This window comes from Chitinivorax sp. PXF-14, from assembly GCF_040812015.1.
Lineage (GTDB): Bacteria > Pseudomonadota > Gammaproteobacteria > Burkholderiales > SCOH01 > JBFNXJ01.
On record NZ_JBFNXJ010000004.1, the window covers coordinates 224,478 to 282,148 of the forward strand.

General features: G+C 63.2%; 50 protein-coding genes (2 of these 50 cut by a window edge). 40 read left to right on the top strand and 10 right to left on the bottom strand.

The features are described from left to right. The 5 genes from ABWL39_RS07440 to epsL all read left to right on the top strand — a co-directional run. Window positions 1–854, top strand: the 3' portion of a protein-coding gene (locus ABWL39_RS07440) for a UDP-glucose/GDP-mannose dehydrogenase family protein (protein ID WP_367788609.1). Its footprint begins 487 nt before the window's first position; 854 of the gene's 1,341 nt are visible here — the last part of the coding sequence; its start codon lies beyond the left edge, outside the window; its stop codon occupies window positions 852–854. Between the two features lie 187 nt (window positions 855–1,041). Then, complete coding sequence (gene galE / locus ABWL39_RS07445; RefSeq protein WP_367788611.1) at window positions 1,042–2,028, top strand: UDP-glucose 4-epimerase GalE; 987 nt, start codon at window positions 1,042–1,044, stop codon at window positions 2,026–2,028. A gap of 84 nt (window positions 2,029–2,112) precedes the next feature. After that, entirely contained in the window at window positions 2,113–3,417 is a 1,305-nt protein-coding gene (locus tag ABWL39_RS07450) for an undecaprenyl-phosphate glucose phosphotransferase (RefSeq protein ID WP_367788613.1), read from the top strand. 12 nt (window positions 3,418–3,429) lie between these two features. Continuing rightward, complete coding sequence (locus tag ABWL39_RS07455) at window positions 3,430–4,128, top strand: CAAX prenyl protease-related protein (RefSeq protein WP_367788615.1); 699 nt, start codon at window positions 3,430–3,432, stop codon at window positions 4,126–4,128. Window positions 4,129–4,236: 108 nt separating this feature from the next. Continuing rightward, window positions 4,237–5,451, top strand: coding sequence for an XrtB/PEP-CTERM-associated polysaccharide biosynthesis outer membrane protein EpsL (gene epsL, locus ABWL39_RS07460; protein WP_367788617.1), 1,215 nt, complete (start codon window positions 4,237–4,239; stop codon window positions 5,449–5,451). Window positions 5,452–5,522: 71 nt separating this feature from the next. Here the strand turns inward: epsL and ABWL39_RS07465 are convergent, their stop codons facing one another. Then, a complete protein-coding gene (locus tag ABWL39_RS07465) occupies window positions 5,523–8,099 on the bottom strand; it encodes a [protein-PII] uridylyltransferase (protein WP_367788619.1) in 2,577 nt (858 codons plus the stop codon). Window positions 8,100–8,105: 6 nt separating this feature from the next. Further along, on the bottom strand, window positions 8,106–8,909 hold the full coding sequence (gene map, locus ABWL39_RS07470) for a type I methionyl aminopeptidase (RefSeq protein WP_367788730.1): 804 nt from the start codon (window positions 8,907–8,909) through the stop codon (window positions 8,106–8,108). Window positions 8,910–9,214: 305 nt separating this feature from the next. Here map and rpsB point away from each other — a divergent pair, with 305 nt between their 5' ends. The 26 genes from rpsB (at window position 9,215) to ABWL39_RS07600 (ending at window position 37,478) form a co-directional block, all read left to right on the top strand. Further along, window positions 9,215–9,964: a 30S ribosomal protein S2 gene (rpsB, locus tag ABWL39_RS07475; protein WP_367788621.1), complete on the top strand. Its 750-nt coding sequence runs from the start codon at window positions 9,215–9,217 to the stop codon at window positions 9,962–9,964. 136 nt (window positions 9,965–10,100) lie between these two features. After that, entirely contained in the window at window positions 10,101–10,973 is an 873-nt protein-coding gene (gene tsf / locus ABWL39_RS07480; protein WP_367788623.1) for a translation elongation factor Ts, read from the top strand. A 3-nt stretch (window positions 10,974–10,976) separates the two neighbouring features. Then, on the top strand, window positions 10,977–11,696 hold the full coding sequence (pyrH, locus tag ABWL39_RS07485; protein WP_367788625.1) for a UMP kinase: 720 nt from the start codon (window positions 10,977–10,979) through the stop codon (window positions 11,694–11,696). Between the two features lie 34 nt (window positions 11,697–11,730). Continuing rightward, window positions 11,731–12,288, top strand: a complete 558-nt coding sequence (frr, locus tag ABWL39_RS07490; protein ID WP_367788628.1) for a ribosome recycling factor — start codon at window positions 11,731–11,733, stop codon at window positions 12,286–12,288. Window positions 12,289–12,291: 3 nt separating this feature from the next. Beyond that, a complete protein-coding gene (locus ABWL39_RS07495; RefSeq protein WP_367788630.1) occupies window positions 12,292–13,044 on the top strand; it encodes an isoprenyl transferase in 753 nt (250 codons plus the stop codon). After that, complete coding sequence (locus ABWL39_RS07500) at window positions 13,037–13,846, top strand: phosphatidate cytidylyltransferase (RefSeq protein ID WP_367788632.1); 810 nt, start codon at window positions 13,037–13,039, stop codon at window positions 13,844–13,846. The genes ABWL39_RS07495 and ABWL39_RS07500 overlap by 8 nt, the downstream gene beginning before the upstream one ends. 18 nt (window positions 13,847–13,864) lie before the next feature. Next, on the top strand, window positions 13,865–15,052 hold the full coding sequence (ispC, locus tag ABWL39_RS07505) for a 1-deoxy-D-xylulose-5-phosphate reductoisomerase (RefSeq protein WP_367788634.1): 1,188 nt from the start codon (window positions 13,865–13,867) through the stop codon (window positions 15,050–15,052). Window positions 15,053–15,113: 61 nt separating this feature from the next. Continuing rightward, window positions 15,114–16,472: an RIP metalloprotease RseP gene (gene rseP, locus ABWL39_RS07510; protein WP_367788636.1), complete on the top strand. Its 1,359-nt coding sequence runs from the start codon at window positions 15,114–15,116 to the stop codon at window positions 16,470–16,472. A 7-nt stretch (window positions 16,473–16,479) separates the two neighbouring features. Further along, window positions 16,480–18,756, top strand: a complete 2,277-nt coding sequence (gene bamA, locus ABWL39_RS07515) for an outer membrane protein assembly factor BamA (protein ID WP_367788638.1) — start codon at window positions 16,480–16,482, stop codon at window positions 18,754–18,756. 62 nt (window positions 18,757–18,818) lie between these two features. Beyond that, window positions 18,819–19,274 (top strand): OmpH family outer membrane protein, encoded by a 456-nt coding sequence (locus tag ABWL39_RS07520; protein WP_367788732.1) that lies wholly within the window; start codon window positions 18,819–18,821, stop codon window positions 19,272–19,274. An 89-nt stretch (window positions 19,275–19,363) separates the two neighbouring features. Continuing rightward, on the top strand, window positions 19,364–20,395 hold the full coding sequence (lpxD, locus tag ABWL39_RS07525; RefSeq protein ID WP_367788640.1) for a UDP-3-O-(3-hydroxymyristoyl)glucosamine N-acyltransferase: 1,032 nt from the start codon (window positions 19,364–19,366) through the stop codon (window positions 20,393–20,395). An 11-nt stretch (window positions 20,396–20,406) separates the two neighbouring features. Beyond that, window positions 20,407–20,844 carry a 3-hydroxyacyl-ACP dehydratase FabZ gene (gene fabZ / locus ABWL39_RS07530; RefSeq protein WP_367788734.1) on the top strand — a complete coding sequence of 146 codons (438 nt, stop codon included), beginning with the start codon at window positions 20,407–20,409 and terminating at the stop codon, window positions 20,842–20,844. Next, window positions 20,844–21,623, top strand: coding sequence for an acyl-ACP--UDP-N-acetylglucosamine O-acyltransferase (lpxA, locus tag ABWL39_RS07535; protein ID WP_367788641.1), 780 nt, complete (start codon window positions 20,844–20,846; stop codon window positions 21,621–21,623). Before fabZ ends, lpxA begins: the two co-directional genes overlap by 1 nt. Then, window positions 21,624–22,802 (top strand): lipid-A-disaccharide synthase, encoded by a 1,179-nt coding sequence (gene lpxB / locus ABWL39_RS07540; RefSeq protein ID WP_367788643.1) that lies wholly within the window; start codon window positions 21,624–21,626, stop codon window positions 22,800–22,802. A gap of 2 nt (window positions 22,803–22,804) precedes the next feature. Then, window positions 22,805–23,389 (top strand): ribonuclease HII, encoded by a 585-nt coding sequence (gene rnhB / locus ABWL39_RS07545; protein ID WP_367788645.1) that lies wholly within the window; start codon window positions 22,805–22,807, stop codon window positions 23,387–23,389. Window positions 23,390–23,518: 129 nt separating this feature from the next. Then, window positions 23,519–24,379, top strand: a complete 861-nt coding sequence (gene motA / locus ABWL39_RS07550; RefSeq protein ID WP_367788647.1) for a flagellar motor stator protein MotA — start codon at window positions 23,519–23,521, stop codon at window positions 24,377–24,379. 42 nt (window positions 24,380–24,421) lie between these two features. After that, window positions 24,422–25,381, top strand: coding sequence for a flagellar motor protein MotB (gene motB, locus ABWL39_RS07555; protein ID WP_367788649.1), 960 nt, complete (start codon window positions 24,422–24,424; stop codon window positions 25,379–25,381). After that, window positions 25,365–26,150, top strand: a complete 786-nt coding sequence (locus tag ABWL39_RS07560) for a class I SAM-dependent methyltransferase (RefSeq protein WP_367788651.1) — start codon at window positions 25,365–25,367, stop codon at window positions 26,148–26,150. Before motB ends, ABWL39_RS07560 begins: the two co-directional genes overlap by 17 nt. A gap of 2 nt (window positions 26,151–26,152) precedes the next feature. Next, entirely contained in the window at window positions 26,153–27,613 is a 1,461-nt protein-coding gene (locus ABWL39_RS07565) for an HDOD domain-containing protein (RefSeq protein ID WP_367788653.1), read from the top strand. 252 nt (window positions 27,614–27,865) lie between these two features. Further along, on the top strand, window positions 27,866–29,575 hold the full coding sequence (locus ABWL39_RS07570) for a CocE/NonD family hydrolase (protein WP_367788655.1): 1,710 nt from the start codon (window positions 27,866–27,868) through the stop codon (window positions 29,573–29,575). A gap of 107 nt (window positions 29,576–29,682) precedes the next feature. Further along, window positions 29,683–30,453: a TrmH family RNA methyltransferase gene (locus ABWL39_RS07575; protein ID WP_367788657.1), complete on the top strand. Its 771-nt coding sequence runs from the start codon at window positions 29,683–29,685 to the stop codon at window positions 30,451–30,453. A 223-nt stretch (window positions 30,454–30,676) separates the two neighbouring features. Then, a complete protein-coding gene (locus ABWL39_RS07580; protein ID WP_367788660.1) occupies window positions 30,677–32,197 on the top strand; it encodes a fumarate hydratase in 1,521 nt (506 codons plus the stop codon). Between the two features lie 468 nt (window positions 32,198–32,665). Further along, complete coding sequence (locus ABWL39_RS07585; protein ID WP_367788662.1) at window positions 32,666–33,370, top strand: DUF6160 family protein; 705 nt, start codon at window positions 32,666–32,668, stop codon at window positions 33,368–33,370. Between the two features lie 327 nt (window positions 33,371–33,697). After that, complete coding sequence (locus ABWL39_RS07590; RefSeq protein ID WP_367788736.1) at window positions 33,698–34,420, top strand: C39 family peptidase; 723 nt, start codon at window positions 33,698–33,700, stop codon at window positions 34,418–34,420. 23 nt (window positions 34,421–34,443) lie between these two features. Next, window positions 34,444–35,844 carry a transporter gene (locus tag ABWL39_RS07595; protein WP_367788664.1) on the top strand — a complete coding sequence of 467 codons (1,401 nt, stop codon included), beginning with the start codon at window positions 34,444–34,446 and terminating at the stop codon, window positions 35,842–35,844. A 17-nt stretch (window positions 35,845–35,861) separates the two neighbouring features. Then, window positions 35,862–37,478, top strand: coding sequence for an OmpP1/FadL family transporter (locus ABWL39_RS07600; protein ID WP_367788666.1), 1,617 nt, complete (start codon window positions 35,862–35,864; stop codon window positions 37,476–37,478). Between the two features lie 71 nt (window positions 37,479–37,549). On the opposite strand, the gene ABWL39_RS07605 is transcribed toward ABWL39_RS07600, so the two are convergent. The 4 genes from ABWL39_RS07605 to ABWL39_RS07620 all read right to left on the bottom strand — a co-directional run bounded on the left by ABWL39_RS07605 (window position 37,550) and on the right by ABWL39_RS07620 (window position 41,938). Beyond that, a complete protein-coding gene (locus ABWL39_RS07605) occupies window positions 37,550–39,133 on the bottom strand; it encodes a DHA2 family efflux MFS transporter permease subunit (RefSeq protein ID WP_367788668.1) in 1,584 nt (527 codons plus the stop codon). Window positions 39,134–39,142: 9 nt separating this feature from the next. After that, window positions 39,143–40,222 carry an HlyD family secretion protein gene (locus ABWL39_RS07610; protein WP_367788670.1) on the bottom strand — a complete coding sequence of 360 codons (1,080 nt, stop codon included), beginning with the start codon at window positions 40,220–40,222 and terminating at the stop codon, window positions 39,143–39,145. Continuing rightward, window positions 40,219–40,875 carry a TetR/AcrR family transcriptional regulator gene (locus ABWL39_RS07615; protein ID WP_367788671.1) on the bottom strand — a complete coding sequence of 219 codons (657 nt, stop codon included), beginning with the start codon at window positions 40,873–40,875 and terminating at the stop codon, window positions 40,219–40,221. The genes ABWL39_RS07610 and ABWL39_RS07615 overlap by 4 nt, the downstream gene beginning before the upstream one ends. 331 nt (window positions 40,876–41,206) lie before the next feature. Further along, complete coding sequence (locus tag ABWL39_RS07620) at window positions 41,207–41,938, bottom strand: RNA methyltransferase (protein WP_367788673.1); 732 nt, start codon at window positions 41,936–41,938, stop codon at window positions 41,207–41,209. Window positions 41,939–42,177: 239 nt separating this feature from the next. On the opposite strand from ABWL39_RS07620, the gene ABWL39_RS07625 reads away from it, so the two are divergent. The 3 genes from ABWL39_RS07625 (at window position 42,178) to ABWL39_RS07635 (ending at window position 45,677) form a co-directional block, all read left to right on the top strand. Next, window positions 42,178–42,975 (top strand): inositol monophosphatase family protein, encoded by a 798-nt coding sequence (locus ABWL39_RS07625; RefSeq protein WP_367788675.1) that lies wholly within the window; start codon window positions 42,178–42,180, stop codon window positions 42,973–42,975. Window positions 42,976–43,330: 355 nt separating this feature from the next. Then, the gene (locus ABWL39_RS07630) at window positions 43,331–43,846 is read left to right on the top strand and encodes a hypothetical protein (protein WP_367788677.1); all 516 of its coding nucleotides are present in this window, start codon (window positions 43,331–43,333) and stop codon (window positions 43,844–43,846) included. A gap of 106 nt (window positions 43,847–43,952) precedes the next feature. Then, window positions 43,953–45,677, top strand: a complete 1,725-nt coding sequence (locus ABWL39_RS07635; protein ID WP_367788679.1) for a PHA/PHB synthase family protein — start codon at window positions 43,953–43,955, stop codon at window positions 45,675–45,677. 24 nt (window positions 45,678–45,701) lie between these two features. Here ABWL39_RS07635 and ABWL39_RS07640 read toward each other — a convergent pair whose 3' ends face one another. Beyond that, window positions 45,702–47,354, bottom strand: coding sequence for an adenosylcobalamin-dependent ribonucleoside-diphosphate reductase (locus ABWL39_RS07640; protein ID WP_367788681.1), 1,653 nt, complete (start codon window positions 47,352–47,354; stop codon window positions 45,702–45,704). 119 nt (window positions 47,355–47,473) lie between these two features. Here ABWL39_RS07640 and ABWL39_RS07645 point away from each other — a divergent pair, with 119 nt between their 5' ends. Continuing rightward, window positions 47,474–48,541, top strand: coding sequence for an ABC transporter ATP-binding protein (locus ABWL39_RS07645; RefSeq protein WP_367788683.1), 1,068 nt, complete (start codon window positions 47,474–47,476; stop codon window positions 48,539–48,541). Window positions 48,542–48,700: 159 nt separating this feature from the next. After that, window positions 48,701–50,194 carry an AMP nucleosidase gene (locus tag ABWL39_RS07650; protein WP_367788685.1) on the top strand — a complete coding sequence of 498 codons (1,494 nt, stop codon included), beginning with the start codon at window positions 48,701–48,703 and terminating at the stop codon, window positions 50,192–50,194. Between the two features lie 444 nt (window positions 50,195–50,638). Here the strand turns inward: ABWL39_RS07650 and ABWL39_RS07655 are convergent, their stop codons facing one another. The 3 genes from ABWL39_RS07655 to ABWL39_RS07665 are packed head-to-tail and all read right to left on the bottom strand — an operon-like array spanning window position 50,639 to window position 52,610. Then, a complete protein-coding gene (locus ABWL39_RS07655; protein ID WP_367788687.1) occupies window positions 50,639–51,136 on the bottom strand; it encodes a TPM domain-containing protein in 498 nt (165 codons plus the stop codon). A gap of 2 nt (window positions 51,137–51,138) precedes the next feature. Next, window positions 51,139–51,930 (bottom strand): YgcG family protein, encoded by a 792-nt coding sequence (locus tag ABWL39_RS07660; protein ID WP_367788738.1) that lies wholly within the window; start codon window positions 51,928–51,930, stop codon window positions 51,139–51,141. Window positions 51,931–51,986: 56 nt separating this feature from the next. Further along, complete coding sequence (locus tag ABWL39_RS07665) at window positions 51,987–52,610, bottom strand: LemA family protein (RefSeq protein ID WP_367788689.1); 624 nt, start codon at window positions 52,608–52,610, stop codon at window positions 51,987–51,989. Between the two features lie 269 nt (window positions 52,611–52,879). Between ABWL39_RS07665 and lexA the strand changes: the two genes are divergently transcribed. The 4 genes from lexA to ABWL39_RS07685 all read left to right on the top strand — a co-directional run. Continuing rightward, entirely contained in the window at window positions 52,880–53,494 is a 615-nt protein-coding gene (gene lexA, locus ABWL39_RS07670; RefSeq protein ID WP_367788691.1) for a transcriptional repressor LexA, read from the top strand. Between the two features lie 115 nt (window positions 53,495–53,609). Then, window positions 53,610–54,293, top strand: coding sequence for a translesion DNA synthesis-associated protein ImuA (imuA, locus tag ABWL39_RS07675; RefSeq protein WP_367788693.1), 684 nt, complete (start codon window positions 53,610–53,612; stop codon window positions 54,291–54,293). Then, entirely contained in the window at window positions 54,223–55,665 is a 1,443-nt protein-coding gene (locus tag ABWL39_RS07680; RefSeq protein ID WP_367788695.1) for a DNA polymerase Y family protein, read from the top strand. The genes imuA and ABWL39_RS07680 overlap by 71 nt, the downstream gene beginning before the upstream one ends. 8 nt (window positions 55,666–55,673) lie before the next feature. After that, window positions 55,674–57,671, top strand: partial view of an error-prone DNA polymerase gene (locus ABWL39_RS07685; RefSeq protein WP_367788697.1) — the 5' portion only. Its footprint extends 1,125 nt past the window's final position; only the first 1,998 of its 3,123 coding nucleotides appear in the window; its start codon is at window positions 55,674–55,676; the stop codon falls past the right edge of the window.

Here is a 57,671-nt window from a genome sequence, read left to right on the forward strand (position 1 = left end):
AGGATTTCATGCGTCCCGATCGCATCGTGGTCGGCGCCGAGGACAATACCGCACGCGACCTGATGCGCTCGATCTATGCGCCTTTCCAGCGCAATCACGAACGCCTGATCTTCATGGACGTGCGTTCCGCCGAGCTGACCAAGTACGCGGCCAACGCGATGCTGGCGACGCGCATTTCGTTCATGAACGAGCTGGCGAACCTGTCCGAAAAGCTGGGTGCCGACATCGAGCTGGTGCGCCAGGGGATTGGTTCCGATCCGCGTATCGGCTTCCACTTCCTGTATCCGGGCGCCGGTTACGGCGGCTCGTGCTTCCCCAAGGATGTGCAGGCGCTGCAGCGCACCGCGACCGATTACGGCATGAATCTGGAAGTGCTGGAGGCGGTGGAGCGCGCCAACGAGCGCCAGAAGAGCGTGCTGATCGACAAGGTGGTCAAGCGCTTCGGCGAAGACCTGGCGGGGCGCCGTTTCGGCCTGTGGGGCCTGGCGTTCAAGCCCAATACCGACGATATGCGCGAGGCGCCGAGCCGCGTCATCATCGATGAGCTGGTCAAGCGTGGCGCAACCGTGGTGGCCTACGACCCGGTGGCGATCCACGAGGCCCGCCGCGCCATCGGTGAGCTGGCTGGCCTGCACTATGCCGATAGCCCGGCCAAGGCGATCGAGGGGGCCGATGCGCTGGTGATCGTGACCGAGTGGAAGGAATTCCGCAGCCCGGATTTCGACCGCATCCGCGGCACGCTCAAGCAGCCCGTGATCATCGACGGCCGCAATCTGTACGCACCGGATGTGATGGCCAAGGCGGGCTTTGAGTATTACCCGATTGGGCGGCAGCAGGTGTCGGCTCTCCAGTAAGTCGTAAACGGAAGTGATGGGATTCGGCGCCAGGCGCCAGAGTCCAGGCAGGAGTACGGTGCGGCAGCGGTAAATTCACGCCAGTTGATCGCTGTACACGCACGATTGCTTCGAGAGTATGCTAAAAGCATTGGTGACGTCTTGGTGGTATGGTGACGTCATGCCAAATTAATAATGAGAGTTAACAGTGAACGTATTGATTATTGGGGGCGCGGGCTATATCGGTTCGCACATGGTGGCGCTACTTGCTGAGCATGGCGCTGATGTCACAACTTTCGACAATCTTTCCAGCGGCTATCGCGATTCGGTTATTGCCGGTGAATTCGTTCACGGTGACCTGGCTGACCCCTATGCGATCGATGCGGTCCTGGCCAGGAAGCGTTTTGATGCGGTAATGCATTTTGCTTCGTACATCCAGGTGGGCGAGTCGGTGCGCAATCCCGCCATCTATTACCGCAACAATGTGGCCAATACGCTCAACCTGTTGCAGTCGATGGTGGCCCATGACGTTAAGCGCTTCATTTTCTCGTCGACTGCTGCCGTATTCGGCGTTCCGCAGACTGACCTGATTGACGAGGAGCACGTCAAGGCGCCGATCAATCCCTATGGCGCTTCCAAACTCATGGTGGAGCGCATGCTGGCGGATTTCGACGTGGCTTACGGCCTGAAATCCGTCGCCTTGCGTTATTTCAATGCTGCTGGTGCCGACCCTCAGGCTCGCATTGGCGAGCGCCACGAGCCGGAGACCCACCTGATTCCGCTGGTATTGCAGGCGGCATCCGGTTATCGCCCGAACATTTCGGTGTTTGGCCGCGATTACCAGACGGCAGACGGCACCTGCATTCGCGACTACATCCATGTGCGCGATCTGGCTGATGCACATCGCCTGGCGATTGAGCATCTGCTGCACACTGGCAGCAGCGAGCAGTTCAATTTGGGCAATGGCAACGGCTATTCGGTCGCCGAGGTGATCGAGGTTGCCAGACGAGTAACTGGCCGGACGATCGAGGTTGTGGATGGTCCCCGCCGCGAGGGTGACCCAGCAAAGCTGGTTGCAAATTCCACCAAGGCGAAGGCGGTGTTGGGATGGAATCCGCAGTTTGCCGACCTGGAAACCATCGTGAAGCATGCCTGGGCCTGGGAACAACGCCAGCTTGAGGCGCGGAAGGGGTAAGCCATGACAGATAAGTCCTCACAAATTCTGTTCCGCTCAGACCCGAACGCTAAGGAACTGGTCAAATGGCTGGTGGAGCCGGCCGTGGCCGTGGTCTGCTGGGTGGGTGCGGCGAAAATCTTTGGCCAGCCGCTGGGGTCGGATGATTTCGTGGCCTGCCTGCTGATGTTCCTGCTGACATTCCCGGGGCGCTGGACCAACAAGGTCGACGTGGGGGCGATAATCGATCTGTATGCGAACTGGTTGTTCGTGGCCGGCCTCTTGGTGTTGCTTGGTGTTGCTACCGACTACATACACAACTTCGAGCCCAGGGCCATCATGTTATGGGGCGGGGCAACTCCGCTGATCATGGCCATGGCCTATCAAATCGTCGGCCAGGTTTTTGATTGGGTCTATCAGGATGAGTCGTCAGTTGCGCGTGCCGTTGTGGTTGGCTACAACGAAACCGGCCGTCGCCTGGCGGGTAATTTCGAAGGGGATAGCAGTCTCGGCATGCGTTTGCTGGGGGTGTTTGACGACCGTTCCGTCGAACGCCTCGGTGAGACGCCGCCGGTCCCGATGCTTGGTGGGCTTGGCAACGTTGCCAGCTATGTCAAGGAGCACCAGGTTTCCCGCATCTACATCGCGCTGCCGATGGCTTCCCAGCCTCGCATCTTGAAGTTGCTCGATGATTTGCGCGACACCACCGCGTCGATCTATTTCGTGCCTGATTATTTTGTGTTCGACCTGATCCAGGCTCGACTCGACCGGGTCAAGGATATTCCGGTGGTCGCCGTGTGTGAGACCCCGTTCTACGGGATGAATCAGTTCCTCAAGCGCTGCTCGGATATTCTCCTGTCGTCGCTGATCTTGCTGGGTATCTCCCCGATCATGCTGTTGACGGCGCTCGCCATCAAGCTGGAATCGAAGGGACCGGTGTTCTTCAATCAGCGCCGTTATGGTCTCGATGGGCGCGACATCATGGTCTACAAGTTCCGCTCGATGTCCGTCATGGAAGATGGAGATCAGGTGTACAAACAGGTCACTCGCAACGATAGCCGCGTAACACGAGTCGGTGCATTCATTCGCAAGACCTCGATCGACGAACTGCCGCAATTCCTCAATGTGCTGCAGGGCCGGATGAGCATTGTCGGCCCAAGGCCGCACGCCGTCGCGGTCAACGAGCAGTATCGCAAGCTGATCCCCGGCTATATGGTTCGCCACAAGGTCAAGCCCGGCATTACTGGTTGGGCACAGGTCAACGGCTATCGTGGCGGGGACGATCTTGAGCACATGACGAAGCGTGTCGAGTTCGACCTGGAATATCTGCGCAACTGGAGCCTGCGTCTGGATATCGCCATCATCATGCGTACCGTGCTGCTGGTGTTCAAGGATGCCCGTGCATATTGAGTCGATGCGACGATGAACAAATCGCAAGGCGCATTAATTTTCGGCTACCCGCGCACCACCGTCGCACGCATCTTGCCGATGGCCCTGTATTTCGTGTTCCTGGCCGCCTCGCCGTGGTTGAGCAAGGCCTTGGCGCTCGACGCGTGGGCATCGAACTGGCTCTATGGCGCGAAGGTGGCGACTGTCGTGGCCGCGCTGCTGTACTTCGTGCGTGACTACGGCGAATTGCGCGCCTGGCGCTTGCCGGCCGCTACCTGGCTGCTGTCGCTCGCTACCGGCCTGGTCGTGTTCGGTCTGTGGATCGTGCTGGTGGACGGCTGGATGGTCATGGGGGAGATGCCCGGTTATCGCCCACTTGCCGCCGATGGCTCGCTTGACTGGGCGCAGGTCGCGGTGCGATGGTTCGGCGCCGCGCTGGTGGTGCCGGTCATGGAGGAGCTGTTCTGGCGCTCCTTCCTGCTGCGCTGGCTGTCGAGCCCGGCTTTCCTGCAGGTCGACCCACGCCGGGGCGACGCACGCGCGTTCTGGATCACCGCCGTACTGTTCGGTGTGGAACACCAGCAATGGCTGGCCGGTATCGTCGCCGGTGTCGCCTACAACTGGCTGTATCGCCGCACCGGCTCGTTGTGGGCGCCGATCGTGGCGCATGCCGTGACCAACGGTGTGCTCGGCTGGTGGGTGGTCAGCCAGGGGGCCTGGCAGTTCTGGTAATGCCTGCCGCCGCGCCTGATACGGCTATCCTCACGCCCCGTGCCGAGGCGCATGGGGCGCCGCGCGAGTGTGATCCCACTTCGCCCAATATTGATGTTTGAGATTGATATGACTCCAAGACTCCTTCCGTGGCTCGTCCTCTCTGCCTTGTCTGCCCTCAGCGGCTCGGCGTGGGCGTTTGCCGACGACAACAATACCGTGACGACCTATGTGCAGGCCGGCTACCAGCGTGACAGCAACCTGCTGCGCCGTGACTCGGCGTCCGGCGAAGAGGCGGACAAGATTCGCATCCTGGCGGCCGGCGTGCAGCTCAAGCTGCCGGTCAGCCTGCAGACGTTTACCGCCGGCCTCGATGTGCAGGACGTGCGTTTCGACCGCTTCACCGACCTCAATTACCGCAGTCACCGAGCATCTGCCGGCTGGGACTGGCGCCTGACGCCCGACATCGGCGGCAAGCTCGGGTGGGCCGACGAACGCCAGCCGGTGCAGCTCAAGTATCTGGATCAGAAGCTGCTCGACGAGACCAAGGACAGGCGGCTCAATGCCAGCGTGTTCTACCGCTTCCAGCCCGAATGGCAGGTCGAGGCCGGGGCCGACGATGGCCGGACGACCCACACGCTGCAAGCCCGCCAATACCTCGATAACGATAGCCGTGGCTATTCGGCCGGCCTGCGCTACCTGCCGACGACGGGCAGCTCGGTCGCGCTGGTGGCCAAGCGCAGCACGGCGGACTACCCCAATCGCGAAGTACCGGTGGTGCCGCCCACCATCACCCTGCCGTTCTTCCTGGTCGACAACGGCTACACGCAGCGCGACCTGCGCCTGACCGCCGACTGGCGCGCGAGCGAGACGGCCACCGTGTCGGCCTATGCTGGCCAGACCAAGCGCGAACACCACCAGTTGAACGGTCGCGACTTCAGTGGCGCAACCGGCCGCCTGGCGCTGGATTGGCTGCTTAGCGGCAAGCTGCGCTTCGTTACCGGCACCTGGCGCGAGATCGGCGGCGACGAGCAGTCGGCCTTTTCAAGCTACGCGATCCGCCGTGGCTGGAATGTCGAGCCGACCTGGTATGTGACGCCCAAGGTTCAGGCCAAGCTCAGTTGGCGCCAGGAGCGGCTGCAGTACGCGGGCGCGCCGGCGACGGCTGTCGGCGTGGAGCAGCGTAGCGATAAGGAAAAAATGCTGAGCGTGTCGGCCGATTATGAGGTGCTGACCAATGTCGTGCTGTCCCTGTCCCACTCGCGCGAGAAGCGCGAATCCAACCAGGCGGTGGAAAACTACCGGGACCGGATGACGTCGCTGTTCGTCAAGGCCTCCTTCTGACCCTGACTGTCTGCGCAAAAACAAAAGGGGCACCATGCCCCTTTTGTTTTTCTGGTGTGCAGGCGGGCCGCTCAGGTTCTCAGCACGTCGAGCAGCTCCTTCTCGACCTGCACCAGGCGTTTGCTGTCGCTCAACGCCGGACCGGTGACGAGGAAGGTGTCTTCCGCGCGCTCGCCAAGCGTGCTGATCTTCGCCGAATGGATGCTGATCTGCCAGGCGCTGAGTATGCTGGTGATGCGCGACAGCAGCCCCGGACGGTCGCCGGCGATGATCGACATGACGTAGTAGTTCTGCTTGTCGTCGGTGCGGATGTTGACCTGTGGCGCCAGCGGGAAGTACTTGAGCTGTCGGCTCAGCCGTCCCGTCATCGGCGGCTCGACCGGTGTCTGCTGCTTGAGGCGGTGTGTAAGCTCGAACTCGAGCAGGGCGATCAGGTCGCGGTAATGCTCTTCGCTGTTCTCGGGGATGAAGACGTAGAAGCTGTCGAGCGCATAGCCGTGGCGCGTGGTGTAGATCTTGGCCTCGCCGATGCTGTAACGCGAGCGCTCGAAGAACGAACACAGGCGCGCGAACAGCTGTGCCTGATCCTTGACGTAGACCAGCACCTGCAGGCCCGCGCCGTCGTCCGACAGCTTGGCCTTGACTACCGGCTCGTCGGTCTCCGGTCGCCAGTACAGCGCCCGGGTGTGCCAGGCGATCTCGCGCGCGTCGTGGCGCATGAAGTAGACCGTGTCGAGCTGCTTCCACAGCGTCTTGTGTGCGTCGTCGCCGAGCCCGTAGTAGCGCAGCAGCGCCTGGGCCTCGGCCTGGCGTTCCTCCAGGTAGGTGACGAGGCTGTATTGCCCGGCGGACAGTCGGCGGCTCGTGGCGTGGAACAGGTCCTCCAGCAGCTTGGCTTTCCAGTTGTTCCACACCTTGGGGCTGGTGCCGCGGATGTCGCCGACGGTCACCAGGTAGAGCGCGGTCAGGTGGCGCTGGTCGACGACCAGCTTGGCGAAGTTCTCGATCACTTCGGGGTCATATACGTCCTGCTTCTGTGCGACCGAGGACATCGTCAGGTGGTGCTCCACCAGCCATGATACGAGCGCGCAGTCTTCTTCCGGCAGCTGGTGCTGCTGACAGAACTCATAAGCATCGACCTTGCCGAGCGCCGAGTGGTCGCCGCCCCGACCCTTGCCGATGTCGTGGAACAGCCCGGCCAGATAGAGCAGCTCTGGCTTCTTGAAGTCCTCGATCAGCTTGGAGCAGAGCGGGTATTCGTGGGTGAATTCGGGCACGGCGAAGCGGCGCAGATTGCGCACCACCATCAGGATATGCTCGTCCACCGTGTAGACGTGAAACAGGTCGTGCTGCATCAGGCCGACGATCTTGCCGAATGCGGGGATGTAGCGGCCGAGAATGCCGTAGAGGTTCATGCGGCGCAGCACGCGCGTCTGCCCGCGCGGCGCGGCCATGATCTCCATGAACAGCCGCTGGTTGGCCGGGTTGGCGCGGAACTCCGCATTGATCTTGCCGCGTGCATTCCACAGCGAGCGCAGGGTCTTGGCGCCGAGGCCGGTCAGGCTGGAATGGCGCTGCAGCAGCAGGAAGGCCTCGAGAATCGCCGACGGGTCTTTCTGGAACAGATCGAGATCGCGTGCGAGCAGCAGATTGTTGCGGCTGAAGAAGCGCTCGTTGAGCACCTCGACCGGCGCCAGCACCGAGATCAGGCGCCCGCGCAGATTCTGCAGCAGGATGTCGTTGAGCTGCAGCACCGTGCGTGCGGCACGGTAGTAGTTCTGCATCAGCCGCTCGCTGGCGCGTTGCAGCTTGCTATCCTCGAAGCCGGCTTCTCTGGCGAGCTGGTTTTGCAGGTCGAACAGCAGGCGATCCTCGCGCCGCCCGGCCAGATAGTGCAGGCCAGAGCGCAACGCCTGCAGCACACGCTCGGCGCGGTGGATCTGGCGCGCCTCGGCAGCGGAGAGAATGCCGTGCTGCGCCAGCTCGCGCCAGGTGGTGCCGGCGCCGCTCGCATTGGCGATCCAGATCACCGTCTGCAGGTCGCGCAGGCCGCCCGGGCTTTCCTTGACGTTGGGTTCGAGGTTGTAGGCCACGCCATGGAAGCGCGAGTGGCGTTGTTCCTGCTCCAGCAGCTTGCCTTCGACGAAACGTAGCGGGTCCATCTGCACATGCAATTGTGAACGCAGCGCCTCGAAACGCGCCGGCTCGCAAGACAGGGGGCGCGCTTCGAGCAGCGTCGTCTGCACCGTGAGGTCGCGCTCAGCCTCTTCCAGGCATTCGGCCAGCGTGCGTGTGCTGTGGCCGACGTCGAGGCCGATATCCCAGAACAGGCCGATCAGGCGCTCGACCTTGGCCAGCACCTCGGCGTCGGCGGCGTCCGGCAGCAGGATCAGGATGTCGATGTCGGAATAGGGGTAGACCTCGCCGCGGCCGTAGCCGCCCACGGCGACCAGGCTGACGTCGCCGGCGAATCCGCAGCTGGCCCAGAGGTCACGCAATACTCTGTCAACGAGATCGCTGTGGTCGGCCAAGAGCCGCTCCACATCGCGGCTCCTGCCGTGGATGTCGCGCAGATGCTGGCGCCCATCCGCCAGGCGCTTGCGCCACGGCGCGGGGTCGAAGCGGGCGGTGGCGTCCGGATGCGTCATGCTAGCCTAGAACGGTTTGGCCGGTGTGCCAGCCGATTGGGTGAGGATCTCGTAGCCAGTTTCGGTGACCAGCACCGTGTGCTCCCACTGCGCGGACAGGCTATGGTCCTTGGTGACCACGGTCCAGCCGTCGCCCAGCATGCGGATACCGGCCTTGCCGGCGTTGATCATTGGCTCGATGGTGAAGATCATGCCGGGCTGCAGCTTGGCGCCGGTGCCGGGGCGGCCGTAGTGGACCACCTGCGGGTCTTCGTGAAATTGCTTGCCGATGCCGTGGCCGCAGAACTCGCGTACCACGCTGTAGCCGTTGCCCTCGGCATATTTCTGGATGGCGTGGCCGATGTCGCCGAGCGACTTGCCGGGCGCGACCTGCTCGATGCCGAGCCACATGCATTCATAGGTGATCTGGCTCAGGCGCTTGGCCTGGATCGATGCTTCACCGATCAGGAACATGCGGCTGGTGTCGCCGTGGTAGCCATCCTTGATCACGGTGATGTCGAGGTTGACGATGTCACCGCTTTTCAGCACGCGGTCGCCGGGAATGCCGTGGCAGACCTGATGGTTGATCGAGGTGCAGATCGCCTTGGGGTAGGGCGCATGCCCCGGTGGCGCATAGTTGAGCGGCGCCGGGATGGTGCCTTGCTCCTTGACCATGTACTCGTGGCACAGCCGGTCGAGCTCGCCGGTCGTGACGCCAGGTACGACGAAGGGGGTGATGTAGTCGAGGACTTCGCTCGCGAGCCGGCCGGCAACGCGCATCTTGGCGATATCTTCTGCGTTCTTGATGATAATGGACATGGCTGTGTGTATCTCTTGAAATTCTAGCCGCGGCCGGGGAGGGGTCGGTGTGGCCGGGGCAATGTAACCGTCAAGGATAAGAGATCACGCCAGGGGTGGCAATGTTCCCGGCCCCTTTTGCATGTCGCCGGGCCGCCGGCGTACTTGAGCGAGTCGGGCCGGTAATGCTAAAATCGCAAATTAGCTTTTTCGTGTAGAGAGCTAATCAACTCACACATCCGCCAACATTAAGGGTGTGCGCAATGCCCAAACGACAGTTTGACGGGCGCGCAGCTTGAAGGCGGATGGAGGTCTAACCCTTAATATTGGAGTCATCCATGTCTGTCAGCATGCGTCAAATGCTCGAGGCCGGCGTTCATTTCGGCCACCAAACCCGTTACTGGAACCCGAAAATGGCCCCGTTCATTTTCGGTCACCGCAACAAGATTCACATCATCAACCTGGAAAAGACCCTGCCGATGTACGAGCAGGCCATTTCCTTTGTGAAGAAGCTGTCCGCCAATAAGGGCTCTGTCCTGTTCGTCGGCACCAAGCGTCAGGCTCGCGACATCGTCAAGGAAGAGGCTAGCCGCGCTGGCGCACCTTTCGTCGATCAGCGTTGGCTCGGCGGCATGCTGACCAACTTCAAGACGGTCAAGCAATCGGTCAAGCGTCTGCAAGACATGCAGGCCACGCTGGCTGATCCGGCTGCTGGCGAGAAGTTCACCAAGAAGGAACTGCTCGACCTGCAACGCGACGCAGAAAAGCTCGAGAAGAGCCTGGGCGGTATCAAGAACATGGGCGGCCTGCCTGATGCGCTGTTCATCATCGACGTCGGCTACCAGAAGGGTGCCGTTACCGAAGCGCAAAAGCTGGGCATTCCGGTCATCGCTGTGGTCGATACCAACAACAGCCCGGAAGGCGTGGATTACGTGATCCCGGGTAACGACGACTCCAGTCGCGCGATTCGTCTTTATGCTCGTGGCGTCGCCGATGCGATCCTCGAAGGCAAGAGCAACGTAGCGAAGGAAGTCGGGGGCGGAGACGAATTTGTCGAAGTCCAGGCTGCGGAGCAAGCCGCCGAGTAAAGAAAAAGGGGCGGCAGCCCCTTTTTTGTGAATGTGCCGTCCGGCGGAATATCGCCGGTGCGCACAACGAATTCCCATCTGATTTGGCCCGGGCTGATCGCCGAGGCTGAATTGTCGAAATCCCAGGAGTAAGCAAATGGCTGAAATTAGCGCAAAAATGGTTGCGGAACTGCGCGAGGCGACTGGCCTCGGCATGATGGAGTGCAAGAAGGCTCTGGTCGAAGCTGAAGGCGATATCAAGAAGGCAGAAGAGCTGCTGCGCATCAAGAGTGGTGCCAAGGCAGGCAAGGTTGCCGGCCGTACCGCTGCGGAAGGTGCAATCGCCCAGTTTATCGCTGGCAAGGTTGGCGCGCTGGTCGAAATCAACTGCGAAACCGACTTCGTTGGCAAGGATGACGGTTTCGTCGCCTTCACCAAGGCCGTCGCTCAAGCCGTTGCCGAAAGCAACGCCGCTGACGTCGAAGCCCTGTCGGCTGTCAAGCTGGCTTCCGGTCAAACCGTCGAAGAAGCGCGCAAGGCGCTGATCTCCAAGGTCGGCGAAAACATCTCCGTGCGTCGTTTCGTGCGCTACGAAACGCCTGACGCCCTGTCGGTCTACCTGCACGGTTCGAAGATCGGCGTGCTGGTCGAACTCGCCGGTGGCGACGATGCACTGGGCAAGGACATCGCGATGCACATCGCTGCATCCAAACCGGTTTGCGTGTCGAAGGACGAAGTGCCTGCCGAGTTGCTGGAAAAAGAGCGCGTCATCTACGCCGCTCAAGCCGCTGAATCGGGCAAGCCGGCCAACATCGTCGAGAAGATGGTCGAAGGCCGTATCGTCAAGTATCTGGCGGAAGTGACCCTGCTCGGCCAGCCGTTCGTAAAGAACCCCGACGTGACCGTCGAAAAGCTGCTCGCCGACAAGAAGGCCAGCATCAAGCGCTTCCAGATGTTCGTCGTGGGCGAAGGCATCGAGAAGAAAGTTGTCGATTTCGCTGCAGAAGTTGCAGCTGCTGCTAAGGTGTAAAACATGGAAAAATCCCCCGTCTTCAAGCGAATCCTGGTGAAACTGTCTGGCGAAGCCCTGATGGGCGACGACAGCTATGGCATCAATCGCGCGACGATCGAGCGCATCGTCTCCGAGGTCAAGGAAGTGGTCGATCTCGGGGTACAGGTGGCCGTCGTCATCGGCGGGGGAAATATTTTCCGTGGCGTCGCGCCTGGCGCGGCCGGTATGGACCGCGCCACGGCCGACTACATGGGTATGCTGGCTACCGTGATGAACGCGTTGGCGCTGCAGGATGCCTTCCGCCACATCGACGTCGTCAGCCGCGTGCAGTCGGCATTGACGATCGAGCAGGTGGCCGAGCCCTATATCCGTGGCAAGGCGATGCGTTACCTGGAAGAGAACAAGGTGGTGATCTTCGCCGCCGGTACCGGTAACCCGTTCTTTACCACCGACACCGCGGCCGCGCTGCGTGGCATGGAAATGAACGTTGATATCGTGCTCAAGGCCACCAAGGTCGATGGCGTGTATACCGACGATCCGAAGAAGAACCCCGAAGCGGTTCGCTACCAGAAGATCACCTTCGACGAAGCGATCCACAAGAATTTGAAGGTCATGGACGCCACTGCGCTGACGCTGTGCCGTGACCAGAAACTGCCGATCAACGTCTTCAGCATCTTCAAGGCAGGCGGGCTCAAGCGCGTCGTGCTGGGCGAGGACGAAGGCACGCTGGTGCACTGCTGATCGGTTGTTGTAAAAAGACTCAAAGGAGCTGGGCATGATTGCCGACGTCAAGAAAACTACCGAACAGAAAATGCAACGTTCGCTCGAAGCGCTCAAGACCGACCTCACCAAGGTGCGGACTGGCCGCGCCCATACCGGTATCCTTGACCACGTGACGGTCGACTATTATGGCAACCCGACGCCGATCAATCAGGTTGCTGGCCTGTCCTTGCTGGATGCCCGGACCATTGGCGTCATGCCGTTCGAGAAGAAGATGGCGGCCGCCATCGAAAAGGCGATTCGTGATTCGGATCTGGGCCTGAACCCCGCTTCGATGGGGGACGTGGTGCGTGTGCCGATGCCCGCGCTGACGGAAGAGCGCCGCAAGGACCTGATCAAGGTCGTGCGTGGCGAAGCCGAAAATGCTCGCGTGGCAGTACGCAATGTGCGTCGTGACGCCAACGATCAGCTGAAGAAGGCGGTCAAGGACAAGGCCATCTCCGAGGACGACGAACGTCGCGCCCAGGACGATGTGCAGAAGCTGACCGACAAGTACATTGCCGAAATCGACAAGGCATTGCAGGCCAAAGAAGCAGACCTGATGGCTGTCTGAGCCGTGTCGCTCTTTTCCAGTTCTACCGTTGCCATTCCCGACGCTGTCCAGGTGCCGCGCCATGTGGCGATCATCATGGACGGGAATGGCCGCTGGGCCAAGAAACGGTTCATGCCCCGCGTCGCCGGCCACAAGCGTGGCCTGGAAACCGTGCGCGAGATCGTTCAGGCCTGCGTCGACCTGAGGGTCGACTACCTCACTCTGTTTGCCTTCTCGAGCGAGAACTGGCGTCGTCCGCAGGATGAAGTCTCGTTCCTGATGCAGCTTTTCCTGCGTGCGATGGAGCGTGAGGTCAACAAACTGGCGGACAACAACATCCGCCTCAAGATCGTCGGGCGTCTCGATCGTTTCGAACCGCAGATCGCCGAGATGATCGAAAAGTCGCAGGCTCGGACTGCCGCCAATAACGGGCTGACGCTGACTATCGCGGCGGACTACGGTGGCCGCTGGGATATCCTGCAGGCCACGCAGCACATGCTGAAGGCGCGCCCCGAGCTGGTCCAAGGGTTTGAAGAAGGCGATCTGGCCCCTTACCTGGCCATGTCATACGCACCCGAGCCCGACCTGTTCATCCGCACCGGCGGTGAGCAGCGCATCAGCAATTTCCTGCTGTGGCAATTGGCCTACAGTGAACTGTATTTCACCGATACGCTGTGGCCTGATTTCGACGCCAAGGCGCTCAAGCAGGCGATTGCCTCCTACCAGACGCGCGAACGCCGTTTCGGCCGTACCAGCGAACAACTCCTCGATGCTTAAAACCCGGATCATTACGGCACTGGTGCTGTTGCCCATCGTGCTGGCCGCCTTGTTCTTCCTGTCAGGAAGCGGTTGGGCGATCTTCGCACTTGCCGTCTGCGTGATCGGCAGCTGGGAATGGACACGGCTCAGCGGTTGGCAGGGCGGCAAGCAATGGGCTTATGTCGGCCTCACCGCGCTGTTCGGCCTGGCGCTGATCGCGACTGATGTTCCGCACCCGGTACGTGTGACGCTTTCGCTGCTGTCATTGGGCTTCTGGCCCGTGGTCGCCCCGCTCTGGCTGCATCGTAAGTGGCGCCTGTCGGGTCATGCCTTTGCCCCACTGATCGGCTGGCTGCTGCTGCTGGGCAGCTGGCAGGCGATGGTGCTGTGGCATGAACGTGAAAACGGTCCGTGGATCCTGCTTGCCATTCTTGCTGTGGCCTGGGTGGCCGATACGGCGGCCTATTTTGCCGGACGTGCGTTCGGCAAGCACAAGCTGGCGCCCTCCATCAGTCCCGGCAAGAGCTGGGAAGGCGTGGTCGGGGCCTATATCGGCATCACGGCCTACGGTTTTCTGCTGCTGCGTTCCCCCTTGGGGCCGCAATTCGGCGGAATGTGGATTTTCCCCGCGCTGTGGGTGCTGACTGGCTTGTCGGTCGTGGGTGATCTGCTCGAATCGCTGTTCAAGCGCCAGATCGGCATCAAGGACAGCAGCAATCTGCTGCCTGGGCACGGCGGTATCCTCGATCGCATCGACAGCCAGCTGGCCGTATTGCCGGTCAGCGCCGCACTGCTCACGCTGGCGCAGCTGGCTCAGTAAACCGGATATCCTCAAGCCATGTCTCGTCCGCAACGTCTGACCATTCTTGGTTCCACCGGCACCATCGGCGTCAACACGCTGGATGTGGTGGCGCGGCATCCCGAGCGTTATCAGGTACTGGCATTGACTGCCAATGCCTATGTCGAACGGATGGCCGAGCAGTGCCGGGCGTTTCGGCCGCGCTATGCCGTCATGCTCGACGCGGATGCGGCAGAGAGGTTGCGTCTTGCCCTGCGCGAAGACGACTTGCCGACCGAGGTGTTGGCGGGCGTCGAGGCACTCGAACGAGTGGCGTCGCTGCCCGAGGTCGATGCCGTCATGGCGGCCATTGTCGGCAGTGCGGGCATGCGGCCGACGCTCGCGGCGGCCCGTGCGGGCAAGCGGGTGCTGTTGGCCAACAAGGAAACCCTGGTCATGGCCGGGCGTCTGTTCATGGACGCCGTGCACGAGCACAAGGCCCTGCTGTTGCCGATCGACAGCGAGCACAACGCAATCTTTCAGGCTATGCCGTCCGGCTATGCCGGCGACCTCGATCGTGGCGGTGTGTCGCGTATCCTGCTGACGGCCTCGGGCGGGCCGTTTCGTACCACGCCGCTGGCGCAGTTGGCGGCCGTCACGCCTGAACAGGCCTGCGCTCACCCAAACTGGGTGATGGGGCGCAAGATATCGGTCGACTCGGCTTCCATGATGAACAAGGGGCTCGAGGTCATCGAGGCACACTGGCTGTTCAACGCACCGGCTGAGCGCATTGAGGTGGTGATCCACCCGCAGAGCGTGATCCACTCACTGGTGTCGTATATCGATGGCTCGGTGATTGCCCAGCTGGGCAACCCCGACATGCGCACGCCGATTGCCTATGCTTTAGCCTATCCCGAGCGCATCACGGCTGGGGTGGAGCCGCTGGACCTGGCGAAGATCGCCATCCTGCAGTTCGAACGGCCCGACCTGCAACGTTTCCCCTGTCTGCGGCTTGCCTTCGACGCACTCAAGCAGGGCGGCAGTGCATCGGCCATTCTCAATGCGGCCAATGAAATTGCTGTGGCGGCCTTTCTCGAACAGCGGCTGCGCTTCGATCAGATTCCTGTTCTGGTCGAATCGGTTCTCGCTGCATCCGACTGCCGCGAGGCGGCCGGCATCGACGAATTGCTGCAGATCGACGCCGCCGCGCGCGCCGCTGCAGAGTTGCATATCGCTCGGCTTGCTTGAGCAGTGAACTATTCTGCCGTAATCTGACCCAACACGCGTTCGCGCTAATTCGGGCTACTTCATGCAACTGTTGCAAACCCTGCTCGCCTTCGGGGTGGTGCTGGGGATTCTGATTACCTTCCACGAGTTCGGCCACTATTGGGTTGCCCGACGCTGCGGCATCAAGGTGCTGCGTTTCTCGATCGGCTTCGGCAAGCCGCTCTGGTCGACCCGCCGTGGCGCCGACCAGACGGAGTGGGTGATTGCCGCGCTGCCGCTGGGTGGCTACGTCAAGATGCTGGACGAACGCGAGGCGCCGGTCGAGGCGCACGAATTGCACCGTGCCTTCAATCGCCAGTCGGTGCTGAAGCGTATGCTGGTGGTGGTGGCCGGCCCGGTCGCCAATCTGTTGCTGGCCGTGGTGCTGTTCTGGGCCCTGTTCATGGTCGGCGTGCCCGAAGTCAAGCCGGTGCTGGGTGATGTGCCGTTCAACAGCCCCGCCGCCAGCGCCGGGTTTCACGCCGGCGATACCATTCGGGCGGTAAACGGCGAGCCGACCTCGACCTGGCAGGAGGTGCGCCTGGCTGTCATGGAGCAGGCGGTGGAAGGCCGCCAGGTGGTGTTCGAGGTGCGCAATGCCGCGCACGAGCGGGTGCGGCGTACCCTGGACTTTGCCGGGCTTGGCAAGGCGGATCTCGATAGCGATGTTCTGCAAGGGATCGGCCTGTCGGTGTTGCGCCACCAGCCGGTGCTGGCGTTGATCGATGCGAAGGGTGAGGCGGCCAGGGCTGGGCTGCGCAAGGGCGACAGGCTGATCAGCATCGGCAGCCAACCCATCCATCAGTGGGAAGACGCCGTGAAGGTGATCCGGCAGAGCCCGGCTACACCACTGGCGGTCACGGTGCAACGTGGTCAGCAGCAGCTGACGCTGTCCTTGATTCCCGAGGCGGTGAGCGAAAAAGGTGTCGTCATCGGCAAGATCGGTGTCGCACCCGAGATTGATCGCGCTGCCTACCAGGCTCTGTTCGAAGATGTCCGCTACGGGCCTGTCGATGCCTTTATCCAGGCCATGCGCAAGACTGGCAACAATGTCGCGATGAGCCTGAGAATGTTCTGGAAAATGCTGACCGGGGATGTGTCGGTCAAGAATCTGAGCGGCCCTGTCACCATCGCCGACTATGCAGGGCAGGCCGCCCGCATGGGGCTGAATACCTTCGTTGAATTTCTTGCCTGGGTCAGTATCAGCCTGGGTGTGCTGAATTTGCTGCCCGTTCCCTTATTGGACGGCGGGCATTTGATGTATTATACCGCCGAACTCGTGAGGGGACGGCCCATGCCGGACCGCGTCGTTGAAGCGGGCCAACACATCGGCATGGCGCTGTTGCTCTGTCTCATGCTTCTAGCTTTTTACAACGATATCAACCGCTTGTTGGCGGGCTAGCCGTTTTATGAAAATCAAAAACCTCGCGCTGGCTGTCGCCGCGCTGTATGCGGGCAGCGCGTACGCACTCGAACCATTCGTCATCAAGGAAATCCGGGTAGAAGGCGTGCAACGCACCGAGCCCGGCACGGTCTTCAATTACCTCCCCGTGAAAGTCGGCGATCGTCTCGACGACGACAAGGCTGCCGCATCCGTCAAGGCGCTCTACGCTACCGGCTTCTTCAAGGATGTCCGGCTCGAAGCCGAGGATGGCGTGCTGATCGTCGCCGTCGACGAACGCCCGACGATCTTCCAGATCAATATCAATGGCTCCAAGGATTTCGACAAGGATCAGCTGAAAAAGGCGTTGAAGGACAATGGCCTTGCCGAGTCGCTGATCTTCGACCGCGCGCTGCTCGATCAGGCCACGCAGGAGCTGAAGCGTCAGTACTACGCCAAGGGCAAGTACTCTGTCGATATCAAGGCGACGGTCACGCCGCTCGAGCGCAATCGCGTTGCGATCAACTTCGATATTTCCGAAGGTGCGGTCGCGACCATCAGCCAGATCAACATCGTCGGCAATCAGGCGTTCAAGGAAGGCGAGCTGCTCGATCTGTTCTCGCAGACCACGGGCGGCTGGTTCTCGTGGATCACCAAGGACGATCAGTATTCCAAGCAGAAGCTGTCGGCCGACCTCGAAGCCCTGCGCTCCTTCTACCTGAACCGCGGTTATCTCGAGTTCAATGTCGATTCGACCGTGGTGTCGATCAGCCCCGACAAGAAGAAGATCTACATCACCGTCAACCTGAGCGAGGGCAAGCGCTACACCGTCACCGACATCAAGGTCGGCGGCGAGCTGCTGGTGCCCGAAGACGAAGTCCGCAAGCTGATTCGCATCAAGGAAGGCGATGTCTTCTCGCGTGAGCTCGTCAACGAGAGCACGCAGAGCATCAGCGACCGGCTCGGCAACGACGGCTACGCCTTTGCCAACGTCAATGCGGTGCCGGAGCTCGATCGCGACAAGCAGACGGTGGCGTTCACCTTCTTCATCGATCCGGGCCGCCGCGTCTACGTGCGCAATATCAACATCACCGGCAATACCAAGACTCGCGACGAGGTGGTACGCCGCGAGATGCGCCAGATCGAGGGCGGCTGGTACAACGCCTCGAAGATCCGCCGCTCGAAGGAGCGTGTTGACCTGCTCGGCTATTTCGAGGATGTCAACGTCGAGACGCCGCAAGTGCCGGATAGCCCCGACCAGGTCGACGTCAACGTGTCCGTGAAGGAGAAGCCGACCGGCAACGTCATGGCCGGTATCGGTTATGCGCGCGGCACCGGCATCAGCTTCCAGGCGTCGATTTCGCAGTCGAATATCTTCGGCAGCGGTAAGTATCTGGCGCTGGGCCTCAATACCAGCAAGTCGAGCAAGCTGTACTCGATTTCCTATAGCGATCCGTACTACACCCCGGATGGTGTCAGCCGTGGTTTCGACCTTTACTATCGCAAGGTCGACCCGACCCAGCTGTCGCTCGGTCAGTACAACACGGCAGGCGTCGGCAGCTCGATGCGGGTGGGCTTGCCGATCAGCGAGTTCGATACCGTCAACTTCAGCCTCGGTATCGACCGCAGCGAGATCACGCTGCTGACCGGCGCGCCGCAGAATTACATCGATTTCGTCTCCGCGTTCGGCAGCCGCTATACCACGCTGCCCGCCACGGCAAGCTGGGTGCGCGACGGCCGCGATAGTGCCCTGTATCCGACGCGTGGCGCCTTGCGCCGCGTGGAATCGCTGGTGGCGCTGCCCGGCGGTGACCTGCGCTATTACACCTTGTCGGCGCAAAACCAGTGGTTCTACCCGCTGAGCAAGACGTTTACCTTCATGCTCAATGCCGAGGCAGGTTATGCCAACGGCTACGGTGGCCGTCCGCTGCCGTTCTTCAAGAACCTGTACGCCGGCGGTATCGGCTCGGTGCGTGGCTACGGCACCGGCACGCTGGGCCTGAAGGACAGCAATGGTGACGCGCTCGGCGGTAACCGCAAGGTCGTTGCCAACGCTGAGCTGCTGTTCCCGATTCCTGGCCTCAAGGGCGACAAATCCGCGCGCCTGAGCGTGTTTGGCGATGCCGGCTCGGTATGGGGTTCGGGCGACAAGATGTCGTTTGGCGACCTGCGTTATTCGGCTGGCTTCGGCCTGACCTGGGTATCGCCGGTTGGCCCGTTGAAGTTCAGTGTGGCGAAGCCGTTCAATCCCAAGGATAATGATAAGGTTGAGCGCTTCCAGTTCCAGCTTGGAACCCTATTCTGATGACTCGTTTTGGGAGAATAAAATTGAAGAAAAGCGCCTTGCTCGTGGGCCTCTTTGCCAGCATGGCCATTGGTCACGCAGTTGCCGATACCAAGATCGGTTTCGTCAACACGGAGCGCGTCTTCCGCGAAGCTGCGCCGGCGCAGCGTGCACAGAAGCAACTGGAAAAGGAGTTTGCTCCGCGCGTGCAGGATTTGCAGAATATGGCCAAACAGGTCCGTGATCTGCAGGCCTCGCTCGATAAGGACGGCCTGACCATGAAGGAATCGGATCGCCGCAACAAGGAGCGCGATCTGGAAAACCTCAATCGCGATTTTCAGCGCAAGCAGCGCGAGTTCCGCGAAGACCAGAACATGCGCACCAGCCAGGAAATGGCCGCGATCCAGGAGCGCGCCAATCGCGTGATCCAGCAGATCGCGGAAACCGACAAGTTTGACCTGATCCTGCAAGAGGCGGTCTACGTCAGCCCACGCATCGACATCACCGACAAAGTGTTGAAATCGTTGACCGACAAGTAAGAGATGACCCGCGGTTGTGTAGAGGCCGCGTGACATAATCCATCCCGACGCCGGCATTTGCCGGCGTGGCTTTCTGTGGAAGTAGCCAGATGCAGCCAACAACCGTTCGCCTGAGTGAGCTGGTCGCCCAATTCGGTGGAGAACTGCTGGGCAGCGATGTCGCCGTGTCGCGCGTCGCCCCGCTTGATCATGCCCATGCCGATGCGATTGCCTTCCTGGCCAATCCCAAGTATCGCGCCCAGCTCCAGGCGACCGCTGCCGGTGCCGTCATCGTGCCCGAATCCGCTCGGGACGACACGGCCTTGCCGCGTATCGTGGCCAAGGATCCCTACCTTTATTTCGCCCGTGTCTCGACCCTGCTGAATCCGGCCAGGACCCAGCCACCCGGCGTGCATCCGTCGGCCACTGTTGCGGCCTCGGCCCGGCTCGGTGCCGACGTGTCGATCGGGCCGAATGCAGTGGTGGGCGAGAGGGCGGAGATCGGTGACTGGGTGCAGGTCTATCCGGGCGCCGTGATCGGTGACGGCGTCAGGCTGGGTGCCGGGACACGCATCTATCCCAATGCCACGATCTACCATGGCTGCGAGATCGGCGAACGCTGCACGATCCACAGTGGCGCGGTGATCGGCGCAGATGGGTTCGGCCTGGCCTGGGCCGGCCAGGACTGGTTCAAGATCCCGCAGATCGGCCGTGTCGTGATCGGCAACGATGTCGAGGTTGGGGCAAACACCACTATCGATCGTGGCGCCATGGCCGATACCATCATCGAGGACGGTGCCAAGCTCGACAACCAGATCCAGATCGCGCACAACTGCGTGATCGGCAAGCACACGGCGATCGCCGGTTGTGTCGGCATTGCCGGCTCGACCAAGATCGGTGCCTACTGCACGGTGGGGGGCGCGGCGATGTTCGTCGGCCACATCGAGGTGTGCGACAAGGTGCACATCGCCGGCGGCGCGCTGGTCAGCAAGTCCATCACCAAGCCCGGTGCCTATGCCGGCAACTATCCTCTGGCGGAACGTGACGACTGGCTCAAGAACGCCGCCCATATCCGCCATCTGGATGCGCTGGCGAAGCGTGTCAAACAGCTTGAGCGCCTGCTGAACGACAAAAAGGAATAGCAATGAGCAGCATGGACATCAATGAAATCATGAAGGCCCTGCCTCACCGTTACCCGTTCCTGTTGGTGGATCGGGTACTCGAGTGCGAGGCGGGCAAGCGCGTGGTGGCGATCAAGAATGTCACCATCAACGAGCCGTTCTTCACCGGCCACTTTCCCGAATTGCCCGTCATGCCCGGCGTGCTGATCATCGAGGCGCTCGCCCAGGCTGCCGGCCTCCTGGCCTACCAGACGGTCGGGCAGGAGCGCCAACGCAATACGATCTACTACTTTGCCGGCATCGATGCGGCGCGCTTCAAGCGGCCGGTATCGGCAGGTGACCAGCTGACGCTGGAGGTCGAGTTGCTGCGCCAGGCGCGCGGTATCTGGAAATTCGCGGCCAAGGCCAAGGTCGGCGAGGAGCTGGCCGCCGAGGCCGAGATCATGGTGGCCGGACGGGAAACCTGCTGATGACGACGCTGATCCACCCCACCGCCCTCGTGGCACCTGGTGCGAAGCTCGCCGACGATGTGAAGGTCGGTGCCTATAGCGTCATCGGCGAACACGTCGAGATCGGCGCGGGCACCGAGATCGGCCCCCATGTCGTGATCGAGGGGCATACCCGCATCGGTCGCGACAACCGCATCTTCCAGTTCGCCTCGCTCGGCGCGGCGCCGCAGGACAAGAAATATGCAGGCGAGCCGACCCGGCTCGAGATCGGCGATCGCAACACCATTCGCGAGTTCTGCACCTTCAACCTCGGCACGATCCAGGATGCCGGCGTGACCCGCGTGGGCTCCGACAACTGGATCATGGCCTATGTGCACGTCGCGCATGACTGCCAGCTCGGCGACCAGATCATCCTCGCCAACAACACGACCCTGGCCGGCCATGTGCATCTTGGTGACTGGGTGTTTCTTGGTGGCTTCACTTCCGTACACCAGTTCTGCAAGATCGGCGCGCATGCGATGACGGCCTTCACGGCGGCTGTCACGCAAGACATCCCGCCTTATGTGACGGCGGCGGGCAACCGTGCCGCGCCCAACGGCATCAACTCCGAAGGGCTGAAGCGACGCGGGTTCTCGTCCGACACCATCATGGCGATCAAGCGTGCCTACAAGGCGCTGTATCGCCAGGGCCTGTCGCTCGACGAGGCCAAGGCTCAGCTTGCGCAAATGGCGCAGACCGAGCCTGCAGTCCAGTTGCTGGTTGATTTTATCGCCCAGTCCGAGCGGGGCATCATTCGCTAGATGACGCGCGATACCCTGTTTTCACCCCATGCCGCCATCAAGATTGCGCTGGTTGCCGGCGAGGCGTCCGGCGATCTGCTTGGTTCGCATCTGATCCGTGCGCTCAAGGCGCGCTTTCCGAATGCCGAGTTTGCCGGCATCGGTGGCCCCAAGATGCAGTCGGAAGGCATGAACAGCATCTATCCAATGGAGACGCTGGCGGTCAACGGGTATGTCGAGGTGTTGCGTAACCTGCGGCCCATCCTGCGCATGCGTCGGGAACTGAAGGCTAGGCTGCTGGCGGAGCGGCCCCATGTGTTCATCGGTGTCGACGCGCCCGATTTCAACCTGGGGCTGGAGCGCGACCTCAAGTCGGCCGGCATCACCACCATCCACTACGTCAGCCCGTCGATCTGGGCCTGGCGTGGCGAGCGCATCAAGAAGATCAAGCACTGCGTATCGCACATGCTGGCGCTGTTCCCGATGGAACCCGCTCTGTACGAAGCAGAAGGCATCCCGGTGACCTATGTCGGCCATCCGCTGGCCGACAGCTTTCCGCTGGTGCCCGATCGTGAAGCCATGCGCGAGCAGCTCGAGATCGCGCAGGACGCTACCGTTTTTGCCTTGCTGCCGGGCAGCCGGCAGAGCGAGGTGGCGGCGCTCGCGGAGACCTATATCGAAACAGCCAAGCTGCTTGCCGAACAGATGCCGCAGGCGCAGTTCCTGGTCCCGCTGGTGAGCCGGCAGACGCGGGATATGTTCGAAACGATGCTGTACAAGCGCAATGCGCAGGAGCTGCCATTACGCATCATGTTTGGCCATGCGCGCGACGCCATGGTGGCCGCCGATGCCGTGCTGGTCGCGTCGGGGACGGCGACGTTGGAAACCGCGTTGATGAAGCGGCCCATGGTGATCGCCTACAAGGTGTCGCCGTTGACCTACAAGTTGATGTGGAACCGCAAATACCTTCCGTACATCGGCCTGCCCAATGTGCTGGCGGGTGAATTTGTCGTGCCCGAAATCCTGCAGGGTGATGCCACGCCGGAAAATCTGGCGCGTACGCTGATCAATATCGTCGACAACCGGCGCCTATCGGATCGCCTGGTCTCGCGCTTTACCGATATTCATCTGCAGCTCAGGCAGAATTCCGCGCAGCGCGCGGCCGATGCCATTTCCCGCTATCTGGGCGGCGGGCGGTAAGCATGTTGATCTGCGGTGTCGACGAGGCCGGGCGAGGGCCGCTGGCTGGCGCGGTGTATGCCGCAGCGGTGATTCTTGGCCCTGATCATGGCATCGTCGGCCTGGCTGATTCCAAGAAGTTATCCGAGGCGCAACGCGAGCGCCTGTGTGTCGAGATCAAGGCTCGGGCCCAGGCCTGGGCGATTGCGCTGGCCGAGCCGCATGAGATCGACCGGCTCAATATCCTGCAAGCCACCTTCCTCGCCATGAGCCGTGCCGTGGCCAAGCTCGGTGTGGCGCCTGGCGAGGTGCTGGTGGATGGCAACCGGCTGCCGAAATGGCACTATCCCTCGCGTGCCATCGTCAAGGGCGATGCCTTGGTGGCGGAAATCTCCGCCGCATCGATTCTTGCCAAGACCGCGCGTGACGCCGAGATGATCGAGATGCACGGCCGTTATCCGCAATATGGTTTCGACCGGCACAAGGGTTACCCCACGGCCGATCATCTGGCTGCCTTGCAGGCCCACGGGGTTAGCCCCATCCATCGCCGTAGCTTTGGTCCTGTCAAGGCGCTGCTGGCCCAGGCGCAAGCTAGCCTGTTTGGCTGAATCAGGATAATCTAATCCGCAAGTGGCGCCAGTGCTGGACTTGGCAGGGTGCATGGTTTAATTATAAAAGCTGAAGCGGAGCCGCCGACCGGGCAACGGTAAGGCAATGGCCCTAGGGAGCGATTCAGCATGTTCGTGATTATTGGTTATGTCATCGCCTGCGCGATGATCTTCGGTGGCTATGCCATGGCTGGCGGCCACCTGGCCGGATTGTGGCAGCCGCTCGAAGTCGTGATGATCTTCGGTGGCGCGCTCGGCGCGTTTGTCGTCGCCTATGGCGGCAAGCCGCTGAAGCTGACGTTGAAGGCCCTGCCCAAGATATTCAAGGGCTCTCCGTATAACAAGGCGTTCTATATGGACCTGTTCGCCTTGCATTTCGAGATTCTCTCCAAGGTCCGCAAGGAAGGGTTGATGTCGGTCGAGGCCGACGTCGAGAACCCGGAAGCCAGCCCCTTGTTTTCCAAGTATCCGAGCGTGCTGCACGACCACCACGTGGTCGAGTTCGTCGCCGATTACCTGCGCCTGATGGTCGGCGGCAACCTCAACGCCTTCGAGATCGAGAACCTGATGGATATCGAAATCGAAGGGCATCACCACGAAGAACTCGAACCCTCGCATGCCGTCACCACCCTGGCGGATGGCTTGCCGGCTTTCGGTATCGTCGCGGCGGTGATGGGGGTGGTGCACACGATGGAAAACGTGGGCCTGCCGCCTGCCGAGCTCGGTATCCTGATTGCGCACGCGCTGGTGGGAACCTTCCTCGGTATTTTGCTCGCCTATGGTTTCGTCGGCCCCCTGGCCAAGGTGCTCGAAATCAAGGCGAATGAGTCCACCCGTGTCTATCAAACCATCAAGACCATCCTGCTCGCCAGCCTCAATGGCTATGCGCCGCAGGTGGCCGTCGAATTCGGCCGCAAGGCGATGGATGCGATGGACCGCCCGGGCTTCAAGGAGCTCGAAGACCACGTCAAGAGCACCAAAGGCAAGTGATGCATCTCATCCCCACCTTGCCCACCTGGCGGGAGCTGAGCCATGAGTGACGATTCGCAACGGCCGATCATCGTCAAGAAGATCAAGAAGGGCGGTGGCGGCCACCATGGCGGCGCCTGGAAGATCGCCTACGCCGACTTCGTGACGGCGATGATGGCGTTCTTCCTGCTGATGTGGCTGCTGGGCTCCACCTCCAAGGGCGATCTCAAGGGCATTGCCGACTACTTCAAGAGCCCGCTCAAGGTCGCGATGCTGGGCGGCTCGGGCTCTGGCGATGCCACCAGCCTGGTGCCTGGCGGTGGGCAGGATCTGAGCCGCACCTCGGGCCAGGTGAAGCGCGGCGACACGCTGACGCACAAGGCGCTGAACCAGAACGTCGACCGCGCGCAGCGCGAGATGCAGATGCTGCAGGATCTCAAGCAGCGTGTCGAAAAGCTGGTCGACAAATCCGAGACGCTCAAGCAGTTCAAGAAACAATTGCTGATCGACATGACGGCCGAGGGGCTGCGCATTCAGATTGTCGATGAACAGAACCGGCCGATGTTCGACTCGGGCTCGGCCGAGCTCAAGCCCTATACGCGGGTGATCCTGCGCGAGATCGGCAGCCTGCTGAACGAGGTGCCCAACCGCATCAGCATTGCCGGCCATACCGACTCCACGCCGTTCTCGGGGGGCGAGCGCGGCTACAGCAACTGGGAGTTGTCGGCAGACCGCGGCAATGCCTCGCGGCGCGAGCTGATCGCCGGGGGGATCGCCGAGAACAAGATGATTCGCGTCGTCGGCCTGGCCTCTGCCACACCGTTTGACTCGGCCAACCCGCAAAACCCGATCAACCGGCGCATCAGCATTACCGTGCTGAACCAGGAAACCGAGCAGAACATCATGCGCGAGGGGGGGCAGGCTGTGGTCGATGCCAAGGATCTCGTCGAAAGCGCCAAGGCGGACGGCAAGACTGCCGCATCTGCCTCCAAGGAAAAGCCGGCCAGTGAGGGCAAGCATTAAGCCCTTGCCCGGCTGGGCTTCCTGGCCGGTGTCCGTACAGGCGCTGGCCATCCAGCTCCTGTCGGCGCCGCTGAGCATCGCGCTGTGCCTGGTACTGGCTGCCGAGGGCAATGCGCCTGGTATCTGGGTGCTGGCCTGGGGGCAGGGCGCCGTGGCCGGCGGGCTGAGCCTGTCGCTTGGCCTGCCCTGGTGGTGGTGGCTCATCCAACTTGGTTTCTGGCCGCTGCTGCTCGCCGGCCTACTTGGCGGATTCTCGCCCATGCTGGCGGCTGGTGTTTTTTTGCTGCTGCTGCTGGTCTACGGCGGGGGCGTGGCGAGCCGCGTGCCGCTGTTCCTGTCGAGCCGCAAGGATTGCACTGCCCTGTTGACGCTGCTGCCCCAACGCCCCGGCTTGCGCGTGCTTGATGCCGGAGCCGGCGTGGGGAGCGTGCTGGCGGCGCTGAGCCATGCCCGGCCGGATCTGGATTGCCACGGGGTCGAACGCGCCTGGCTTCCATGGCTGTGTGCCAGGCTGCGCCTGACGCTGGCCCGCTCCGGCGCGCGCGTGGCGCGGCAGAACCTGTATACGCTGAACTGGGGAGATTTCGACGTGGTTTACGCCTACTTGTCGCCGGCCCCGATGGCCGATGTCTGGCGCAAGGTCTGCGCGGAAATGCGTCCGGGCTCGATTTTCATCAGCAACAGCTTTGCCGTGCCTGGCGTGGAGCCGGATCAGGTCATCGACACCCATGACTGGCACGGCTCGCGGCTCCTGATCTGGTATCGCTGAACATGTCCATCGACGTATCCGTCCGTACCCCTGACGCCTGGCTTGCCCGCTGGCACACGCGGCCGATGCCCGTGCTGGCCGGCTCGGTCGCGCGTATCGCCGCGCTGGCCGAGGATCTCGACCGGATCTCGCCGTCCCAGCTGGCCAAGGTGGCCGCGACGGATCCTTTCCTCTGTGCCCACCTGCTGCGCTTTGTGAACAATCGCAGCCGGAGTTCGACCGCTTCCGATGTGCTTAGCCTTGAGGCAGCCGTCGCGCTGATGGGGACACGGCGCTTTATCGAGCAGTTTGGTCATTTGCCGACCGTCGAAGCCCGCTACGCGCCGGGTAGCCCCGGCCTGGCCGTGGTCACCCAGCTGGTCGCGCGGGCCAGACTGGCGGCTGAGCTGGCCTTCGACTGCTCTGCCGCACGGCTCGACGTCAAGCCGGAAGAGGTCGAGGTCAGCGCGCTGTTGCATAACCTGGCTGCGTGCCTGCTGGCCCTGCATGAACCCGCCTCGCATGCGGAATGGCTGCCGTGGTTCTTGCCACGCCTGGACGATGGCGAGCATCAGCACAAACGGCTCGGTTGCACGCTCGCGGAGTTGCAGTCGGCACTATTGCAACGCTGGCACATGCCGGGCCTGATCGGCGAACTGCTCGACCCGGGGCAGGTCGGCAACCCGCGTGCCAGCACCCTGCAGGCCGTGTGCAGGCTGACATCCATGCTGGAAACCGGCTGGCATCACGCAGAGCTGCCCGATGCCTTGCAGCAGCTGGCCGGTTTTTTGCGCATTGAGCCCGAGGCCGTGCTGGCCAGGGCCGAGCGTGTGGCATTGGCGCTGGCTCGTGTCTGGCCTTACCCGACCACGCCGACCGCGGCGAGCTGGTTGCCGATGCTGCCGGGCGCATGGGCGCGCCCCGCAGCGCCCGTTGCCGAGCCACCCGCGCCGCGCCAGCCCTCGCAGCAGATCTATACCGAAGTGGTGGCGCGCATCCGTGCCCACCTCGATGGCACACTGACCTTCAACGAGATGATGGGGCTGGTGATTCGCGGCATGCATGAAGGCATTGGCCTCGACCGCATCGTTTTCGCCCTGATGGCCGACGGCCAGCGCCGGCTCAAGGCGCGCTACCTGATCGGCGCGGCGGCAACCGAGCCGTTGGCCCATTTCGGTTTTGCGCTCGATACGCCGCACCTGTTGACGCGCCTGATGCAGAAGACGGCCGGTGTCTGGCTGACCGAGCACAATCGCGCCCAGATCGAGCCCATGCTGCCGCCGGGGATGCGCGCCTGCATCGGCGACGGCGATTTCTTCTCCATGTCGCTCTTCGTCAACGACAAGCCCGTCGGCCTGCTCTATGCCGACCGCCGCCCGGGCAGCAATCGCCTCGACGAGGTGAGCTACCAGGCGTTCAAGCAGCTTGCCCTGCTCGCCGCACAAGGCCTTGCACACCTGGCCGGCAAGACGCCGCTTCCCTGAGCATCCCGCAGCCGCGAGGCGGACTACCGCCTCTGGTTCATCGCCATTCTCCCCGCCTATTTCGCCGGCATCATCATCCGCCACCACGGCAAAGCGGGTGACATTGCCTGTTTTAAGAAAATATATTGTCAGTCAGTCAAACCGAATTTGACAAAATGGAGCTATAACTCTAATGTGTGGCCGCTAGCAGGACTGCAGCACATGACCCGGCATAGAACGGGCTATCGACCTACATATTTGGAGAATGGAGAAATGAAACCTAAGCACTATGTACTCGCGGCGGCGGGGTTGTTTGCATGCGCCAGCCTTGCCCATGCGGGCGTCAACTGCCAGCCCACTGCAGCGGGCGAGCCCTACCTCAGTTACCTGACCTCGCCCGGCAAGGTTTCGCCATACGACGGTACCTGCTGGATCAACAACCTGACGCTGACCAGCTGGGATGGCACCAAGCTGACGGCCAACCTGTTTCTGCCCAAGCGCACCAGCGCGACACAGAAATTCCCGACCGTCGTGATGGTGAGCAGCTGGGCCGCAGCCGACTTCTTCGAGTACATCGGCCAATCCTACCGCCTGGCCAAGGATGGCTATGTCGTGCTGAGTTACACCGCACGCGGCTTCTATCTGTCCGGTGGACAGGTCGAAGTGGCCGGGCCGCAGGATATCCGTGATGTGTCGTCGTCGCTCGACTGGCTGGCGGCCAACACGCCGGCCGACATGAACAACCTCGCCGTCAGCGGTATCTCTTATGGTTCCGGCATTGCGCTGATGGCCTTGGCTCAGGAGCCGCGCGTCAAGACCGCCGTGGCGCTGTCCACCTGGGGCAATCTGGAAGACCAGCTGTATACCGCCGATACGCCGAACAAGACCTGGAGCGACGTGCTGTTCTATTCCGGCAAGTTCACCGGGCGCCTCAATCCCATCGTCCAGGAATATATCAAGGCGCTGCAGGACCCGAACACATCGCAAGCCAAGATCGACGAGATCAAGGCTTGGGCCAAGATCCGCTCGCCACTGCAATATGTGCCGATGATCAACGCGCGCAATGCACCGGCATTCATCAGCAAGAACTTCCAGGACGACATGTTCATCCCGAACTCGTCGATGGAGATGTTCCGCCAGCTGACCGGGCCCAAGAAGCTGCTGGTCAACCAGGGCATCCACGCCAGCGCCGAGCTGCCCGGCGCCTTGCTCGGTGCCGACAACTATATCTACGACCAGGCCCATCGCTGGCTCGATTACTGGCTCAAGGGCCAGCAGAACGGCATCGTCTCTGAGCCCAAGGTCAGCATGGAAGTGAAATTCAGCGGCGTGCGCGATCAGTTCGACACGCTGCCGGCGAGCAATATCGACAATCGCCAGTACTATGTCGGCCCGCGTGGCGACATCCGCTGGGATTGGGGCTGCGTATGCTGGAAGGGCGGTGCCGGCGATCTGCTCACGGCCCCCAATTCGGCCACGTATCAGGATTGGATCGACAACAGCCTAGACACGACAGCAACGAGCGGGCTGATCCCGATTCTGTCAACCACCTTCGAGAGCCTCGGCGTGCCAGTGCTGAACTGGCTGCCGTCGGTGCTGCGCGGGCAGGGCGTGCGTTACGAGGGGCCTGCCCTGGGCTCGACGCTCAAACTGCGCGGCATCCCCAAGCTCAATCTGCGCGTCAAGCCGTCACAGCCGCAAGCTCAGGTCGTGGCTTATCTATATGATCTGGACGCGCAGGGCTGGGGAACGCTGATCACCCATGGCGTCCGCACGCTGCATGCGGCGACGCCGGGGCAGGTTGTCGACTTCCCGCTGGAGTTCTCTGCCACCGCGTATGACGTACCGGCCGGCCACCGCGTCGCGGTGGTGCTTGATACCCGCGACAGCCTGTATAGCGCCCCGAGCAACGGTTATCTCGATACACGCTTCGTGTTTGGCTCGGACAAGCAATCCACGCTGGTTCTGCCCGCCATGCGCTGATCACGCTGGCAGCAACCTCCAGAAAGGCTGGCCACAAGCCGGCCTTTCTGTTGCCCGAGGCTAGGGCTGCGGGCGACAATGCCGGCTTGTCCGCTTTGTTGCCCGCCATGGAAATCATCTCGTCGCGCCAGAATACGCAAATCAAACAGCTCGCCAGGCTGATGGAGTCCGCGCGCGAGCGTCGCAAGGCAGGGCAGGCTGTGCTCGAAGGCATTCACCTGGTCACGGCGTGGCATGAGGCGGCGCGCGGCTTCGAGCTGCTGCTGGTTGCCGAGTCCGCGCTGGCCCACGGCGAGATTGCGCCGCTCTGGCGCGATGCCGAGGCCCAGCGCAGGCTGGTCGTCGGCGACAGCCTGTTTGCCCAGCTCGCCGAAATCAGCGCCCCGGTCGGCATACTCGCTATCGTTGGTATTCCCAAGCCTGCTTCGCACCGCCACGACTGCATCGTGCTGCTAGACGACGTGCAGGACCCGCTCAATGTCGGCGGCATCCTGCGCACCGCGGCGGCTGCCGGGGTGGGGGCCGTCCACCTGTCTGCCGGATGCGCCGACGCTTGGTCGCCCAAGGTGCTCCGAGGGGGCATGGGCGGACACCTGGCGCTCGACATCCACGAACACGCCGACTTGGCCCAGGTCGCGCGCGATTTCCACGGGCAGGTCGCGGTGACTACCCTGCAGCACAGCCAATCGCTGTACGACACCGATCTGCGCGGCGCGACGGCATTCGTGCTCGGCAACGAGGGCGCCGGCGTCTCCGATGGCCTGCTTGTGCTGGCGACGCTGCGATTGCGTATTCCCATGCCGGGTAAGGTCGAGTCGCTCAATGTTGCGGCGGCGGCGGCGGTGTGCCTGTTCGAGCGCGTGCGCCAGCAGCTGTAGCGCCTGTTTACGGCCTGCCGCAAGCAGGGCAGGGCGATCAGCCGCGCATGAATCTTCCTTAAATGGGGCGTGCCGGCATGGCGGCTCGCCGATCTCACGGCAATCCGATATCCAGCCCGATGGGTCGCCGTGGGCACGGCGCTTCAATGCATCGGCCCGGATCAAGCCCGTCGATTCTGATAAAATTCCACCTCTTCCCTCCATCAACACCGTCGGGGCCGCAATGACCGTGATTCGCCAGCAAGACTTCATCGATAGCATCTACGACAGCCTGCAGTTCATTTCCTACTACCATCCGATCGACTATATCCAGGCGCTCGGCGCGGCGTATGAACGCGAAGAATCCCCTGCCGCCAAGGATGCCATCGCTCAGATCCTGACCAATTCGCGTATGTGTGCCGAGGGGCATCGCCCGATCTGCCAGGACACCGGCATCGTCTGCGCCTTCGTCAAGGTCGGCATGGATGTGCGTTGGGAAGGCTGTACCATGTCCATTCAGGACATGGTCAATGAAGGCGTGCGCCGTGCCTACAACGATGCCGACAACAAGCTGCGTGCCTCGGTCCTCGCCGACCCGGCCGGCCTGCGCAAGAACACGCGCGACAACACGCCCGCCGTCGTACATTTCGACCTGGTGCCGGGTAACACCATCGAGGTGAAGATCGCGGCGAAGGGCGGCGGCTCGGAAAACAAGTCCAAGTTCGCGATGCTCAACCCGTCCGACAGCATCGTCGACTGGGTGCTCAAGACCGTACCGTTGATGGGCGCTGGCTGGTGCCCGCCGGGGATGCTTGGCATCGGCATCGGCGGCACCGCGGAAAAGGCGATGATGCTGGCCAAGGAATCGTTGATGGAGCACATCGACATCCAGGAGCTGATCGCGCGCGGCCCGCAAAACCGTGTCGAGGAACTGCGCATCGAGCTGTTCGAGAAGGTCAACGCACTTGGCATCGGTGCGCAGGGCCTGGGCGGCCTGACGACGGTGCTCGACGTGAAGATTCTCGATTACCCGACGCACGCTGCCAGCTTGCCGATCGCCATGATCCCGAACTGCGCCGCAACACGCCACGTTGAATTCTCGCTGGACGGCAGCGGCCCCGCCAAGCTCGATGCACCCAAGCTGGAAGACTGGCCGGCCGTGACCTGGTCGGCCTCGGCCTCGGCGCGCCGTGTCGATCTGAACCAGGTGACGGCAGAAGACGTCGCCAGCTGGAAGCCGGGCGAAACCCTGCTGCTGAACGGCAAGCTGCTGACGGGGCGCGACGCGGCCCACAAGCGCATGGTGGACATGCTCAACAAGGGCGAGAAGTTGCCGGTCGATTTCACCAACCGCTTTATCTATTATGTCGGCCCCGTCGATCCGGTACGCGACGAAGTGGTTGGCCCTGCTGGCCCGACGACGGCCACGCGCATGGACAAGTTCACACGCCAGATGCTGGAGCAGACCGGCCTGCTGGGCATGGTGGGCAAGGCTGAGCGCGGCCCCGTTGCGATCGATGCGATCAAGGACAGCAAGGCGGTATACCTGATGGCCGTTGGTGGCGCGGCCTACCTGGTGTCGAAGGCGATCAAGGCGGCCAAGGTCGTCGCCTTTGAAGACCTGGGCATGGAGGCCATTTACGAGTTCGACATCGTCGACATGCCGGTGACGGTTGCCGTCGATAGCCAGGGTACGTCGGTCCACAAGACCGGCCCAGCTGAGTGGCAGGCCCGGATCGGCAAGATTCCCGTCGCCACAAACTGATTTTCTTCCTTGTACCAGCAAAGGGGCCCATATGGGCCCCTTTGTTTTTGGGCGGATACACGCGAATCATCGAAGTGCGGCTGTTCCAGCTGTATGCAAATGACAGGAAAACGTCACAGGGCGAGGGATGGGCGAAGTAAAACTTAGTAGGCCTCGGAACGTGACGAGGGCTGGGTAGGCGAAAAATTGGGCCGGGATTTTGATCTTGTGTTTGGTGATTTCTATTTTTATTACAAAGACTTATCGTGTTTCGAATACGCTGTCGTCATTCCTCGATATGAAAAGTTCATTTTTTTTATGCATTCTTGTTGACACCTGAGAGTTAAAGCTCTAATCTAGAGTCCATGCACTAAACGTAACGGCGCGAAACAAATCAAAAGCACTGCGCATGTGTCTGGTGCATGGTTTAGAGGGGTATCAGTTTTTCCAACTGTCATTAACTAAGTCTGATAAACGAGGAGTAAAACTATGAAGAAGTCTCTGATTGCTGCTGCACTGGCCCTGGCATCCGTTCCTGCTTTCGCTCAAATGACCAACGTCGACGACGAAGTTCTGGGCACCCAAACCGGTCAAGAAGGTATCAGCATCGCACTGACCATCAAGGCTCACATCGATGACGTGATCTGGACTGACGATGGCAACTCCCTGCACTTCCAAGACATCGCGATCGGTAGCGGCAGCACCATCGCTCGTCAAGTTGGCTTCGCAGTTGGTGGCAACACTCAGTACCTGAGCACTGGCACTGACTACTCCAACCCGGTTATCTTCCTGTCGCCGATCCGTATCGACGTTAAGAAGCTGGACCAAATCAACTTCACTATCGTTGATCAAGGCATGGGCACTGCACCTGCTGGCCTCGTAAACGTTAACGGCACTGCTACCAACGTTCCGAACGGCAACACCCTGGCTCCGGGCTACGTTGTTAACTACGCTGACTACCTGAAGGCTTACGGCGCTAACGACGTTCTCGAAGGTGGTGCTGGCTCCAACGGCGCTCCTGGCTCGATCACTGGCACCAACTACGCTTCCGCAATCGTAATCGAAATGCCGCGTACTGTTGCTAGCTTCCGCGTCGGCGCGATCAAGGTAGGTAACGGTGCTTCGATGGGCTCCTTGGAAATGAAGGGTATGGACTTCTACGGTACCAAGGTTGCAATCTGGGGTCACCAGTAATCAGTCTGCTGACAACGTCAGCCTGATTGAAAATCCACCACGGTTTTCCGTGGTGGATTTTTTATTTTTTGCAGCTTGGCTAATTTATTTATTGATTTACCGAAGATGACCACATCTTTTTGACTGAAAATCTCGCCGATTTGTCTGGTGTGAACGTGGTTTTGTTGTTTGTTTTTCTAGTATGCGATTGATATTGCTGGATATTTTGTCTGACAATAGTTTAAATGCATAAAAATTATTGAAAAAAAACCAAAACCCAGTAATATCCGATATGCGCGATGCATTGATTTGGAGTGGGGGATGTTTCTTTCTATCGTAATGGCCTTGATGGCGATGACCAATGTCGGCCTGACTGACATCAAGGACAGCCCCGACGGCGTTTACCCTGTACAAACCATTCCGGAATTCAGGGGGGGCGAACAGATCGCCATCCGTCCCTTGTCCGACCTCAAATACAGCGGCCTGGTGCATCAGGCATTCGACTACAGCTGTGGCTCGGCTGCGCTGACAACCGTTCTTAATTATTTCCTCAGCGAAAGCCTGCAAGAGTCGGAAGTCATGGAAGGCATGCTCAAGTTCGGCGAGAAGGACAAGATCGTGCAGCGTCGTGGTTTCTCGCTGCTCGACATGAAACGCTATGTCGCATCGCTAGGCTACAAGAGCGCGGGCTTCAAGGCTGAATTGAGCGATCTGATCGACCTGCGTCAACCGGGCATCGTTGGTATTCAGCATGCAGGTTTCAAGCATTTCGTGGTGTTCCGCGAGATCCGCGACGGCCATATCTATTTGGCAGATCCTGCCCAGGGCAAGATCAGTTTTACGACATCCGAGTTTCTCAAGTTCTGGGATGGTAACGTGCTGTTCCTCATCTATCCCAAGGACGGCGTCGATATCAACAATCGTCTGGAACTGACTGACAACGATTTGCGCGTGATGGACGAAGATCGCATCCGGCAATCGGTGTTGGCTACGCTACCGGCTTTTGGCCTGCCACTGGATCGTAAGGTCGATAAAGCCGCAGGCGGCACGGTTTATTACAAGCATAAATAGAATTCGATTACGGGGTGCTTCAATTGAACAAGCAAATCGTCGCGCTGGCCTTGGCGCTTATGGGTGGAACCGCAGTCGCAGCCGATGCGGATGCCGAGCCGAAACGCACACCGCTTGGTGTGAACCAGATCCAGGAGCCGGGGGAGTCCAAAAAACTGCAACCGGTAACGGACCTGCCGCAGGACAGCCGCCCGGCTGCCACGGCAGCTGAGGCACCCGCTGCTCCGGCGCAGGCCAGCCAGAAAAACGCCAAGAAGGGCAAAGGCGCCAAGACCGCAACGGCAAGCGCGGAAGCCGTAGCTGCACCCGCCGCGGCACAAAAGGCAGCGGAACCCAAGGCTGCCACGGCGCAAGCGCCAGCCGAACCTAAACCAGTAGCAGAGACGAAGCCCGCTGTCGCGTCGACACCGGCCCCAGCTGCCGCACCAGCCAGCGCACCGCCGGCCAAGACCGCTGCGGCGCCTGCTGCCGGCGGCAAGGATACAACCGATGCGGCTCGCCAGGCACTGGCGAAGCAGGAAGGCGACAAGGACAACAAGAAGCTGGCTGAAGACGTGCTGACCTCGCAGGAAAAGAACTACACCCTGCTCAAGAAGGGCTCGTTCGATTTCAGCTATGACTTCAACTACAGCTATATCAGCGCGGATCGCCTCGATTACGCCGTCGCCAGCAACAGCCAGAACCAGTTCAATATCTCCAAGTTCGGGCTGGAGCGTGACGCGACGCATACGGTGACCAACACGATTACCGGCGACTATGGCCTGCGCGACAACCTGACCGTGGGTGTGTCAGTACCGCTGGTGTACAAGTACGACTCGTCCAACAATCTGAAGCGCTGGGTGACCGGTATCGGTGATCTCTCGCTCAACACGCGCTGGCAGCCTATCGAGGTGTCGCGCCGCATGCCGTCGCTGACCATCAACGGCTCGGTGCGTGCGCCGACCGGCATCAGCCCCTACGAGATCATCGCCGGCAAGGAATTGTCGACCGGTAGCGGCTATTGGGGCGGCACCGTCAGCGGCAACCTGTCCAAGGTCATCGACCCGGTCGTGCTGTTCGGCTCCCTGGGCTACTCGTACAACCTCAAGAAGACTGGCCTGAACCAGGTGCGCGGCAACGAAGGCCGCCGTATCTCCGCCATCGAGCCGGGCAGCGGCTTCAACGTGGGCGCCGGCTTCGGCTACGCCTTGTCGTACGATATCGCGCTGAACCTGTCGACCCAGGTGTCGTGGTCCAAGCAATCGCAGCTGATCTTCCATGATGGCACCTCGGTCATGCTCGACATGGAAACCTCGGGCTCGATGAACTTTGGCCTGACCTGGCGCCTCGACCCCAAATTCACGCTCGGCTTTACTGCCGCCATCGGCTTGACCAACGAGTCGCCTGACTTCTCGTTCGGCGTGAACATGCCGCTCAACTTCTAAGCCGGGAGTTGAGTACGATGGCGAAGTCAACATACAGCCTGCGCGGCAAGTGGCGCGAGGCGCTCGTAGCCTCTGTCCTGGCGGCGCTGAGCGCTCCGTCGCTGGCGGCGGTCGGGGAAAACATCGGTGTCAGCCTGCGTGCCATGTCGCTGGGCAATGCCGTGACGGCCGACCCGGGCGGGATCGAGGCGGTACACTACAACCCGGCGGGGCTTACCCACCTGACCGGCAAGCGGCATGATCTGACCTTGATGGCGGCACGTGTGCGCACGTTTGCCGAGTTCAATGCGCCGGAGGATTACAAGGGCATCTTCGGCTTCAAGGAAGACCCGGTCATCGGCCAGCGCAGCACCAGTGCCGATCACGCGTTCTACGTCCCGGGCATCGGCCTGGTGAAGCCCAAGGTGCCGGTCATCGTGGCGCCGATGAGCGGCTTCTCGTACAACGAGCCCGATTCTCGCTTCACCTTCGCGGACATGCTGTTTGCGCCGCAGCTGGTGGCCTACGACCGCTCGCGCCAAGGGGATGACGATCCGACCCGCTTCGGCGGTCGCACCATGGTGCTGCAGCGTTTCACCTATTTCGCGCCATCGATGGGCTACAAGGTCAGCGATACCTTGTCGCTGGGCGTGACGGCATCACTGTCGCACCATGCGCTGGCGCTCAATACCGATTTCCGGGCGCCGAACCAGCTGCTCGCGATGGTCGGGCAATTGCAGAAAGCGCTGTGCCCCGAGGGGGGCAACCCGATCGATACGGTATTGTTCGGCCTGTGTAGCAAGGGGCGGATGAACCCGTTCAACAAGATCGCCAACCTGGAGTTCCAGGTTTCCGTTCCTTCCGACCCGACTCTCTATCTGGGCTTTCTGTGGGAACCGAACGACTGGTTCGCGCTCGGCGGCGTGTACCAGAGCGAGAGCAAGATGCGCATGACGGGCAAGTACAAGTTCGAGTACGACCCCAATATCCGCGCCTTCTACGATGGCGTCAGCCATTCGGCTCTGGGCCCGATCATTCTGGCGGCGCTGGCGCAGCCGAGCTCGGTGCCGGAGAAGGAAGAGGGCAACGTGACCTTGACGCTGCCGTATCCGAAGCACATCCAGGTCGGTACCAAGTTCAAGTTCGGCCGTATCCAGTTGAACGGCGACGTCAGCTGGACCAACTGGAAGGCGTGGGAGAACTTCGTCTTCGACTTCGACCAGGAGCTGTCTGCGCTGCAGATGGCCCGCCTGTTCGGTTACCCCGATGCGACCAAGCTGGTGATGCCGCGCGGTTACAAGAACACCTGGAGCGGCGGTATCGGCTTGCAGGTCGATGTGACCAGCAAGCTGCGCACGCGCATGGGGGTGGAGTTCCGCAAGAGCTCGGTGCGGCCGGACCGCATCGATACCGTGGCACCGCTGTCGGATGACCGCTTGTACGGGATCGGCTTCGGCTATTCGATCGACAAGTTCACCGATATCGACGCGACGATCGCCTTCCTGCATACGCGTTACACGGCGCAGGCCAATTCGAGTTGCAACCTGAACTGCGACAACCTGCTGAACGTGGTGTACAACCCGTATGCGGGCCTGGATGTGACCACTGGCCTCAAGGTCGACGTGGGCGGCATCACCATCCGCAAGCGTTTCTAAGCCGCCCTGGCGGCAGCGCAAACAAGAAAGCCGGCAATTGCCGGCTTTCTTGTTGCTTGCACCTGTTTGCTTCAGTGCAAATCCACGCTCTGCGAGTAGCGGTTGTGACGCATCAGCGCCAGCAGCGGCAGGGCGCAGGCCAGGATGACGCCGAACCACAGGAACAGCTTGGCAAACGCCAGCATCGTTACCTGTTTCTCCACCTGCATATTCATCACCGCATAGGCCTTGATCTGCGCCATGGCATCGGGAATGCCGCGCCCGATCAGTATCTGCTTGAGCTGGGCCAGCCTGCCCATGGCCGCGGGATCGTTGCCGGCCAGGTGTTCGACCAGGTGCAGGCGCTCGCTCTGCTGCAAGTGGCCCAGGCTGGTGGCCGCCGTGGCGATGCCCACCGAGCCGCCGAGCATGCGCGTCAGGTTGTAGAGGCCGCTTGCGCCGGGAATCTCGATCGCCTCGACATTGGACATGGCGAGGTTGTTCAGCGGCACGAACACCATCCCCAGCCCCAGCCCGCGTAATACCAGCGGCCAGAAGAAGTCGCCGGCACCGCTTTCGGTGGTGAAGTGGTTGTGCTGCCACATCGAGTAACAGAACAGCACCGTGCCCAGCACGATGAGCACCTTCGGCGATACGCCGCGCGCCACCAGCTTGCTGGTGGTGGCCAGCGCGATGGCCGTGGCGATGGCCGAGGGCAGGATGAACATGCCGGTCTGGAATGCGTTGAATCCCATCAGGGACTGCGCGTAAACCGGGAACATGAAGATCGTGCAGTACAGCGCGGCCCCGGTCAGGAACGCATACAGCAGGCCGGCGCTGAACTGGCCATCGCGCATGATGCGCAGGTTCACGATCGGGTGCTCGGTCTCCAGCTCGTGGATCACGAAGGTGTAAAGCGACACGAAGCTGACGATCACCAGCGTGATGATTTCGCCGGACTGGAACCAGTCTTGCTTCTCGCCGCGCTCGAGCATGGTCTGCAGCGTGCCGATGCCGACCGCGAGCAGGATCAGCCCGATATAGTCGATGCGCTCGGCCTTTTGCTGCAGGCCCGAGTCCGGCACGTAGATCAGCGTCAAGAGCAGCGCGACGATGCCGAATGGCAGGTTGATGTAGAAGATCCACGGCCAGGAATAGGCATCGGTGAGCCAGCCGCCGATCGTCGGGCCGAGCGCCGGGCCCGCCATGATGCCCATGCCGAAGATGGCCATCGCCGTGCCCATCTCCTTCTGCGGGAAGACCTCGAAGATGGTCGCCTGCGCGGTGGCCAGCAGGCCGCCGCCGCCGATGCCCTGAATGATGCGCCACATCACCAGCGACTCGAGCGTGGTGGCGGCGCCGCAGGCCATCGATGCGATCGTGAACAGGAGGATGGACAGCGCGAAGTAGTTGCGCCGCCCGAACTGGCTCGACAGCCAGCCCGAGATCGGCAGCACGATCACGTTGGCGACGACATAACCGGTCGACACCCAGGCGATCTCGTCGAGCGTCGCGCCGAGCGTGCCCATCATGTGGGGCACGGCGACGTTGACGATGCTGGTGTCGAGCAGTTCGAGCACCGAGGCAAGCGTCACCGTCATCGCGATGATGAAGCGGTTGGCGTGGATGGCCGCGGGCGAGGTCGAGCGCGACAGCCCTGGCAGCATGGGGCGCATGGGGCTTCCTTAGCTGGCTTTGATGGTGGCGAACACGCTCATGCCCGGGCGCAGCGGATGTTGCGCATCGTCACGCTTGGCCAAGCGGATTTTCACCGGGATGCGCTGCACGACCTTGGTGAAATTGCCCGTGGCGTTGTCCGGTGGCAGCAGCGTGAACTTGGCGCCGGTGGCGGCGCTGATCGATTCCACCTTGCCGTTGAAGGTCACGCCGGGGTAGGCATCGACTTCGATTTCCGCCTCGGCGCCATTCCTGACCTTGCCGACATCGGTTTCCTTGACGTTGGCGACCACCCAGATGTCGTCGTCGGCAACGAGGCTCATCAGTGTCTGGCCCGGCTGCACCAGTTGGCCGACTTCGACGTTTTTCTTGCTGACGAGGCCGTTGCTCGGTGCCCTGAGGCCGGTATCGGCGAGCTGGATCGCCGCGAGGTCGCGCACCGCGCGTGCCGCGTCGACCTTGGAGCGTGCCGAGCGCAAGGCGGCCGAGTACACGGTCACCTGTTCGCCGGCCGCGCTGGCCGAGTCACGCGAGGTCTTGAGTTGCGCTTCGGCCGTTCGCACGGTGGTTTCCGCCGCGTCGAGCTGTTGCTGCGACGCCATCGCCTGGGCCGCGAGCGACTTGATGCGCTCGAGATCGTTCCTGGCCTTCTGCAGATTGGCTTCCGCCTGCTTGATGGTGGCGCTGGCCGCCGAGGCGTTGGCCTGGGCCCAGTTGATTTGCGCCACGGCCTGGCCGACATCGTTGCCCTGCTTGTTGCCGGTATTCGAGAGCGCAATGGCGAGCTCGGCCTCGGCCTGCAGCAGCTTGGCCTTGTAGTCGCGATCGTCGATCTTGACCAGCTCGGAATCCGTCCTGACCAGCTCATTGTCCGAGACATTGACGGCGCGCACATAGCCCGCCACGCGCGCGGCGATCGGCACGATGCGGCCTTCGACCTGCGCGTTGTCGGTGCTCACATAGTGATGGCCGTACCACCAGCGGTAGCCGAGGCCGCCGGCAATGCCGATCGCCATGATCATCAGGACCAGGCGGGCCTTGCCCTGTTTTGCCGGTGCAGCGTTGCCGGCCGGGGTTTCTGTCGTCATGCTTGGTTCTCCGTGTTATCAGGTGCGGCCTGAATGCCTTTCAGCACGACACTCAGGTGAAAGCGGGTGAATTCGCCCAGGTCCATGGCCTCCTGGCCATAGGGGCTGAAGGTGTGGTGCCAGATGGTCTGCAGGATCACCGGCGAAATGATTTCCTTGATGGCGAAGCCGAGATGCATCGGGCGGAACTCGCCGGCCTGGATGCCGCGCTCGAGCACTTCGCCGAATACCTTGCGCACCCGCGTCATCACTTCATTCAGATAGAAGTTGGCCAGGTCGGGGAAATTGCCCGCCTCGGCGACCACGAGCTTGGAGATGCCGTTGGCGGGTGACTCGACGATCAGCTCGACCCATTTGTTCATCAGATGGGTCAGCATCTCGGTGGCCGACAGCTTGGAATCGGCGACGAACTCTTCCGCCATCTGGATCGACGGTATCAGCGTCTCGCGAATGGCTGCCTTGAACAGCTCTTCCTTGCTCGAGAAATACAGGTAAAGCGTGCCCTTGGTGACGCCGGCCGCGCGGGCGACCTCGTCGAGTTTGGTGGCGGCGAAGCCCTTCTGGATGAACAGGGCCAGCGCGGCACTGGTGATTTCCGAGGGGCGCGCATCCTTACGGCGTTGCCAGCGTGGGCTGCTACATGGAGTGTTCATGATATTTAGTAACTGACTGGTTGGTTAATTATTTTTCAGGATAGTTATGCTGTCAACGAACTTTTCCAGTCTTTAGAGGACGTTATGCGTATTGCTGGATGCCGTTACGGCGCAGCCTAGGCTTGGCGACGCGGCTGGGTTGCCGCCATGGGCATCTGGCGAGGAGGTGTGTGGGCGCATATATCCGCAATTTGCCACCGAGGCGGCGGGTGGTGAGGCGGCGATGGAGGGGCCGGCTTGGCAGGCAGAACGCCTATCCAGACAGGGCCGCCGGTAATGGCGAGTGGCGCCGCCCCCGGCGCGGGCCGCCGAGTGTGACGGCCCACACTTATTACTTGCTGCTGCGGCCTTGCAGTGTCTTGGTGAGCACGCCGCGCAGGATGTCGATTTCCTCGTTTTCGAGCCGCGCGCGCTTGTAGAGCCGGCGCAGCCGCGGCATCAGGCGCTTGGGGTTGGCCGGGTTGAGAAAGCCGATTTCGATCAGCGTGGCTTCGAGGTGTTGCAGCATGCCTTCGACCTGATCCTGCGTGGCCAGCGTGGGGGCCTCGTTCTGGTCATCGAACTCGCGCAGGCCCGCGGCCATGCGCAGCTCGTAGCACACCAGCTGCACCGCGGCGGCCAGGTTGAGCGAGCTGTAGACCGGGTTGGCCGGCACGTGCACGAGCAGATTGCACTGCATCACCTCGTCATTGGAGAGGCCGAAGGTCTCGTTGCCGAAGACGAAGGCGATTTCATTGCTGCCCGCCAGGCCGACCATATGTTCCGCCGCTTCGCGCAGGTTTTCCGATGGCAAGGTCAGGTCGCGGCGGCGTGCCGACAGCGCGGCAACAAAGCCGACGCCGCTCAGCGCCTCACCGAGCGAGGTGCACGCGGTGGCGTTGCGCAGCACGTCGACGGCTCCGCTGGCCAGCGCGTCGGCATGGTCGCTGGGAAAGGCCTGCGGGCTGACGAGATAGAGCCGCGACAGGCCCATGACCTTCATCGCCCGGGCGGCCGAGCCGATGTTGCCCGGATGGCTCGGGCGCGAGAGAACGATGCGGATGCGGTCGAGTACGTTGTCCATGATGGGCTCGAAAAAGCAAAGCCGGCCATTCTAGCGCAAACCCGAGTTTATTTATCCTCGAGAAAACAATACAATACGCGCCCATTGTCGCAGGCATCGGCTATTCTGAGGGCTGAGCCTGCTCGTTCCTTTTCATCGTGAGTGATGTCTGAGCCCGTCGGGCGGACGATACAGCGGCCCTGCCGGGTGCGTAGTCGTTCGTTTTGCGTGGCAGTCATCCTTCGCACTGGAGTCACTACATGCACCCGATGCTGAATATTGCGGTCAAGGCCGCCCGCCGTGCCGGATCGATCATCAACCGCGCTTCCAACAACCTCGACGTGCTGCGTGTGGAGCGCAAGGGCCAGAGCGATTTCGTCTCCGAAGTCGACCGTGCGGCCGAGCAGGCGATCGTCGAAGTGCTGCTCGAAGCCTATCCGAACCACGCCATCCTGGCGGAAGAGGGCGGCGCGACAGGTGACTCCGAATTCCAGTGGATCATCGATCCGCTCGATGGCACGACCAATTTCCTGCACGGTTTCCCGCAATATGCGATCTCGATCGCGCTGCAGCACAACGGCGTGCTGACCCAGGGCGTGATCTTCGACCCGGTACACAACGACCTGTTCACCGCCACGCGTGGCTCCGGCGCCTTCCTGAACGACCGCCGCATCCGCGTCGGCAAGCGCATCCAGCTGTCGGACGCGCTGATCGGCACCGGCTTCCCGTATTCCGACTTTACCCACCTCGACAGCTACCTCGCGATGTTCAAGGACCTGCTGCAGAAGACCGCCGGCCTGCGCCGCCCCGGTGCCGCCGCGCTGGACCTGGCCTATGTTGCCTGCGGGCGTTTCGATGGCTTCTGGGAGCTCGGGCTGAAGCCCTGGGATGTCGCCGCCGGCGCCTTGCTGGTGCAGGAGGCGGGTGGCCTGGTGAGCGATCTCGGCGGTAACGAGGGTTACCTCGAAAGCGGCAACCTGATCGCCGGCTCGCCCAAGATCTTCGGCCAGTTGCTGCAAGCCTTGCAGCCCCACCTGAACGACGCGCTCACGCGCTGATCCCCCTTGCAGCCCGACCCGGTCATATGGACGGGCGGGCTGTTCTCCTTGTTGCTGGTGTCGGCCCGATGCTTGATATGAGTCAAGAATGATTGGGCGACTCGGTCTATGATTAAAAAATGTCCCGTCATCGACGTGATCTGCTGATCGCCACGTGATCCGATGCCCGCCCGCCCGCCAGGCACTCGATCCGATTCACAATAACACCCGCCGCAGCGGCGGCACCTGATTGCTCCCCGCGCCTGGTCTCGGGCGTTGCCTATTGGGACTGGTTTCTAGCCTTCTCGCGACATGTGCAAGGCATGCCCCTGCCTTGGCGTGTCGATCGGTCACTTGAGTTCTGGAGGTGTTATCCATGTCCTACGATCAGCAATTCCCGCTTGCGCTGTACAAGGCCAATCTCGGCTTGGCGGCGGATCTCTGCAATGTGATGCTCGAAAGCCTGCAGCGCTTTGGCTCGGTCGAGCTCGAAGCGCTTGCCGATGTCGATGTCGCCTCGCTGGCCAATGCGAGTTCCGCCATGCTGCAGCGCGACCCGAGCGGTTTCCTCAAGCAGCAGGGCGAGGTGTTACAGACCCTGATGGGCCAGTGGAACGATCTAGCCCGTGTCTCCAATCATAATAACGCCGTCGTCGCGCAGGACTTGCAGCGAGCCGTCACCAACTGGCAGTCGGCCGTGCTGCAGGCGCTGGGCCAGCCCAAGGGGGCGGCAAACCTGGGCAACCCGCTGGCCGATGCCTTCAATGCCATGGCCAATGCGTCGGGCGAAATGTACCAGGCTTTCGTGAAATCCACCCAGGATCTCGCTGGTGCGGCCGACGCCGGTATCAAGGCTGCAGCCAAGCCCGCCGCGCGCAGCAAGGCTGCCTGAGCTTGCTCCGCCATCCTCGATGAACTTGGCCGCCTTTTCCGGGCGGCCAAGTTTTGTGTGAACCCCGCCATGGCCCTGGCGGCGCAACCCGGAGTGCAGACCCGCGATGGACACCGCAAAACAGACCGAAGACAGCCTGCTCGATTTCGATCGCCTGCTGCATGTGTGGATCAGCCGCTACACCAGCGGCATCTCGCCGGCCGCGCTGGCCCAGGCCTTTTTCGACTGGGCGATTCATCTTGGCCTGTCGCCGGCGAAGCAGCATCAACTGGTCGACAAGGCGGTGTTCCAGTGGATGCGCCTGCTCGACTATTGCGCACATGCCCCGGCCGCCAGCGGCCAGCGCGCGATCGAGCCGCTGGTGCAGGATAACCGCTTCGAGAGCGGCGAATGGCAGGCCTGGCCTTACAACGCGGTCTACCAGTCGTTTCTGCTCGGCCAGCAGTGGTGGCATTATGCGACCACCGATGTGCGCGGCGTGACGGATCATCACGAGCAGGTGGTGAATTTCACCATGCGCCAGCTGCTCGACATCTTTTCGCCATCGAATTTCTTTGCCAGCAACCCGGAAGTGATCCAGGCCACCGGCCGCGAGCATGGGCAGAACCTGCTGCGCGGCTGGCAGAACTGGCTCGACGACGTGCAGCGCCACCAGCACCGTGGCAAGCCTGCCGGTGCCGACCTGTTTCGCGTCGGGCACGAGGTGGCCGTCACGCCGGGCAAGGTGGTGTTCCGCAACCGGCTGATCGAGCTGATCCAGTATGCGCCGAGCACCGACACGGTGGCCGCCGAGCCCATTCTCATCGTGCCGTCGTGGATCATGAAGTACTACATCCTCGATCTGTCGCCGCACAACTCGCTCGTACGCTTTCTCGTCGAACAGGGCCATACCGTGTTCATGCTGTCGTGGAAGAACCCCGACGCCGGCGACCGCAACCTGATGATGGACGACTACCTCAAGCTCGGTGTGCTCGCCGCGCTCGACCATGTCAGCAGCGCCTTGCCGGGGCAGCGCATCAATGCTGCGGGCTACTGCCTCGGCGGCACGCTGCTCGCGATTGCCGCCGCCTGGCTGGCGGGCCGCGACGATCAGCGCCTCAACACGGTGACGCTGTTCGCGGCGCAGGTCGATTTCGACGAGCCGGGCGAGCTGTCGCTGTTCATCGAGGAGAGCCAGCTCGCCTTCCTCGAGGATGTCATGTGGGACAAGGGCTATCTGCGTGGCGGGCTGATGCACGGCGCGTTCGAGCTGCTCAACTCGCGCGACCTGTTCTGGTCGCGGCTGACGCGCGACTATCTGCTCGGCACGCGGCTGCCGCTCAACGACCTGATGGCCTGGAATGCCGACGCCACGCGCATGCCCTATCGCATGCACACCGAATACCTGCGCCGGCTGTACGGCAACAACGAGCTGGCCACCGGGCAATATCACATCGATGGGAAAACTGTGGCGCTCACCGACATCCGCGCGCCGATCTGCGCCGTCGGCACGACCAAGGACCACGTGTCGCCATGGAAATCGGTCTACAAGATACGCATGCTGTCCGATGCCGATGTCACCTTCGTGCTGGTCAACGGTGGCCACAACGCCGGCATTGTCAGCGAACCGGGCCACGCGCACCGCGTGCACCAGGTGCGCACGCAGCTCGCGCAGGATAAATACCTGTCGCCCGACGAGTGGCAGCGCTCCACCCCGGTGCAGGAGGGATCGTGGTGGCCGACCTGGGATGGCTGGCTCAGGCAACACAACGGCGCGGGCACCGTGCCGGCGCGGCAGCCCGACGAGACCGGGCTTGGCGACGCGCCGGGCAGCTACGTGCTGCTGGCCTGAGCCGGGGATGGCCGAGCCTGGCGGCTAACGGCAGCGCAGGCCGTCCTCGCATTCGCCGATCACGCCGGCCCCGACCGTGGCGCCATGGCGGTAAACCGTGATGCCCTTGAGGCCCGCGCGCCAGGCCGCCTCATAGCTCGCGCACACGTCTGCGGCCGTGGCGGTGTCGGGCAGCGCCACGGTTTTCGAGATGGCATTGTCGACCTGTGCCTGCAGCGCGGCTACCAGCGCGATATGGGCTGCCGGCGGCACCTCGGCAGCGGTCGTGAAGGCGGGGGGCACGTCACCGTGGCCGGTGCGGGTGCGATACAGCGCCAGTGCATAATCCTCGACCGGGAAGGCCTGCAGCCTGCCATCCGCCAGGCGTATCTGCCGCTCACCGTGCAGGGCGAAGATCGGCTCGATGCCGGACGAGACATTGCCGGCCAGCAGGCTGATGCTGCCGGCCGGCGCGATGGCGAGCAGATGGCTGTTGCGGATGCCGTGGCGTGCGATGTCCTGGCGCAGCGAGCCGGGCAGGGCGGCGATGAAGGGCGTGGCGAGATAGCGTGTGGCATCGAAGGCCGGGAAGGGGCCCCTTTCGGCGGCCAGCTCGATCGAGGCCTGGTAGGCCGCGTGGCCGATGGCCTGCATGATGCGCGCGGCGCAGGCCAGCGACGCCGGCTCGCCGTAGCGCAGCCCCAGCATGGTAAACGCGTCGGCGAGGCCGGTGATGCCCAGGCCGATGCGCCGGCTGGCGCGCGCAGCCGTCGCCTGGCTCGGCAGGGGAAAGCCCGACAACTCGTACACATTGTCGAGCAGCCGCACCGCGATGGCCGTGGTCTGCCGCAGCGCGGGCCAATTGAGTGCCGCGCTGGGCGTGAACGGGGCGCGCACGAAGCGCGTCAGGTTGAGTGAGCCCAGATTGCAGGCCCCGGCCGGGGGCAGCGGTATCTCACCGCAGGGGTTGGTGGCGCGGATGTGCTCGCGATAGCCGAGATTGTTGTCGCGGTTGATGCGGTCGATGAACAAGAGGCCCGGCTCCGCGCTCAGCGCGGCGCTCTCGCCGATGAGCCGCCACAGCCGGCGCGCGTGTCGTGCATCGGGCGCCCCGGGCGGCCACGCCGTATCGTCGATGATGGCTGACATGAAGGCATCGCCGATCAGCAGCGACAGGTTGAAATGGCTGAGCCCGCCGTGGTGCTTGGCCGACACGAAAGCCTGTACGTCGGGATGAGTGCAACCGAGCGTGGCCATCATCGCCCCACGGCGCTGCAGCTGCTCGGTCGCGTCGGTTGCGGCCTGCTCCAGCCGCTGCAGGAACGGAGCTACCTCACCAGCCGGCAGCGGCGACAGGTCGAGCCCGATGCCGCCACCGGTGCGCAGCGTGGCGATGGCCTCGGCCACGGCGTGCGCCTGGCCCGATGGCGAGCCGTCGAGGGTGTCGAGCACGAAGCAGTTGAACAGCGTGGCGTCGGCGTGGGTGCCGGCGTTGGCGAGGATGCGTCCGCCCGGCAGAAAGCGCCAGTCTTCGAGGATCGAATAGAAGCGCCGCGACCACGCCGCCGCATCGTGCTCCGCTTGCGCCAGTGTATCGGCCACGCGTCGCCAGCTGTCCGTCGGGGCGTGCTCGCTGGCCTGGCCGTTGAGGTGCCACTGGTACTTAAGGCGCCAGACCACGGATGAGATGTCGTTCATGCGCTATCCTCGATAGAGCGGTACGCCGCGCGGTATTGGCCTGCCCTGGGCTTGGGCCGTCGCAGGCGTGCAGGGCGGGGCTTGCCTATCTCCATACTAGATCGTGACACGAGGGCCGCATGGCATCGGTTAGCTTGCGCAAGGTGTGCAAACAATTCGGCGGCAGCCAGATCGTGCGCGACGTCGATCTCGACATCGAGGATGGCGAGTTCGTCGTCATGGTGGGGCCGTCGGGCTGCGGCAAATCGACGCTGCTCAACTGCATCGCCGGGCTGGAGGCGGTCAGCAGCGGCGAGATCTGGATCGGCGGCCGGCTGGTGAACCAGGTGCCGCCCAAGGACCGCGACATCGCCATGGTGTTCCAGAGCTACGCGCTGTACCCGAACATGAGCGTGCGCAAGAACATCACCTTCGGCATGGATATGCGCAACATCCCGCGAGCCGAGCAGGACACCATCCTCGCGCGCGTCGCCGACATGCTGCAGATCTCGCACCTGCTCGACCACAAGCCGGCCCAGCTGTCCGGCGGGCAGCGCCAGCGCGTGGCCATGGGGCGGGCCATGGTGCGCGACCCGGCGCTGTTCCTGTTCGACGAGCCGCTCTCGAATCTCGACGCCAAGCTGCGCGTGCAGATGCGCGCCGAGATCAAGGCACTACACCAGCGCCTGCGCCATACGGTGATCTACGTCACGCACGACCAGGTCGAGGCGATGACGCTCGGCGACCGCATCGTAGTAATGAATGGCGGGCGCATCGAGCAGGTGGGGCCGCCGCTGCAGCTCTATGACCATCCGCTCAACCAGTTCGTGGCAGGCTTCATCGGCTCACCGGCGATGAATTTCATCACCGGCATGGTGCAGCGTCGCGACGGCCTGCTGGTGCTGGCGACCCGCGAGGGGGCGGCGTTTCCGTTGCCGCCGCTGGCGCTCGACGAGGGCCGGGCCGTCACGCTCGGCATTCGACCCGAGCACCTGGCCGTCGATGCGCAGGGCCCGGTCGAGCTCAGGATCGACATCGTCGAGCCATCGGGTGACGCCACCCATCTCTATGGCAAGGCCGGCGACGAGCTGATTTGCGTCGGCCTGCACCACCGCCTCGCCCTGCAACCGGGGCTGGCGGTCAGGCTTGGCTGGCCGCTGGCGCATCTGCACCTGTTCGATGCTGGCGACGGCAGCCGGCTGAACTAGATCCACGCCGGCCCGCGCGGCGTTTTCGCAACAGCAGGGCCGCCAGTTGTGCCGGCGCGGCCCGTGGGGCGTTCACAGCGACGGCGCTTTTCTGCGATGCTGCAAGCAAGCACCCGTGCCGCTTTGCGGCCAGCCCCTCCTCACTATGGACTGCACGCCATGCCCTATCTGCCCGACTTCATCGCCCCCTCCCGCCATGCCGACCCGGCCGGCGCGCTCGCCCAGGTGCGCACGATCTACGACAACAGCCTCGCCCACCTGAAGGACGCCATGCAGCGCTTCGTCGCGGGGGAAGACCTGCCGGGCCGCGTGCGCGCCTGCTATCCCTTCGTGCGCGTGCAGACCGACACGGTGGCGCGCTTCAACGCGAGCGACAGCGCCCGCCTCAGCTACGGCTTCGTGGCGGGGCCGGGCCGCTTCGAGACGACGCTGACGCGGCCCGACCTCTACGGCGACTACTATCTCGAACAGTTTGCGCTGCTGCTGCAGAACCATCGCGCCGAGCTGGAGATCGGCACCAGCTCGCAGCCGATACCGGTGCATTTCTCGTTTGCCGAGCACGATCACATCGAGGGCTCGCTGAGTGCCGAGTGCCGCCAGCTGATGCGCGACATGTTCGACCTGCCCGACCTCACCGCGATGGACGACGGCATCGCCAACGGCACCTACGAGCCGCGCCCCGGCGAGCCGCAGCCGCTGGCGCTGTTCACCGCGCCGCGCGTCGACTATTCGCTGCATCGGCTGCGGCACTACACCGGCACGGCGCCCGAACATTTCCAGAATTTCGTGCTGTTCACCAACTACCAGTTCTATATCGACGAATTCGTGCGCCTCGGCCACGAGGCAATGAGCGACCCGAGCAGCGAATACATCGCCTTCGTCGAGCCCGGCAATGTCGTCACGCGCCGCCAGGGGCTCGCCGCCGAGCCCGGCGACGAGCTGGGCAGCGCACCGCCGCGCCTGCCGCAGATGCCCGCCTACCACCTGCTGCGTGCCGACCGCAGCGGCATCACCATGATCAACATCGGCGTCGGCCCGGCCAATGCCAAGACCATCACCGACCACGTCGCCGTGCTGCGCCCGCATGCCTGGATCATGCTCGGCCACTGCGCCGGGCTGCGCAACAGCCAGCAACTCGGCGACTATGTGCTCGCACACGGCTATGTGCGCGAAGACCACGTGCTCGATGAAGACCTGCCGCTGTGGGTACCCATCCCGGCGCTCGCGGAAATCCAGCTCGCGCTCGAGGCGGCGGTCTCCGACATCACCCGCATACGCGGCCCCGAGCTCAAGCGCATCATGCGCACCGGCACCGTGGCCAGCACCGACAACCGCAACTGGGAGCTGCTGCCCGACAACCGCCCGCAGCGGCGCTTCAGTCAGAGCCGTGCGGTGGCACTGGACATGGAGAGCGCCACCATCGCCGCCAACGGTTTCCGTTTTCGCGTGCCTTACGGCACCTTGCTGTGCGTCAGCGACAAGCCCCTGCACGGCGAGATCAAGCTGCCCGGCATGGCCAACCAGTTCTACCGCGACCGCGTGGACCAGCACCTGCGCATCGGCATCCGCGCGATGGAGCTGCTGCGCGGGCAAGGCATCGACCAGCTGCACAGCCGCAAGCTGCGCAGCTTCGCCGAGGTGGCGTTCCAGTAAAACCCATCTGCTGTGCAAGGCTGATGACGGTGTTGCTGCAGAATGTGTCGAGATCGGCTTCCTCCGGCTCGCCGAGCGCCTTTAAATACCTTTAGCGATTTGCTGACCAGATCACTAAAGGCGCGGCGATCGCGAAAAAAAACCGACCGGGATCGCGGCTTACCCGTTGCCGCTGTCTGGCCGACGCTGGGCGCACGCTTCGCATCGTCGAGCAGCGTGCTGCGGCGTGTCGGGTGTGTGCGAAAGCGCGCCAGCCTTGGGTAAGCGGCGCGATACAAGGTCTCGGCCGCCTGCCGGTTGCCATCGGCGATGCGTATGCGCAGTGGCGACGGGGCTGGGCTGGTGCTTGCTGCGCAATTGGCCGGGTGGTATGTGTTGCATCCGTTTTGCCGTTGATACCCGCTATCGGCAACAAGGTGCGACGGCGGGCAGCGAATCACGCCGCTACAGCAATACCGGCTTGTCCGGCAGTTCGTTGCTGCCGCCGGCTTGGGGCGGGAAGTGCTCCGCCAGGCAGTGCGTGACGGCTGTGATACCCGCCACGCTGCCGGCCTCGTAGCTGCCTGCGCGGTAGGCGGTCTCCATGTCGCGGCAGATGTCCGCCCATGCCTGCACCGCGACACGGCGGCTGACGCCACGGTCGGCCACGATTTCGACGGCGCGGTCGGCCAGTAGCAGGTAGATCAGCACGCCGTTGTTGTGCTCGGTATCCCAGACGCCGAGTTGCGCGAACACCTCGAGCGCCCGCTCGCGCGGCGTCTGTCCGCGCCATAGCCGGGCGGCCGGCAGTGCGCTCTCGACGGCGAAGCGGATCTGCCCGCCATGCTGGTGCTCGCTGGCCTGGATGGCCGCCTCGATGGCGGACTGAGTGGAGGCCGGAAAGCAGCACCGCAGCCGCCAATGCGGGGTGAGCAGGTGCCGGAGCATGCGTGAGCGCGCCATCGTTACCATCTCCCCGAGGCACCGCCGCCGCCGAAGCCGCCGCCCCCGCCACCAAAGCCGCCCCCGCCGAAGCCCCCGCTAATGCCGCCCGAGCCGCCGCTGTGCCAGCCGCCGCGGCTGCCCATGCCGCCGCCGAGCAGCGTGAAGAAAAAGGCGATCAGCCCGGCGATCGCCGCGATCGACAGCGCACCGGCGACGAACCAGGCCAGTAATGCCGCGCCGGCGCCGGCCAGCGTGGCCCCGGCGAGGCGGCCGAATAGCGCACGCAGCATCGCGCCGCCGACAATGACGAACAGGAAGGCCAGCGGTCCGATCTGTGACAGGCCGGGCCGCTCGTCGTGTGCGCTGCGGGCTGGCGGCGCGGGCAGGGGCTCGCCTGCGACGACACGCATCATCTGCTCGATGCCCGTGTCGATGCCGCCATAGAAATCCCCTTGGCGGAAATGCGGCACGATGGTCTCGCTGATGATGCGTTTGCTCGTCGCATCGTTGAGCGCGCCTTCGAGCCCGTAGCCAACCTCGATGCGCAGCGTGCGGTCATCCTTGGCGACGATCAGCAGCGCACCATCGTCGATTTTCTTGCGGCCGAGCCTCCATTGTTCGACCACGCGCAGCGAGTATTGCTCGATCGTTTCTTCCGCCGTGGTGGGGACGATCAGCACCGCGAGCTGGCTGCCCTTGAGGGTTTCGAAGGCGGACAGCTTGTCCTCCAGCGCCGCGCGCTGCGCGGGCGACAGCGTGGCGGTCTGGTCGGTGACGCGCGCGGTGAGCGCCGGCACGGGTACCTCGGCCATGGCCGCCAGGCTCAGGGCCAGCGCGAGCAGGGCCAGCAGCGCCCGCAGTGCCTGGGTCACTGTGCCGCTCCGCTGGTCGAGGGCTTGGCCGGCGCGTTGAAGTCGACTTTCGGCGCGGTCGAGATCGCCTGCTCGTTTTCCACGGTGAAGCTGGGCTTGACCTTGAAGCCGAACGCCATCGCCGTGAAGTTGGACGGGAAGGAGCGCACGGTGATGTTGTATTCCTGCACCGCCTTGATATAGCGGTTGCGGGCCACCGTGATACGGTTCTCGGTACCTTCGAGCTGCGCCTGCAGATCACGGAAATTGGCATCGGCCTTGAGGTTGGGGTATTGCTCGGACACCACCAGCAGGCGCGACAGCGCACCGTTCAGCTGGCCCTGCGCCGCCTGGAACCTGGCGAACGCCTCGGGGTCGTTGAGCAGCTCGGGCGTGGCCTGGATGCCGCCGACACGCGAACGGGCGGTCGTCACCTGTTCGAGCACCTCTTTCTCGTGGCTCGCATACCCCTTGACCGTGTTCACCAGATTGGGCACCAGGTCGGCGCGGCGCTGGTATTGGTTGAGCACCTCGGCCCAGCTCGATTTGATCTGTTCGTCGTTGGCCTGCAGCGTGTTGTAGCCGCAACCCCCCAGATTGATCGTCAGCGCCAGCAGCAGGGCGCCCCAGAATGCTCGCATTGAAAACCTCCATGATCGTCGTCGCTCCATCGCCACTGCAATGGCTCAACTCAGTTTGGCACGAATGTGTGAATCTGGCTTGCTCCATGCGGCCTGTGCCCCGGGCGGCTCGGGCCTGCCGCGGTGGTGCCGGCGCGGGGCCTGGGGGCGAGGGCATGTCGATTCATTTATTTGTATGTTTATTTTTACAGTAAACTGTATATAATTTCAATCAGACAGTCCACCAACCCGGGTCGGGTTGCGTGACCTTTCGCTGAAAAAGGATGCCCATGGAAAAGCTGACCTCCCGCCAACAGGTCGTGTTGGATTTCATTCGAGACTTCACCCGGCAAAACGGCAGCCCGCCCACATTTGCCGACATCGCCAGCGGGCTCGGTTTCCGCTCCGTCAACGCGGCCGTCGAGCACGTCAAGGCGCTGGCCAAGAAAGGCGCGCTGGAGCTGATGTCGGGCGTGGCGCGCGGCATTCGCCTGCGCGATGCCGAGCAGGACGATGCCGATGCCGGCCTGCCGGTGATCGGCCGCGTCGCCGCGGGCTCGCCCATCCTGGCGCAGGAACATGTCGAGCATCACTACATGGTCGACCAGAACCTGTTCTCGCAGCCAGCCGATTACCTGCTGCGCGTGCGCGGCAACAGCATGATCAATGCCGGCATTCTCGATGGCGACCTGATCGCGGTGCACCGTACCCAGGCCGTGCGCGAAGGGCAGATCGTGGTGGCGCGGCTGCAGGACGACGTCACCGTCAAGCGCTTCCACCGCGAGGGCAAGCTGATCGAGCTGATCGCCGAGAACCCCGACTACGCACCGATCGTAGTCGACCCGAGCCGCGACCCCTTCGATATCGAAGGCTTGTGCGTCGGCGTGATCCGCAGCGTCCAGTAAGCCGTCTGGCCCGGCCATCGGGCCATTCGAGTCAAGCGATACCGAGCATTCAATATGCGCGCCACGGCGGGTAGGGGGTGGTATCGCCCTTTGTTCAGGCCGGAAAGGAGGTCCGATGAAAGCTGCGGTACAGGGCCTGCTGGCGCAGCCCGGCATCTGGCTTGGCAAGGAGCTGATGCGCACCAGCCAGCCTGGGCTGTCGACCGGCTTTGCCGTGCTCGACGCCGAGCTGCCGGGCGGCGGCTGGCCTGTCGGCGGCATGGCCGAGGTACTGACTGCGCGCCATGGCCTGGGCGAGCTGTCACTGCTGCTGCCGGCCTTGGCGGCGCTGACGCGTGGCGGCCAGCGCGTGGCACTGGTGGCGCCCCCCTTCATCCCCTATGCCCCGGCCCTGGCCGCGGCCGGCGTGCGGCTCGACAGGCTGTTGTGGGTGAGGGCCGAGGCGGCACTGATCCCGTGGGCCATCGAGCAGACCTTGAAGAGCGGGGCCTGCGCCGCTGTGGCCGGGTGGCCCGTGGGCCGGCTGCAGGACAAGTCCTGGCGCCGCTTGCAGCTCGCCGCCGAGGCCGGGCGCAGTACCGGCTTCGTGTTGCGCGAGCCGGGCGTGGATGAAGCCTCGTCACCGGTGATGTTGCGCCTGGCACTCGAGGCGCGCATGCGCCTGCGCATTTTGAAACGGCGTGGCCCGCCGCTGCTACACCCCTTGCAACTCGAGAAAGAGCCGTGCCATGTTGTGGCTCGCACTGTACTTCCCGCGCCTCGCGCTGGAATGCCTGAGCGTCGATTGCAGCTTGCCTGACGCCGCGCCGCTGGCCGCGATGGCAACAGCGGGGCCGCGCCGTGTCGTGCTCGCGTGCAATGGCAGCGCCTGGCAGGCCGGCGTGCGGCCGGGGCAGGGCGAGACGGCTGCCTATGCCCTGTGCGGCGAGTTGCGAGCGCTGGCGCGGTCGCCCCTGGCCGAGGCGGCGGCGCTCGAGGCGTTGGCGGCCTGGGGGCAGCAATTCACGCCGACCGTGGCGATCGATCCGGCACCCGCGCTGCTGCTCGAGATCGGTGGTTGCCTGCAGTATTTCGGCGGGCTCGGGCGCCTGCGCCAGCGCGTGGATGAGGCATTGCCGCCGCTTGGCTACAGCGTGGTCACCAGCGTCGCGCCCACGCCCCGCGGGGCCTTGTGGCTGGCCTGCTGTGGCATCGGCCAAGGTGCGGACGACCTGCCCACGCTGCGCAAGCGGCTGAGCCGGCTGCCCCTGTCGCTGCTGGCATTGAGCGATAGCCAGGCGCGTCTGGCCGAAACACTGGGTCTGGCCCGGCTCGGTCAGGCCGAACGGTTGCCGCGCGAGGGGTTCGTGCGCCGCTTCGGCACCTCGGCCCGGCAGGCATTGGATCATGCCTGGGGACATATGGCCGACCCGCGCGAGGCCTATACCTTGCCCGAACGCTTCACCCGGCGCTGCGAGCTGGCCTACCCGGTCGAGCAGGCCGAGGCGCTGGTCTTTGTCGGCCGGCGTCTGTGCGAGGAGCTGGCGGGCTTTCTGCTCGCGCGTGGCATGGGCACGCAGCGGCTGCTGTGGCGTCTTGAGCATGGCGCCGGTGACGCCAGCGAGCTGGCGCTGGGGCTCGCCGCGCCGAGCCGCCAGGCCGCACAGTTCCTGACGCTCTGGCGTGAAAAGCTCAACGGGCACACGCTGGCCGCACCGGTGCTGGCCGTGCGGCTCGATGTCGATGCCTTGCAGCCGCTCGGCGGGCAAAGCCGGGATTGGCTGCTCGATGATGGCGTCGCCAGCGTGGAAGGGCTCGATGTCCTGCTGGGCCGCCTCGAAAACCGGCTAGGCGAGGGGGCCGTGGCGTCACCGCAATGCGTGGCGGAACACCGCCCCGAGCAGGCCTGGCGCGATGCACGGCCCGGTGAGGTCGGCCCTGAATCGTGCTACCCGGCGCGCCCGGCCTGGCTGTTGCCCGTGCCGGTGGCACTGCCGGAACGCGACCAGCGGCCCTGGCATGACGAGCCCTTGCAGCTGCTGGGCCGCGCTGAGCGTATCGAAACCGGCTGGTGGGATGAGGCCACCGCCTTGCGTGACTACTACCTGGCGCAGGGCGCATCGGGCGCGCGCTACTGGGTCTACCTCGATCTGAAGCAGAAGCGCTGGTTCCTGCACGGCTTTTTTGCCTGAGGCGCCAAATGCAGGAAAGCCAACTCCCCGACTATGCCGAGCTCCATTGCGTGAGCAACTTCAGCTTTTTGCGTGGCGCCTCGCACGCGCAGGAGCTGGTGGCGCGCGCGCAGGCGCTCGGCTACCGTGCGCTGGCGATCACCGACGAATGCTCGGTGGCCGGCATCGTGCGGGCCTACCAAGCCTTGAACGAGATCAAGGAGGAAGACCCTGGCACGGCGCTGGCGCTCATCGTCGGCAGCGAATTCCGGCTCGACGACGGCCTGCGCTGCGTGCTGCTGGCCACCGGGCGCGAGTCCTACGGCGACCTGTGCCGCCTGATCACCCACGCCCGGCGTGCCGCGCCCAAGGGTGAATACCGGCTCAGCCGCGCTGATGTCGAGCGCCTGCGCCCGGCCTGCCTCGCGCTCTGGCTGCCTGCCGCGACACCTGAGCCCGACGAGGCGCGCTGGCTCGCGGGCGTGTTCCCGCAAGCGACGTGGATCGCCGCCGAGCTGCTGCAGGGGCCGGACGACAGGGCGCGCATCGCCCGGCTGCAGCAGCTCGGCGGCGAACTGGCGCTGCCCTGCGTGGCCAGTGGCGACGTGCACATGCACGTGCGCGCCCGGCGGCCCTTGCAGGACGTGCTGAGCGCGATCCGCCTCGGCACCACGGTCGCCGCCGCCGGCTTTGCGCTGTTCCCCAATGCCGAGCGCCACCTGCGCCACCGGCTGCAGCTCGGGCGGCTCTATCCGGCGGCCTGGCTGGCGGAGAGCGTGGCGATCGCCGCGCGCTGCGGGCCCTTCCTCGGCGAGCTCCGGTACGAATACCCGGCCGAGGTCGTCCCGCCCGGCGAAACCGGTGCGAGCCAGCTGCGCAAGCTGGCGGAAGCGGGGCTTGCCCGGCGCTTTCCCAACGGTGCATCGGCCGTCGTGCGCGAGCTGGTCGAGAAAGAGCTCACGCTGATCTTCGAGCTCGGCTACGAGCATTTCTTCCTAACCATCCACGACATCGTCGAATGGGCCGGGTCGCAGGGTATCCTGTGCCAGGGGCGTGGCTCGGCGGCCAACTCGATCGTCTGCTACTGCCTCGGCATCACCGCGGTCGGGCCAGACCAGCTCACCATGCTGTTCGAGCGCTTCATCTCGAAGGAGCGCGCCGAGCCGCCCGATATCGACGTTGATTTCGAGCACGAGCGGCGCGAGGAGGTGATCCAGTACATCTATGGCAAATACGGGCGCGAGCGCACTGCGCTGGCCGCCGCCGTGATCAGCTACCGTACCAAGAGCTCGCTGCGTGACGTGGGCCGCGCGCTCGGCATGGATTCCACCCAGCTCGACCGCCTGACGCGCCAGCTCGCCTGGTGGGACGACCGCGCCAAGCTGCCACAGCGGCTCGCCGAGGCCGGTTTCGATCCCGATTCGCTGATCATTCGCCAGCTGCTGACGCTGGTCGAACAGTTGCGCGGCTTTCCGCGCCACCTGTCGCAGCATGTCGGCGGCTTCGTCATCTCGCAGGGGCCGCTGTCGCGGCTGGTGCCGATCGAGAACGCGGCGATGGCCGACCGCACCGTCATCCAGTGGGACAAGGACGATCTGGAAACGCTGGGCCTGCTCAAGGTCGATGTGCTCGCGCTCGGCATGCTCACCGCGCTGCGCAAGGCGCTCAACCTGGTCAACGGCTGGCGCGGCTCGCAATACACGCTCTACAGCGTGCCGCGTGAGGACGAGGCCACCTACGACATGATCTGCCGGGCCGACACCGTGGGCGTGTTCCAGATCGAGTCGCGCGCGCAGATGAGCATGCTGCCAAGGCTCAGGCCGCGCCGCTATTACGACCTGGTAGTCGAGGTCGCCATCGTGCGCCCCGGGCCGATCCAGGGCGGCATGGTGCACCCCTATCTGGAACAGCGCGAGAAAGCGCTGCGCGGCGAGCCCGTCGGCTCGCCGTTCCCGCTGATCGACCCGGTGCTCAAACGCACTTTCGGCGTGCCCATCTTTCAGGAACAGGTGATGCAGATCGCCATC

Excerpts from the sequence above, each read along its gene's own strand:
- ABWL39_RS07570 (WP_367788655.1), top strand. The coding sequence starts at position 27,866 with ATGAAACCTAAGCACTATGTACTCGCGGCGGCGGGGTTGTTTGCATGC.
- ABWL39_RS07620 (WP_367788673.1), bottom strand. The coding sequence starts at position 41,938 with ATGGACAACGTACTCGACCGCATCCGCATCGTTCTCTCGCGCCCGAGC.
- lexA (WP_367788691.1), top strand. The coding sequence starts at position 52,880 with ATGGAAAAGCTGACCTCCCGCCAACAGGTCGTGTTGGATTTCATTCGA.
- ABWL39_RS07520 (WP_367788732.1), top strand. The coding sequence starts at position 18,819 with ATGGCCATTGGTCACGCAGTTGCCGATACCAAGATCGGTTTCGTCAAC.
- ABWL39_RS07635 (WP_367788679.1), top strand. The coding sequence starts at position 43,953 with ATGGACACCGCAAAACAGACCGAAGACAGCCTGCTCGATTTCGATCGC.
- bamA (WP_367788638.1), top strand. The coding sequence starts at position 16,480 with ATGAAAATCAAAAACCTCGCGCTGGCTGTCGCCGCGCTGTATGCGGGC.
- ABWL39_RS07645 (WP_367788683.1), top strand. The coding sequence starts at position 47,474 with ATGGCATCGGTTAGCTTGCGCAAGGTGTGCAAACAATTCGGCGGCAGC.
- ABWL39_RS07575 (WP_367788657.1), top strand. The coding sequence starts at position 29,683 with ATGGAAATCATCTCGTCGCGCCAGAATACGCAAATCAAACAGCTCGCC.
- ABWL39_RS07605 (WP_367788668.1), bottom strand. The coding sequence starts at position 39,133 with ATGCGCCCCATGCTGCCAGGGCTGTCGCGCTCGACCTCGCCCGCGGCC.
- ABWL39_RS07615 (WP_367788671.1), bottom strand. The coding sequence starts at position 40,875 with ATGAACACTCCATGTAGCAGCCCACGCTGGCAACGCCGTAAGGATGCG.
- epsL (WP_367788617.1), top strand. The coding sequence starts at position 4,237 with ATGACTCCAAGACTCCTTCCGTGGCTCGTCCTCTCTGCCTTGTCTGCC.
- ABWL39_RS07640 (WP_367788681.1), bottom strand. The coding sequence starts at position 47,354 with ATGAACGACATCTCATCCGTGGTCTGGCGCCTTAAGTACCAGTGGCAC.
- frr (WP_367788628.1), top strand. The coding sequence starts at position 11,731 with ATGATTGCCGACGTCAAGAAAACTACCGAACAGAAAATGCAACGTTCG.
- ABWL39_RS07655 (WP_367788687.1), bottom strand. The coding sequence starts at position 51,136 with ATGGCGCGCTCACGCATGCTCCGGCACCTGCTCACCCCGCATTGGCGG.
- ABWL39_RS07610 (WP_367788670.1), bottom strand. The coding sequence starts at position 40,222 with ATGACGACAGAAACCCCGGCCGGCAACGCTGCACCGGCAAAACAGGGC.
- ABWL39_RS07590 (WP_367788736.1), top strand. The coding sequence starts at position 33,698 with ATGGCGATGACCAATGTCGGCCTGACTGACATCAAGGACAGCCCCGAC.
- pyrH (WP_367788625.1), top strand. The coding sequence starts at position 10,977 with ATGGAAAAATCCCCCGTCTTCAAGCGAATCCTGGTGAAACTGTCTGGC.
- rpsB (WP_367788621.1), top strand. The coding sequence starts at position 9,215 with ATGTCTGTCAGCATGCGTCAAATGCTCGAGGCCGGCGTTCATTTCGGC.
- ABWL39_RS07680 (WP_367788695.1), top strand. The coding sequence starts at position 54,223 with ATGTTGTGGCTCGCACTGTACTTCCCGCGCCTCGCGCTGGAATGCCTG.
- ABWL39_RS07600 (WP_367788666.1), top strand. The coding sequence starts at position 35,862 with ATGGCGAAGTCAACATACAGCCTGCGCGGCAAGTGGCGCGAGGCGCTC.
- fabZ (WP_367788734.1), top strand. The coding sequence starts at position 20,407 with ATGGACATCAATGAAATCATGAAGGCCCTGCCTCACCGTTACCCGTTC.
- ABWL39_RS07565 (WP_367788653.1), top strand. The coding sequence starts at position 26,153 with ATGTCCATCGACGTATCCGTCCGTACCCCTGACGCCTGGCTTGCCCGC.
- motB (WP_367788649.1), top strand. The coding sequence starts at position 24,422 with ATGAGTGACGATTCGCAACGGCCGATCATCGTCAAGAAGATCAAGAAG.
- lpxD (WP_367788640.1), top strand. The coding sequence starts at position 19,364 with ATGCAGCCAACAACCGTTCGCCTGAGTGAGCTGGTCGCCCAATTCGGT.
- rnhB (WP_367788645.1), top strand. The coding sequence starts at position 22,805 with ATGTTGATCTGCGGTGTCGACGAGGCCGGGCGAGGGCCGCTGGCTGGC.
- motA (WP_367788647.1), top strand. The coding sequence starts at position 23,519 with ATGTTCGTGATTATTGGTTATGTCATCGCCTGCGCGATGATCTTCGGT.
- ABWL39_RS07500 (WP_367788632.1), top strand. The coding sequence starts at position 13,037 with ATGCTTAAAACCCGGATCATTACGGCACTGGTGCTGTTGCCCATCGTG.
- ispC (WP_367788634.1), top strand. The coding sequence starts at position 13,865 with ATGTCTCGTCCGCAACGTCTGACCATTCTTGGTTCCACCGGCACCATC.
- rseP (WP_367788636.1), top strand. The coding sequence starts at position 15,114 with ATGCAACTGTTGCAAACCCTGCTCGCCTTCGGGGTGGTGCTGGGGATT.
- ABWL39_RS07455 (WP_367788615.1), top strand. The coding sequence starts at position 3,430 with ATGAACAAATCGCAAGGCGCATTAATTTTCGGCTACCCGCGCACCACC.
- lpxB (WP_367788643.1), top strand. The coding sequence starts at position 21,624 with ATGACGCGCGATACCCTGTTTTCACCCCATGCCGCCATCAAGATTGCG.
- ABWL39_RS07465 (WP_367788619.1), bottom strand. The coding sequence starts at position 8,099 with ATGACGCATCCGGACGCCACCGCCCGCTTCGACCCCGCGCCGTGGCGC.
- lpxA (WP_367788641.1), top strand. The coding sequence starts at position 20,844 with ATGACGACGCTGATCCACCCCACCGCCCTCGTGGCACCTGGTGCGAAG.
- tsf (WP_367788623.1), top strand. The coding sequence starts at position 10,101 with ATGGCTGAAATTAGCGCAAAAATGGTTGCGGAACTGCGCGAGGCGACT.
- ABWL39_RS07585 (WP_367788662.1), top strand. The coding sequence starts at position 32,666 with ATGAAGAAGTCTCTGATTGCTGCTGCACTGGCCCTGGCATCCGTTCCT.
- imuA (WP_367788693.1), top strand. The coding sequence starts at position 53,610 with ATGAAAGCTGCGGTACAGGGCCTGCTGGCGCAGCCCGGCATCTGGCTT.
- ABWL39_RS07660 (WP_367788738.1), bottom strand. The coding sequence starts at position 51,930 with ATGGCCGAGGTACCCGTGCCGGCGCTCACCGCGCGCGTCACCGACCAG.
- ABWL39_RS07580 (WP_367788660.1), top strand. The coding sequence starts at position 30,677 with ATGACCGTGATTCGCCAGCAAGACTTCATCGATAGCATCTACGACAGC.
- ABWL39_RS07625 (WP_367788675.1), top strand. The coding sequence starts at position 42,178 with ATGCACCCGATGCTGAATATTGCGGTCAAGGCCGCCCGCCGTGCCGGA.
- ABWL39_RS07650 (WP_367788685.1), top strand. The coding sequence starts at position 48,701 with ATGCCCTATCTGCCCGACTTCATCGCCCCCTCCCGCCATGCCGACCCG.
- ABWL39_RS07630 (WP_367788677.1), top strand. The coding sequence starts at position 43,331 with ATGTCCTACGATCAGCAATTCCCGCTTGCGCTGTACAAGGCCAATCTC.
- ABWL39_RS07665 (WP_367788689.1), bottom strand. The coding sequence starts at position 52,610 with ATGCGAGCATTCTGGGGCGCCCTGCTGCTGGCGCTGACGATCAATCTG.